The organism is [Limnothrix rosea] IAM M-220 (genome assembly GCF_001904615.1).
Lineage (GTDB): Bacteria > Cyanobacteriota > Cyanobacteriia > Cyanobacteriales > MRBY01 > MRBY01.
The window spans coordinates 57,392-115,062 of the sequence record NZ_MRBY01000010.1 but is presented as its reverse complement, the minus strand read 5'-3'; the positions used below and the strand labels follow the sequence as shown (position 1 = coordinate 115,062).

General features: G+C 45.8%; 56 protein-coding genes, 1 tRNA gene and 2 pseudogenes (2 of these 59 running past the window's edge). 31 read left to right on the top strand and 28 right to left on the bottom strand.

Annotated features, from left to right (window positions below; genetic code table 11):
* The 5 genes from NIES208_RS06505 to NIES208_RS06485 form a co-directional block, all read left to right on the top strand.
* Window positions 1-604, top strand: the final stretch of a protein-coding gene (locus NIES208_RS06505) for a helicase C-terminal domain-containing protein (protein ID WP_075890927.1). It extends 920 nt beyond the left edge of the window; the window shows 604 of its 1,524 coding nt (coding positions 921-1,524); the start codon falls outside the window, past its left edge; the stop codon is at window positions 602-604.
* Between the two features lie 94 nt (window positions 605-698).
* Entirely contained in the window at window positions 699-950 is a 252-nt protein-coding gene (locus tag NIES208_RS06500) for a hypothetical protein (protein ID WP_075890925.1), read from the top strand.
* A gap of 140 nt (window positions 951-1,090) precedes the next feature.
* Window positions 1,091-2,158: a tRNA 2-selenouridine(34) synthase MnmH gene (mnmH, locus tag NIES208_RS06495; RefSeq protein ID WP_075890923.1), complete on the top strand. Its 1,068-nt coding sequence runs from the start codon at window positions 1,091-1,093 to the stop codon at window positions 2,156-2,158.
* A gap of 473 nt (window positions 2,159-2,631) precedes the next feature.
* Entirely contained in the window at window positions 2,632-3,345 is a 714-nt protein-coding gene (locus NIES208_RS06490) for a PTPA-CTERM sorting domain-containing protein (protein ID WP_139325000.1), read from the top strand.
* 271 nt (window positions 3,346-3,616) lie between these two features.
* A complete protein-coding gene (locus NIES208_RS06485) occupies window positions 3,617-5,368 on the top strand; it encodes an ABC transporter ATP-binding protein (protein ID WP_075890919.1) in 1,752 nt (583 codons plus the stop codon).
* 207 nt (window positions 5,369-5,575) lie between these two features.
* Here NIES208_RS06485 and NIES208_RS06480 read toward each other — a convergent pair whose 3' ends face one another.
* From NIES208_RS06480 to NIES208_RS19905, 11 genes and pseudogenes are all read right to left on the bottom strand, one after another.
* Window positions 5,576-6,238: a Na(+)/H(+) antiporter subunit B gene (locus tag NIES208_RS06480; protein WP_075890917.1), complete on the bottom strand. Its 663-nt coding sequence runs from the start codon at window positions 6,236-6,238 to the stop codon at window positions 5,576-5,578.
* Entirely contained in the window at window positions 6,235-6,825 is a 591-nt protein-coding gene (locus NIES208_RS06475) for a DUF4040 domain-containing protein (protein ID WP_075890915.1), read from the bottom strand. The genes NIES208_RS06480 and NIES208_RS06475 overlap by 4 nt, the downstream gene beginning before the upstream one ends.
* Window positions 6,812-7,105: a monovalent cation/H(+) antiporter subunit G gene (locus NIES208_RS06470; RefSeq protein WP_075890913.1), complete on the bottom strand. Its 294-nt coding sequence runs from the start codon at window positions 7,103-7,105 to the stop codon at window positions 6,812-6,814. Before NIES208_RS06470 ends, NIES208_RS06475 begins: the two co-directional genes overlap by 14 nt.
* Window positions 7,102-7,353, bottom strand: a complete 252-nt coding sequence (locus tag NIES208_RS06465; protein ID WP_075890911.1) for a hypothetical protein — start codon at window positions 7,351-7,353, stop codon at window positions 7,102-7,104. The genes NIES208_RS06470 and NIES208_RS06465 overlap by 4 nt, the downstream gene beginning before the upstream one ends.
* The gene (locus NIES208_RS06460; RefSeq protein WP_075890909.1) at window positions 7,350-7,739 is read right to left on the bottom strand and encodes a Na+/H+ antiporter subunit E; all 390 of its coding nucleotides are present in this window, start codon (window positions 7,737-7,739) and stop codon (window positions 7,350-7,352) included. Before NIES208_RS06460 ends, NIES208_RS06465 begins: the two co-directional genes overlap by 4 nt.
* Entirely contained in the window at window positions 7,736-9,172 is a 1,437-nt protein-coding gene (locus NIES208_RS06455) for a cation:proton antiporter (protein ID WP_075890907.1), read from the bottom strand. The genes NIES208_RS06460 and NIES208_RS06455 overlap by 4 nt, the downstream gene beginning before the upstream one ends.
* A gap of 43 nt (window positions 9,173-9,215) precedes the next feature.
* Window positions 9,216-10,661: a cation:proton antiporter gene (locus NIES208_RS06450; RefSeq protein WP_075890905.1), complete on the bottom strand. Its 1,446-nt coding sequence runs from the start codon at window positions 10,659-10,661 to the stop codon at window positions 9,216-9,218.
* Window positions 10,661-11,005, bottom strand: a complete 345-nt coding sequence (locus NIES208_RS06445; protein WP_075890953.1) for an NADH-quinone oxidoreductase subunit K — start codon at window positions 11,003-11,005, stop codon at window positions 10,661-10,663. The genes NIES208_RS06450 and NIES208_RS06445 overlap by 1 nt, the downstream gene beginning before the upstream one ends.
* 123 nt (window positions 11,006-11,128) lie before the next feature.
* Window positions 11,129-12,583 (bottom strand): cation:proton antiporter, encoded by a 1,455-nt coding sequence (locus NIES208_RS06440; protein WP_139324999.1) that lies wholly within the window; start codon window positions 12,581-12,583, stop codon window positions 11,129-11,131.
* 123 nt (window positions 12,584-12,706) lie between these two features.
* Window positions 12,707-14,407, bottom strand: a complete 1,701-nt coding sequence (bicA, locus tag NIES208_RS06435) for a bicarbonate transporter BicA (protein ID WP_075890903.1) — start codon at window positions 14,405-14,407, stop codon at window positions 12,707-12,709.
* A gap of 350 nt (window positions 14,408-14,757) precedes the next feature.
* A pseudogene (locus tag NIES208_RS19905) lies at window positions 14,758-14,862 on the bottom strand (hypothetical protein); the annotation flags it as partial.
* Window positions 14,863-15,340: 478 nt separating this feature from the next.
* Here NIES208_RS19905 and NIES208_RS18530 point away from each other — a divergent pair.
* From NIES208_RS18530 to NIES208_RS06420, 3 genes and pseudogenes are all read left to right on the top strand, one after another.
* Window positions 15,341-15,451, top strand: a pseudogene (locus NIES208_RS18530) (IS200/IS605 family transposase); the annotation flags it as partial.
* A gap of 142 nt (window positions 15,452-15,593) precedes the next feature.
* Complete coding sequence (locus NIES208_RS06425) at window positions 15,594-17,123, top strand: phosphomannomutase/phosphoglucomutase (RefSeq protein ID WP_075890901.1); 1,530 nt, start codon at window positions 15,594-15,596, stop codon at window positions 17,121-17,123.
* Between the two features lie 1,037 nt (window positions 17,124-18,160).
* Window positions 18,161-18,544 (top strand): response regulator, encoded by a 384-nt coding sequence (locus tag NIES208_RS06420; RefSeq protein ID WP_075890899.1) that lies wholly within the window; start codon window positions 18,161-18,163, stop codon window positions 18,542-18,544.
* On the opposite strand, the gene tatC is transcribed toward NIES208_RS06420, so the two are convergent.
* Entirely contained in the window at window positions 18,530-19,288 is a 759-nt protein-coding gene (gene tatC / locus NIES208_RS06415) for a twin-arginine translocase subunit TatC (RefSeq protein WP_075890897.1), read from the bottom strand. The two genes, NIES208_RS06420 and tatC, sit on opposite strands and share 15 nt — an antisense overlap.
* A gap of 7 nt (window positions 19,289-19,295) precedes the next feature.
* Between tatC and NIES208_RS19620 the strand changes: the two genes are divergently transcribed.
* Window positions 19,296-19,418 (top strand): hypothetical protein, encoded by a 123-nt coding sequence (locus NIES208_RS19620; protein WP_282956331.1) that lies wholly within the window; start codon window positions 19,296-19,298, stop codon window positions 19,416-19,418.
* A 2-nt stretch (window positions 19,419-19,420) separates the two neighbouring features.
* On the opposite strand, the gene NIES208_RS06410 is transcribed toward NIES208_RS19620, so the two are convergent.
* The gene (locus tag NIES208_RS06410; protein WP_075890895.1) at window positions 19,421-19,852 is read right to left on the bottom strand and encodes an EVE domain-containing protein; all 432 of its coding nucleotides are present in this window, start codon (window positions 19,850-19,852) and stop codon (window positions 19,421-19,423) included.
* Window positions 19,853-20,124: 272 nt separating this feature from the next.
* On the opposite strand from NIES208_RS06410, the gene NIES208_RS06405 reads away from it, so the two are divergent.
* From NIES208_RS06405 to NIES208_RS06390, 4 genes are all read left to right on the top strand, one after another.
* Complete coding sequence (locus NIES208_RS06405; protein WP_411974250.1) at window positions 20,125-21,438, top strand: ATP-binding protein; 1,314 nt, start codon at window positions 20,125-20,127, stop codon at window positions 21,436-21,438.
* 12 nt (window positions 21,439-21,450) lie between these two features.
* Complete coding sequence (locus NIES208_RS06400; RefSeq protein WP_075890891.1) at window positions 21,451-22,656, top strand: hypothetical protein; 1,206 nt, start codon at window positions 21,451-21,453, stop codon at window positions 22,654-22,656.
* 143 nt (window positions 22,657-22,799) lie between these two features.
* On the top strand, window positions 22,800-22,979 hold the full coding sequence (locus tag NIES208_RS06395; protein WP_075890889.1) for a TLTLP motif-containing protein: 180 nt from the start codon (window positions 22,800-22,802) through the stop codon (window positions 22,977-22,979).
* A gap of 143 nt (window positions 22,980-23,122) precedes the next feature.
* On the top strand, window positions 23,123-23,635 hold the full coding sequence (locus NIES208_RS06390) for an inorganic diphosphatase (protein ID WP_075890887.1): 513 nt from the start codon (window positions 23,123-23,125) through the stop codon (window positions 23,633-23,635).
* Between the two features lie 317 nt (window positions 23,636-23,952).
* On the opposite strand, the gene NIES208_RS06385 is transcribed toward NIES208_RS06390, so the two are convergent.
* Window positions 23,953-24,579 carry a TetR/AcrR family transcriptional regulator gene (locus NIES208_RS06385; RefSeq protein ID WP_075890885.1) on the bottom strand — a complete coding sequence of 209 codons (627 nt, stop codon included), beginning with the start codon at window positions 24,577-24,579 and terminating at the stop codon, window positions 23,953-23,955.
* 154 nt (window positions 24,580-24,733) lie between these two features.
* On the opposite strand from NIES208_RS06385, the gene NIES208_RS06380 reads away from it, so the two are divergent.
* Complete coding sequence (locus tag NIES208_RS06380; protein ID WP_075890883.1) at window positions 24,734-24,922, top strand: CPXCG motif-containing cysteine-rich protein; 189 nt, start codon at window positions 24,734-24,736, stop codon at window positions 24,920-24,922.
* A 338-nt stretch (window positions 24,923-25,260) separates the two neighbouring features.
* Here NIES208_RS06380 and NIES208_RS18900 read toward each other — a convergent pair whose 3' ends face one another.
* Together NIES208_RS18900 and NIES208_RS06370 are read right to left on the bottom strand one after the other, a co-directional pair.
* Complete coding sequence (locus NIES208_RS18900; RefSeq protein WP_171971731.1) at window positions 25,261-25,425, bottom strand: hypothetical protein; 165 nt, start codon at window positions 25,423-25,425, stop codon at window positions 25,261-25,263.
* Window positions 25,426-25,495: 70 nt separating this feature from the next.
* Window positions 25,496-26,089: a cysteine dioxygenase family protein gene (locus NIES208_RS06370; RefSeq protein ID WP_075890879.1), complete on the bottom strand. Its 594-nt coding sequence runs from the start codon at window positions 26,087-26,089 to the stop codon at window positions 25,496-25,498.
* 218 nt (window positions 26,090-26,307) lie between these two features.
* Here NIES208_RS06370 and NIES208_RS06365 point away from each other — a divergent pair, with 218 nt between their 5' ends.
* The 5 genes from NIES208_RS06365 (at window position 26,308) to NIES208_RS06345 (ending at window position 29,744) form a co-directional block, all read left to right on the top strand.
* A complete protein-coding gene (locus tag NIES208_RS06365; protein WP_075890877.1) occupies window positions 26,308-26,598 on the top strand; it encodes a hypothetical protein in 291 nt (96 codons plus the stop codon).
* Window positions 26,599-26,905: 307 nt separating this feature from the next.
* On the top strand, window positions 26,906-27,142 hold the full coding sequence (locus NIES208_RS06360) for a hypothetical protein (RefSeq protein WP_075890949.1): 237 nt from the start codon (window positions 26,906-26,908) through the stop codon (window positions 27,140-27,142).
* 56 nt (window positions 27,143-27,198) lie between these two features.
* Entirely contained in the window at window positions 27,199-28,644 is a 1,446-nt protein-coding gene (locus NIES208_RS06355) for a sensor histidine kinase (RefSeq protein WP_075890875.1), read from the top strand.
* Window positions 28,641-29,321 carry a response regulator transcription factor gene (locus NIES208_RS06350; RefSeq protein WP_075890873.1) on the top strand — a complete coding sequence of 227 codons (681 nt, stop codon included), beginning with the start codon at window positions 28,641-28,643 and terminating at the stop codon, window positions 29,319-29,321. Before NIES208_RS06355 ends, NIES208_RS06350 begins: the two co-directional genes overlap by 4 nt.
* Window positions 29,322-29,426: 105 nt before the next feature.
* Entirely contained in the window at window positions 29,427-29,744 is a 318-nt protein-coding gene (locus NIES208_RS06345) for a hypothetical protein (protein WP_216349366.1), read from the top strand.
* Window positions 29,745-29,873: 129 nt separating this feature from the next.
* On the opposite strand, the gene NIES208_RS06340 is transcribed toward NIES208_RS06345, so the two are convergent.
* Window positions 29,874-30,425: a 2'-5' RNA ligase family protein gene (locus NIES208_RS06340; protein WP_075890947.1), complete on the bottom strand. Its 552-nt coding sequence runs from the start codon at window positions 30,423-30,425 to the stop codon at window positions 29,874-29,876.
* A 35-nt stretch (window positions 30,426-30,460) separates the two neighbouring features.
* Here NIES208_RS06340 and NIES208_RS06335 point away from each other — a divergent pair, with 35 nt between their 5' ends.
* Entirely contained in the window at window positions 30,461-30,916 is a 456-nt protein-coding gene (locus NIES208_RS06335; RefSeq protein WP_075890870.1) for an NUDIX hydrolase, read from the top strand.
* Between the two features lie 30 nt (window positions 30,917-30,946).
* Window positions 30,947-31,744 (top strand): alpha/beta fold hydrolase, encoded by a 798-nt coding sequence (locus tag NIES208_RS06330; RefSeq protein ID WP_075890868.1) that lies wholly within the window; start codon window positions 30,947-30,949, stop codon window positions 31,742-31,744.
* Between the two features lie 7 nt (window positions 31,745-31,751).
* Here NIES208_RS06330 and NIES208_RS06325 read toward each other — a convergent pair whose 3' ends face one another.
* Both NIES208_RS06325 and NIES208_RS06320 read right to left on the bottom strand, forming a co-directional pair.
* Complete coding sequence (locus NIES208_RS06325; RefSeq protein ID WP_084176553.1) at window positions 31,752-33,443, bottom strand: mechanosensitive ion channel family protein; 1,692 nt, start codon at window positions 33,441-33,443, stop codon at window positions 31,752-31,754.
* Window positions 33,444-33,595: 152 nt separating this feature from the next.
* A complete protein-coding gene (locus NIES208_RS06320) occupies window positions 33,596-35,269 on the bottom strand; it encodes a vWA domain-containing protein (protein ID WP_075890866.1) in 1,674 nt (557 codons plus the stop codon).
* A 160-nt stretch (window positions 35,270-35,429) separates the two neighbouring features.
* Between NIES208_RS06320 and NIES208_RS06315 the strand changes: the two genes are divergently transcribed.
* The 4 genes from NIES208_RS06315 to NIES208_RS06300 all read left to right on the top strand — a co-directional run bounded on the left by NIES208_RS06315 (window position 35,430) and on the right by NIES208_RS06300 (window position 39,187).
* Window positions 35,430-35,729 (top strand): type II toxin-antitoxin system TacA family antitoxin, encoded by a 300-nt coding sequence (locus NIES208_RS06315; protein ID WP_075890864.1) that lies wholly within the window; start codon window positions 35,430-35,432, stop codon window positions 35,727-35,729.
* A gap of 7 nt (window positions 35,730-35,736) precedes the next feature.
* Entirely contained in the window at window positions 35,737-36,237 is a 501-nt protein-coding gene (locus NIES208_RS06310; protein WP_075890862.1) for a GNAT family N-acetyltransferase, read from the top strand.
* 94 nt (window positions 36,238-36,331) lie between these two features.
* On the top strand, window positions 36,332-38,473 hold the full coding sequence (gene glyS, locus NIES208_RS06305) for a glycine--tRNA ligase subunit beta (protein WP_075890860.1): 2,142 nt from the start codon (window positions 36,332-36,334) through the stop codon (window positions 38,471-38,473).
* A 117-nt stretch (window positions 38,474-38,590) separates the two neighbouring features.
* Window positions 38,591-39,187, top strand: coding sequence for a Uma2 family endonuclease (locus tag NIES208_RS06300; protein ID WP_075890858.1), 597 nt, complete (start codon window positions 38,591-38,593; stop codon window positions 39,185-39,187).
* A gap of 366 nt (window positions 39,188-39,553) precedes the next feature.
* On the opposite strand, the gene NIES208_RS06295 is transcribed toward NIES208_RS06300, so the two are convergent.
* Window positions 39,554-41,503: a CHASE2 domain-containing protein gene (locus tag NIES208_RS06295; RefSeq protein ID WP_075890856.1), complete on the bottom strand. Its 1,950-nt coding sequence runs from the start codon at window positions 41,501-41,503 to the stop codon at window positions 39,554-39,556.
* Window positions 41,504-41,577: 74 nt separating this feature from the next.
* The gene (locus tag NIES208_RS06290) at window positions 41,578-42,084 is read right to left on the bottom strand and encodes a TolB family protein (RefSeq protein WP_411974251.1); all 507 of its coding nucleotides are present in this window, start codon (window positions 42,082-42,084) and stop codon (window positions 41,578-41,580) included.
* 266 nt (window positions 42,085-42,350) lie between these two features.
* Here NIES208_RS06290 and NIES208_RS06285 point away from each other — a divergent pair, with 266 nt between their 5' ends.
* The 4 genes from NIES208_RS06285 (at window position 42,351) to NIES208_RS06270 (ending at window position 49,204) form a co-directional block, all read left to right on the top strand.
* Window positions 42,351-44,042 (top strand): iron uptake porin, encoded by a 1,692-nt coding sequence (locus NIES208_RS06285; protein ID WP_075890854.1) that lies wholly within the window; start codon window positions 42,351-42,353, stop codon window positions 44,040-44,042.
* Window positions 44,043-44,465: 423 nt separating this feature from the next.
* On the top strand, window positions 44,466-46,394 hold the full coding sequence (locus NIES208_RS06280; RefSeq protein ID WP_075890852.1) for a hypothetical protein: 1,929 nt from the start codon (window positions 44,466-44,468) through the stop codon (window positions 46,392-46,394).
* Between the two features lie 370 nt (window positions 46,395-46,764).
* The gene (locus NIES208_RS06275; RefSeq protein WP_075890850.1) at window positions 46,765-47,751 is read left to right on the top strand and encodes a methyltransferase domain-containing protein; all 987 of its coding nucleotides are present in this window, start codon (window positions 46,765-46,767) and stop codon (window positions 47,749-47,751) included.
* Between the two features lie 259 nt (window positions 47,752-48,010).
* Entirely contained in the window at window positions 48,011-49,204 is a 1,194-nt protein-coding gene (locus NIES208_RS06270; protein WP_075890848.1) for an FAD-dependent monooxygenase, read from the top strand.
* 26 nt (window positions 49,205-49,230) lie between these two features.
* Here the strand turns inward: NIES208_RS06270 and NIES208_RS06265 are convergent, their stop codons facing one another.
* Both NIES208_RS06265 and NIES208_RS18525 read right to left on the bottom strand, forming a co-directional pair.
* The gene (locus NIES208_RS06265) at window positions 49,231-50,049 is read right to left on the bottom strand and encodes a TlyA family RNA methyltransferase (RefSeq protein ID WP_075890846.1); all 819 of its coding nucleotides are present in this window, start codon (window positions 50,047-50,049) and stop codon (window positions 49,231-49,233) included.
* Window positions 50,050-50,077: 28 nt separating this feature from the next.
* A complete protein-coding gene (locus NIES208_RS18525) occupies window positions 50,078-50,293 on the bottom strand; it encodes a hypothetical protein (RefSeq protein ID WP_139324997.1) in 216 nt (71 codons plus the stop codon).
* Between the two features lie 231 nt (window positions 50,294-50,524).
* Here NIES208_RS18525 and NIES208_RS06260 point away from each other — a divergent pair, with 231 nt between their 5' ends.
* Together NIES208_RS06260 and rppA are read left to right on the top strand one after the other, a co-directional pair.
* Window positions 50,525-52,135 carry an Hsp70 family protein gene (locus tag NIES208_RS06260; protein ID WP_075890844.1) on the top strand — a complete coding sequence of 537 codons (1,611 nt, stop codon included), beginning with the start codon at window positions 50,525-50,527 and terminating at the stop codon, window positions 52,133-52,135.
* 91 nt (window positions 52,136-52,226) lie between these two features.
* Window positions 52,227-52,910, top strand: coding sequence for a two-component system response regulator RppA (gene rppA, locus NIES208_RS06255; RefSeq protein ID WP_075890842.1), 684 nt, complete (start codon window positions 52,227-52,229; stop codon window positions 52,908-52,910).
* A 41-nt stretch (window positions 52,911-52,951) separates the two neighbouring features.
* Here the strand turns inward: rppA and NIES208_RS06250 are convergent, their stop codons facing one another.
* From NIES208_RS06250 to NIES208_RS06230, 5 genes are all read right to left on the bottom strand, one after another.
* Window positions 52,952-55,486, bottom strand: a complete 2,535-nt coding sequence (locus NIES208_RS06250) for a transglycosylase domain-containing protein (RefSeq protein ID WP_075890840.1) — start codon at window positions 55,484-55,486, stop codon at window positions 52,952-52,954.
* A 192-nt stretch (window positions 55,487-55,678) separates the two neighbouring features.
* Window positions 55,679-55,750: transfer RNA gene (locus NIES208_RS06245), tRNA-Gly, on the bottom strand.
* Window positions 55,751-55,846: 96 nt separating this feature from the next.
* Complete coding sequence (gene ribH, locus NIES208_RS06240; protein WP_075890838.1) at window positions 55,847-56,326, bottom strand: 6,7-dimethyl-8-ribityllumazine synthase; 480 nt, start codon at window positions 56,324-56,326, stop codon at window positions 55,847-55,849.
* A gap of 134 nt (window positions 56,327-56,460) precedes the next feature.
* Window positions 56,461-56,649 carry a photosystem II reaction center protein PsbZ gene (gene psbZ, locus NIES208_RS06235; RefSeq protein ID WP_075890836.1) on the bottom strand — a complete coding sequence of 63 codons (189 nt, stop codon included), beginning with the start codon at window positions 56,647-56,649 and terminating at the stop codon, window positions 56,461-56,463.
* A 214-nt stretch (window positions 56,650-56,863) separates the two neighbouring features.
* A protein-coding gene (locus NIES208_RS06230) for a GDP-L-fucose synthase family protein (protein ID WP_075890834.1) crosses the window boundary here: on the bottom strand, window positions 56,864-57,671 show its 3' portion. 140 nt of this gene lie beyond the right edge of the window; only the last 808 of its 948 coding nucleotides appear in the window; its start codon lies beyond the right edge, outside the window — the gene reads right to left on this strand; it ends in the stop codon at window positions 56,864-56,866.

The window sequence follows — 57,671 nt, the reverse complement described above, 5'->3', positions numbered from 1 at the left end:
GCAAACCCAAGTCTATCTCCCAGAAAAACGCCTGCCACTACCCAATACCCCAGAATTTCAAGGGGAACTTCTAACACAACTCCAACGTTTGGTGCGCCTCAGCCGTAATGTCAAACGCCCCATTGTCCTTCTCATTAACGATGTTCCCCTACAAGCGCAAATGGGGTCTGCCCTCGCCGCAGAGTTTGGTAGCACCGTCAAAGTCGAACAAACAAACCTCCAAGCCGATAGTATTTTGATCTGCGGTTGGGATTTTTGGCGCTCCCTCACAAATCCGCTGTTTTACGGCCAGAGCCTTGACTTTCCCCTACCCCAACTAATGGCGATCGCCACCCTACCCTTACCCTCCCTCGAAAACCCTTTAGTTGCCGGACGGGTCGCCCATTACAAAGCCCAACGTCAAGACTGGTTCCGACTCTATCTCTTACCCACCGCCCTACGAGAACTCCAACGCGCCATTTATCCCCTACACCAAGACCAAAGCCTGATTGCTATCCTCGACAATCGCATTAACCACCGCGCCTACGGTCAACAAATCCTCGATGCCATCCAGCCTTGCTCCTACTGTAGCTATCTCGATCCAAGCTGGTTTGGTTACTGGTGATTAACATCACAAAAATAACTTTGTCAAGTCACTTTAATATTTTGCAATAATCTGTTATGGTTAGTAATGTAAGCAAAGCAAGGAGATACCGATTATGGTTAGCCAATTTGAGTACACCCCGAACAAAAATCTATTTACCCCTGTAATTTTCCGCGAAGACTTCCAGGAGGCGACCATTAGCGCGACTCAAGCATGGTCTTTGTTTTTCTCTGCGGGTCAGGAGGAAAATCTCTTTGGGGAAAACCGCGAAATTGGTTGGTTTTACAACAATGTCATCTTCGCTAGTGTCATTCTTTTCGGTTTAGCGGCTGCATTATTCAGTGCACCTCTTTCTCTCTTGTTCTAAATCTAGAACTCGCAGAAAATTGAATCGCCCTAGGGCAACTAGACGTGATGGCAACAGAGTCGCGTCATGTGAGGAGGCAGCCGAGAGGCTGTCTTTTTGCTATGGTGACAAAGGCTTCGGGATAATGATTAGGACTTTGCATGGCTCCCCCAATCTACAAATCTGAGACTCCTTGGGAGAATGGTTTTCGTGAATATGATGAAATAATCGATGTGCGATCGCCGGGCGAGTTTGTGGCGGATCATATTCCGGGGGCAATTAATTTTCCGGTTTTAAGTGATGAAGAACGGGCAAAGGTCGGCACAATTTATAAACAAAATTCTCCCTTTGAGGCACGCAAAATTGGTGCAGCCTTAGTTTCGCGCAATATTTCCCATCATTTAGAGCAGTATTTTTTAAATAAGCCGAAAACCTACCATCCCCTAATTTATTGTTGGCGGGGCGGCCAGCGTTCCAATAGTTTTGCCCATATCCTGAACCAAATCGGCTGGCAAACCACATTAATCACCGGCGGCTATAAAACCTATCGTGCCCATGTGCGGCGATCGCTGGCAATCTTACCCAAAAAATATCATTTTAAAATTCTCTGTGGCTACACTGGCAGCGCCAAAACGTTTCTCTTAAACAAGATGAAAGAAGCGGGTTTGCAGGTAATCGACCTAGAGGCGATCGCCAACCATCGAGGCTCTTTATTAGGACAAGTATGGCGCGATAAACCGACATTACAACCATCCCAAAAATGGTTTGAATCCCAGTTATTACAACAACTACAGCCCTTAGACCCAGCCCAACCTGTATGGCTCGAGTCGGAAAGTAATGCCATTGGCAATGTCCATATCCCCGCAGCCTTTTGGCAGTCAATGGGGCGATCGCCCTGCTATGAAGTGGAGGTACCGACAGCAGAGCGGGTGCAATGGCTCCTGACGGAATATCCCCACCTCGTTAACAATCCCGACGAACTTAAACGACTACTACAATATTTAATTCCCACCCACAGCAAAAACAAGGTGATGTCGTGGTTTGAATTGATTGATGCCAATCGGTGGAGCGCCTTTGTCGAAGCCATCCTCACAGAACATTACGACCCCGCCTATCGGCGATCGCTGCCCTGCCACTATTCCGAACCAAAACACATTTTTAAATTACAAAACTTGCAAGCTGATTCCGTCAACCAATTTATCAACGAACTCAATAACCTCTTGGGCTAGCTCGACAGAAAAAAGCCATGATCCGCTCATTTAATCTGTCATAAGCACTCTAATTCACCTCAGAAATACAAAGATTTCTTAAGGCTATCCAGACAGTTGCTGACAATCTCCATAGAAGAACAAAAAACAACATTTATTGGCAAGAAAAACCTTTAGAAGAAGAAAAAGATACCGCCTCATTTTCACCTAAGTAACAAACTCAAAAAACAAGCATATCAGTATTTTCAACAGTTTTTAAGTAATTTTACAGAGCCCCAAAATAGAGCTTCATAAAATAAATTATTCTCTTTATCAACCCTTCTTTAAAGACTGTTGGAATTACGGATACAAGATCAAAGGCCAGCCCGTAATATTTAAAAGACAGAGGAAATGACTCGATTAATGTCTTGGGTACTTGTTGGCTTTTTAACATTAATTAGAGCTCAAGTTTCATTCTTCTAATTTTTGTACTTTATCTAATAAATCCTCGACATATGTTTAATTTAATAACTCCAAAAACTTTATTCGGTATGGGTTTGGTTGCAAGCTCGGCGATCGCCCTCTCTGCCGGTTCAGCTCAAGCGCTATCCATCACAGCTCAAGCTAATACTCCTTTTTCTACTGTGGAAGGAGCCCGAACCATTACCTTTGATAATGCGGTAATTGGTAGCCTTGACGGTGCAGGTTATACCCACGAAAGTGGTGTTTCCTACCGAGGCATTGGCGGCAACATCGTTACAGACAGTGTTGGTGGTAAATATGCAGCGCCACCTAGCCAAGGTGATTATGACAATGCTAATAATCCTTACCTCACTGTTGGTAGTTACAATACCCAGGAACTTGTCATTGATTTTGGTGTAGAGTCTGACTACTTTGGTTTTTACTTCGGTTCTATCGACGACTACAATAACCTCTTTTTTTACAATGGTGACGAGCTAATTGCCTCTTTAACGGGTAAAGATATCCGTGAAAATGCAAACGGTGATCAAAGTGTTAATGGTGCTCGCTTTGTTAATATTTTTGCGGAAGAAGGCGAAAACTTCGATAAAATCATTTTCCAATCTAACAAAAAAGCTTTTGAGACGGACAACCATGCTTATCGTTTAGCCAATCCTGAGGCTGTTCCGACTCCTGCGGCTGTTTTGCCTATTCTCAGTGGTTTGTTTGCAGTAGCGAAGCGCCGTAAGCAAGATGACACTGCTGAATAATTAGCAGAGTAAGATAGTTCATTGTTTTGTCGGTAGTTTGTTTCTAACGGTTCTCATTCTTAATTTTCTAAAAAATGTTCCCTAGGTCTAATGCAGGCCTAGGTTTTTTTTGGGGTTATGACGAGGTTTTGTTTCGGATCGTTAGCCTAAATTCTGAAAATTTTCTGATGGTTATCATTGGGCAGATTTTCGGGCGATCGCCGATACACAGGGATTAACACCGCTACAATCAAGGGAATATTTAGCAACTTCCTAGACCCAAAGCTGACCCATGAGTGATTTGGTTATCGATGTCCGTCAACTGCAAGTGCAATTTCGTGCAGAAAACCAAGTAAATACCGCCGTTGATCGCATTGATTTTCAGCTTGAACGGGGCAACACCTTGGGCATTGTCGGGGAATCGGGCTCTGGAAAATCGGTAACATCCTTAGCATTAATGGGATTAGTGCCGAAGCCGGGTCGGGTGAGGGCGGGCGAAATTCTGTTTAAATCGGAGCCGGGTGGAGAGGCGATCGATCTTGAGAGTTTGCCGGAACGGGAACGACGCACCTATCGTGGCGGCAAAATTGCGATGATTTTTCAGGAGCCGATGAGTTCGCTAAATCCGGTTTACAATGTCGACTTTCAGCTCACCGAAGCGATTCTCCTCCACCAAAATATTTCTAAAGCTGAGGCAAAAAAACAGGCGATCGCCCGATTAGAGGAAGTCCAGCTACTGCCAGAACTCATGGAACGCTATCCCCATGAGCTATCGGGGGGTCAATTACAACGGGTGATGATCGCCATGGCGATCGCCTCAAACCCCACCCTACTCATTGCCGATGAACCGACGACGGCACTAGACGTGACAGTGCAAGCCAAAATTTTGCAACTCCTGCGGGATCTGAGTCAGGCAAGGCAAATGTCTCTGATTTTTATTACCCACGACCTCGGTGTGATTGCAGAGTTGGTCGACGATGTGGCAGTCATGTATCGCGGCAAAATTGTAGAACAAGGCAAGATCAAAAATATCTTTTCAAACCCCCAGCATCCCTACACCAAAGGACTTTTAGCCTGTCGCCCTCGCCTTGAAGAAAAGCTAGTTTTATTGCCGACCGTTGCCGATTTTATGGCCATCACCGAAGACCCTGAAACGAAGGAAATAGTCATTCAGGAGCGACAGCCAGACGACAGCTTACAGGCGCAAATTTCCCTAGATGAAGACAAAGCCCGCCTCGAATCTTTAGTCTCCCAAGAGCCCTTACTATCGGTACAAAACCTCCAAGTGGGCTACCGCAAGCGCGGGGTGCTAGGCATCGGCGGCTTTAATATGGCCGTTAATAATGTGTCCTTTAATTTATACCCCGGTGAAACCCTAGGTCTTGTGGGTGAGTCCGGCTGTGGCAAATCAACCCTTGCCCGCGCCATTTTGCGGTTAGTGCAGCCTTTAGCGGGCGATGTTTTTTTCCGGGGCGAAAATATTGCCAAACTTCCTGTCCGCAGTAAACGCCTACGCCAGCTACGTCGGGAGATGCAAATCGTTTTTCAAAATCCTTATAATTCCCTCAATCCTCGCATGAGCATTGGCAAGGCGATCGCCGAACCGATGGTAATTCACAACCTCAAGCGCGACAAGAAAAAACGGTTAGAACGAGTGCAATATCTATTAGAGCGCGTCGGTCTAGATCCCGATTGGGTGAACCGCTATCCCCACGAACTGTCCGGTGGTCAGCGGCAACGGGTTTGTATTGCTAGAGCCTTAGCCATCGAACCACAATTTATTATTTGCGATGAGTCAGTATCCGCCCTCGACGTTTCTGTGCAGGCTCAGGTACTCAATCTACTGAAGGAACTGCAATCAGAATTTCAATTGACCTATATTTTTATTTCCCACGACCTCAGCGTCGTCAAATTTATGAGCGATCGCATTATTGTCATGAACAAAGGCAAAATCGAGGAAATGGGTGCTGCCGAGCAAATTTACCGCGACCCGCAACAGGACTACACCCGACAACTCATTTCTGCCATTCCTAAAGGCTTTTAGAACCTGAGTTTGGTTTAAACATGATCTGGAATGACGACGCGGCGACAGGGAGAGCGAGGGATGGGGCGATTTTTTATTCAAACAATTCTAATGCGGGTGTCCGTTGATGTCCCGTATCTTCCTCTCTCCGTGTCTCCCCATCCCAATGTCCCCGTGTCTTCAAGGCATTCAGATAACTCCTTAACCCGAGCTGACGTTTTTAGAGGCTTAGAGCAACCCGCGATAGCGGATAAAGATTAAGATAGCCGCCCAAGAACCCAGTGCCACTTTAATCGCCACAAGAATATTGAGAATGGTGATCCAGCCGCCACTAAATAATGTGCCAAATTCACCGTAGGGTAGCTGAATACCGATTAGGGATAGACAGGCCAACATGAAAAAGATGAGGACTGAAACTTTTTCGAGAATTGCTGCATTCCACTTTTTATAAATTGCGTCCATCCATTGCGGTGAAGACACGATCGCCACTAGACCGATCGCCGTACCACCAGCCACACCAGCCGCAAAACCGCCACCGGGACTGAGGTGTCCCCTAATGGCCAACTCAATACCAATTAATGCCGCAATGGTTGCCCCCAAACGCGCCAGAACAATCGAGGGGGAATCGGTAAATTGTTTAACTTCTTTCGAGGGGTGTTCATCGGAAAGTAAAAAGCGCACGCCCATAATGGCGAGGGTAAAGACCATCACCTCAAAGCCCGTATCATAGAGACGATTCCGCAGAATAATGCCGGACACCGCATTGGGTACACCTGTTTCCGCCGCTACCACTTCGGCGATCGTCCCGATCTCGCCTTCCATTGCAAAATTCGGGAAGACCAGCATTTTTACAAATAAGGCAATACCAAATGCAAGGTAGACCCACTTCATGATTGATTCTCCATAAGAGGTTGCGACGATGGCACAACGACGGCAGTAGCAGGCTTTAACTCCAGCAGCTGTAGTTCGATCAACTCCGTTAAAGAGGAGCTTTTAAAAATCTCGTAGAGTCGCGGCACACGAGTTTTAAATACATTAATTTGCTCACTATCGTCAATCTGTAAAATACAGTGAACATCCTTTAGCTCTAGGGCATGTTCTAGGGCTTGGGCATCTTCAAACACCACTTGTTCAAGACGTAGATCGTACTTGCTGAGCACTTGTTTAAGGGCAGGATTGAGTTTTTGGGACAGATTCACGGTGTCCGTACAAACGGCCAAAACCCCAAGACGCATACTCATCGACGAACGCACTGCCACGGCATATAAGGTAATCGACAGCATCGTCCCCACAAGGGCTTCGGTGAGCGCCACATCTGCTGCCCCAAACATCGCATAGAGCAATGCGGCGATCGCCCCCAAAATTCCCCGAATCACGAGGGCATAATAGGGATTCTTTTGGAAGACCAGTAGCCCAGAAGTTAAAGGCAACAACAGGGCGATCGCAAAAATAAACCAGTCAAAATTAAATCCGCTCATTACCACCTCCACGACTCGAACAATATGCTAAAACGTAACCCAAAACCGTATTCCAAATCGCGAGGGCAATAATCGCTAACACCAGTAACGGCCATTCCCTAGGGATTTTTAGCAATAGCCCCGCCATAATCGCCATCGACCCCAAGGTATCCGACACCGACAGCGTGTGTAACTTGTACAGGACAGAGCGATCGCCGAGTAAAGGAATTGTGCCCCAGAACCAAAAAACAACCCCCAGAATAATACAGCCATAACTGAGGATATCGATAAAAGTACTCATGACAAATTCACCCGCCTCAAAACATGGGCTAGCAACATTAACGCCGCATTACCCACACATAAAATCAATACACCAACCACACCAATCGTCCAGTCATCCCGCAGGACAGAAATCACTAAAATCATGACCGACGTTTTACTGGAAATACTGGCGAAGGCAAGGAGCTTTTGCCAGATATCTTCGTCCTGTATCGCCTCATAGATCGGTAGCAATAAAGCCCCAATCATGGCACCAACAATCAAATTCATTCGGGCTTCCTCCGCTGAACAAGGTGTACTTCATACCAACCATCTTCGTGATAGTGCAGCACGATGGTTTTGGGGGTAAAGGTAATCAGAAAAATATCGAGAAAAATTAGTCCCGGTGTCCGGTTCGGCTTGACCTGCTGCATGGCCACGGTTTCGAAGCGGTGGGGGAAAAAGATCATTTCGATCGCCTCAATATAGGCCTGAGGAATGGCGATCACAATTTCCCACAACACATGGAGCCAATCTTTAATCTGTGCTGCATTAAACCGTTTACCGGGCATCAAAATCGCAATGATCACACCGATCAGGATATTGGCTGCACTCAGGTCTGCGGTAAGCAGAAACCAGATCATTAAAATTAGAAAAATATCGAGAATGCCGATCATAGGGTCACCATCCAAAATAATCCGGTTAAGACAATGCTCATGCCACCGATGAGCTGTTCAAATTCTTCAAATATACGGGGTAATTTGAGTTCGAGGCGCTTCATAATTAGCCAATATAACGCCCAACCAATGGCGATTTTAATCAGTGCCTTGGGGATATTGGACAACTCGTAGGCCTCTATGTAAAAACCATTGGCTAAGACAACACCGCTTAGGAGCCAGACGATCGCCCCCCAGAATGTGACGCTTTTTGCTTCAAACTTTGTCGCCGCATCGTGGGGAATAAACAGAAATTTGGCGAAGGCTAATGCTGTACCGACGGCAGCGATATTTAACCCGATTTCTTGCCAAGGTTCAATATTTTTTAGGAGTAGCACTTTCGAGCTAAACCCAACGAGCAAGGGCATGCCCACCATTGAGAGGCAGGCGATCGCCAAGGGTATCCAGAGGGTTGTCGAAATCGTGGTTTCGCGCAGCTCCCTAAATTTGCGCGTGGGCAATTGACCCGCCATCAAAAATAAAGAGGATTTCACTAAACCGTGGGACAGAGCCGCTAATCCCGCCACCGCCGGGGCGGAGAGCAACAATCCCAATTTTGAGATGGTACTAAAGGCTAAAAGACGTTTGGCATCGGTTTCGAGGATGGCGAAGCTAATGCCCAGTAGCGCAGTTGCCACCCCAAAAAATCTGAGCCAAGGGTCAAGGTCTGGCACTAAAATGCCGCAGCGCAATAGGGGAAAAATACCGGCTTTCACCACCACACCGGACAACATTGCCGACACGGGTGTGTCTGATTCTGAGTGGGTCAAGGGCAACCACAGTCCTGAGACAAATACACCGCCTTTGGTGAGTAAACCGAGAAAAATCAAGGCGATCGCCTCATTAGGTGCTTCGGCTAAACCAGCGTAGGAAAAGGATTTTGTCGCCTGATAAACCAGCAGTGCCCCCATTAAATAAAACAGCATGGCCGTATTACTCAGGAACAGATACCTCAGACCAATCCAAATGGAACGGTCTGTCCGCTGGTAGGTCATTAGCAGAAACGCCGCGATACTAATGGCTTCGAGGGCCACATACAGACTAATCAGATCCGCGCAAATAAAGACGGCATTCAGCGCCCCCTGCAAAATGACGAGCTGGGTAAAGAAAAAAGCGCTTTTCGTACTTTTCCAGCAATACACTGTCACGGCGATCGCCACCGCCGCATTGGTCAAAATGAAATAACCACTCTGATCATCCACCAGTAAATCTACGCCATAGCTATCAAGGAGCTTGAGGCTGTAGGGTTCTGGCTGAAAAATTTGTACCAGACCAAAGATCAGCGACGAAATCGATACCAAAATCGCCAGATAGCGGTCAATTTTTGGTAGCAAATAGATGCTAAAGCCCACGACAAAGGGGGAAATCACCCAGCCAATCGTCAATTCATTCATCATGGTTGTTGTCCTCCCTTAATTAGCGATCGCTCTAAATTGTTCATGCCCATACCATCCAAAACAAACCAGTTAAAACAAGACTCATCGCGCCAACGAGGTGTTCAAATTGCTCCACAACACGCGGTAATTTGATTGACAATTTTTGAAAAATTAGCCAGTAAGCGCCCCAACCGATGGCAATCGTGATCAGTGCCTTGGGGAAATTGCTCAGTTTATAAGCGTCTAAATAAAAGCCATTGGTGATGAACAAGCCCCCCAGTAAAAGGGCGATCGCCGCCCAAAAGCCCCAATTATTAGTGGAAAATGCCTTGCCTTTCAGTTCTGGAGAATGGGGTAAAAACAAAAACTTTGAAAAAGAAATAGCGGTTCCTACAGCGGCAAGGTTCATGCCAATTTCCTGCCAAGATTCAATATTTTTCAGGATTAAAACTTTCGCACTATAACCCGCGAGTAAGGGCATTCCTGAGATGGAAAGACTGGCGATCGCCAAGGGAATCCAAAGATTGGTGGCAATACCCGTTTTCTTAAGCTCTTTAAAATTACGACTCGGTAAATTTCCGGCGAGCAAAAACAACACTGATTTCACCAAACCATGGCTGAGGGCATAAAAACCACCCACCGCAGGGGCTGCCAGAACAAATCCCAACTGGGACACCGTATGAAAAGCCAACATCCGCTTGGAATCCTTCTCAAATACGGCATAGCTCACACCCAGTAACGCGGTTCCCATTCCAAACAGCCTCACAATCGGATTGATGCTGTCCACGAGCAATGCAAATTGCATCAAAGGAAAAATACCCGCTTTCACCACAACACCCGACAACATTGCTGAGACGGGCGTTTCTGATTCTGAGTGGGTCAAGGGTAACCACAGGCCTGACACAAAAATGCCGCCTTTGGTGAGTAGGCCGATAAAGAGCAGGGCGATCGCCTCAATGGGCGCATTGGCTAATCCCGCATAAGCAAAGGAATTATTCGCCTGATAAACCTGCACCGCCCCGATGAGGAAAAACAGCATCGCCGTATTGCTAATAAATAAATACCTCAGCCCGACCCAAATAGAGCGGTCAGTACGCTGATAAATCATCAACAAAAACGCCGAAACGCCGATCGCCTCCAGAGCCACATACAAACTCATCAGATCCGCACAGATAAACACAGCATTCACTGCACCATGCAAAATAGTGAGCTGAGTAAAAAAGAAGGCACTCTTTGGGCTATTAAAGCAATACAAAATAATGGCGATCGCCACCAATGCATTAGTCAAAATAAAATAGCCGCTCTGACCACTGACCTGTAGCGTTACCCCAAAACTATCCAGTAAGTGCAGTTGATAAGGTTCCGGCTGAAAAATCTGTACCGTCCCAAAACCCAACGAAGCAGAGAAAACCAATAACGCGAGATAGCGATCTATCTGTGGCAACAGATAAATACTAAAACCGATAACGAACGGCAATAAAATCCAAATGATTGTAATGTCGTGCATCATGGGGTGTGAATTTTCTCGATCTCTCTCGTCTCTAAGGTTGGATTATCCCGCGACAACTTCATGACACCGACCAGCATCAACGCCTGAATCGAAAATCCAATGACAATTGCCGTTAAAATCACAGCCTGGGGCACCGGATCGGCATAAGCCACTGTTTCCTGAGCATCATCCACAATCGGCGCAAAAATCCCACCACGGGCAGCCACAAGAATGTAATAAGCGATCACCCCAGTACTCATCACGTCCATCGCGAGGATTTTCATGATTAGGTTTTTCTTAAAAATGATGCCAAAAAAGCCAATAAAGATGACACCAAATACGCAGGTTTCGAGAAAGGCCATAGACACAAAAAACAAAACTTTGGGTAATTAGGAAGAAGACTCTCCCCAAAAAGGGGAGAGTACAAAGCGAGGAAGGTAAAACTTAAAAATATTAAAAACGCTTCAAGTCAATTTTGCCAAGGATTATTCAGCCAGAACATAGGGCTTTTCTAGCTCCGTATCTGTGCCATCGATATCGCCATCACCAGGATTGTCTAACACCATCTGGAGTAGCGGTGGCGCAATAAATGTGGTGACAATCACCATCACAATAATTGCTGCTTCGAGGGGCTTATCTAAAACACCACTGGCAGAACCAATGCCGGCAAAAACAAGGCCAACTTCACCACGGGGAATCATGCCGAAACCAACGGCTAAGCGGTTAATGCCGGGCTTACCGAAGACCGCCCAACCCGTAATCACTTTACCGATAATAGCTACAACGACGAGGAAGGTTGCAATGATTAGACCGGCACGATTTTCTTCGACGAAGGGGTTAAGCACACCAAGATCTGCTTTTGCACCGACCGTAACGAAGAAGATGGGAACAAGCAAATCAGCAACGGGCATCACCAAACGATCAAGTTCTTTGCGCAAATCGGTTTCGTCGAGGACTAGACCTGCGGCAAAGGCACCAAGGATTGCTTCTAGGTGAATGGAGTTAGCGATAATTGCCATAATTAAGGCAAAGGCACAGGCCGGAATCAATAGTGCACCGCGGGTTTGTAATTTTCCGGCGATCGCCTCAAAGCTTTTATTAAAAAATTTACCCAGCAGAATAGAACCGAGTAGAAAGGTTGACGCACCAACGATGAGGTAAACAACGTTTAATAAATCAACTTCACCCGTTTTAGCAAGACTCGCAACGACGGCGAGAACGATAATACCGAGCACATCGTCAATGACAGCAGCACCGACAATAATGGTGCCTTCGGTGGATTTGAGCTGTCCTAAATCTGATAGTACCTTTGAGGTGATACCAATACTGGTCGCGGTTAAGGCTGCACCAGCAAAAATTGCGGGAATAATCGGCGCTTGGAATAGGGTCACAAGACCAACTGTACCGAGTAGGAAAGGAGCGACAACACCAACGATGGCAACAACGGCGGCTTGGGAACCGACTTTTGTGAGTTCGCGTAAGTCTGACTCTAGACCAATCTCAAACAAAAGAACGATAACGCCGAGTTCTGCCAAGACGGAAATTACTTCGCTTTGGCTTTCGAAAATATGCTCGACGGCGATCGCATCGAGATCTCCAAGCCGCTGGAGAACCGACATCATTAAAGAGTCTGTACCTAGGGCACCGGTTTCGGGAAAAACAATGAGGTGTAGTGCAGAAACACCGACTAAAACGCCACCGAGCAGTTCACCAAGAACAGGGGGTAAACCGACGCGCTTGGACAGTTCGCCACCAATTTTACTCATGGCGTAGATCACCACAATGGTCATCAACACACCTGTTAATACATAGGAACCATATTCTGATTCGGGTGTTGTGGCTAGGGTGAAACCGCTAAAAGACCGGAATTTATCAAAATTGAAACTCATTAATTGGAGCAAGTCGTGCCCAAAGTCGAGTTGTAAAGTCGGAAAAGCCATATGTTTATAAAGTTTTTGATGTCTATGGATTTAGTTAGACTGAGAAAAAAGGGGCGATCGCCTCCGCCTATCTCGTTAAAAATCAAGAGAGGCGATCGCCAAAGTTGCAAGGGAAACCAACAGTTATACCGTCGACGCTGCTTTATCGAAATAGTCACCATCAGAAGACGTACCAGAAGCAACTTGAAACGTTGCCTGCTTCAGCGCCTCTTCACGAGACATCAGACAACGTTCCGGAGAAACCTTACGGAAAAGCTTGAGCTTTTCAAGGCGGCGACGGGTTTGACCCGCAGCACCGACAAGAAAAACTTCACGCCCCTTATCTACCGCTTCTTCAATGGCATTTTCCAGCGCCAAAGAAGCCGTAACCCCCATATGGGGCACATCGGAGATATCAAAGACAATAGCATCACAGTCTTGGATCGCATTATGTTCACGGGCGATCGCCTTCGCAACACCAAAAATCATCGGACCACTAAGTTGGAAGAAAAGTACCCGACCATTCGCCTCATCGAGCCAGCGCTGCTCCTCCGCCGTGAGATCCATAGCATCATCAGCATCAGAAATAGACCGCACACTCTCAGACTGGAGACGGCTCATCTTATCAATAGTGAGAATATTAGCAATAAATAAACCAATACCCACCGCAACAATCAAATCAACCAAGACCGTAAGCAAGATAACGCCATACATAATGAGCGCCCCCTTCCAAGAAATCGTATGGGCACGCTTCAAGAAATCCCAGTCAATAATGTCGATACCAACCTTTAGCGCAATACCCGCCAGCACGGCTAAAGGAATATTTGCCGCAAGACCTGAAGCACCGAGAATCACAACCAAGAGAATCAGAGCACGACTAAGGCCAGACAGAGCAGAACGACCACCACTTTGGATGTTTACCACAGTACCCATGGTTGCACCCGCACCAGCAAGACCGCCAAATAAACCTGACACAATATTGCCAAGACCCTGCCCAAGCAGCTCCTTATTAGAATCATGCTCAGTACGGGTCAAACTATCCGCCACCATCGATGTCAGCAACGCATCAATACAGCCCAACATGCCCAGCACCGCCGCATCAATCACCATAATCTGGAGATGTTCAGCAGCAAAAGTCGGCATGATAAGGCTAGGGAAACCAGCAGGAATTTCACCAATGCGACGAATCTGATCAGCATTAGGGAAAACAAATAAAGAAATAACTGTCCCAGCAACCAAAGCCACAAGCTGAGGGGGAACAAGCTTCTTAATTTTTTCTGGCATAAACCAGATAATTGCCACAGTGCCCGCTGCTAAAAGAGTTTCAGTAGGCTGGACATTGCTCAACAACTCTGGAATCGCCCTAAGCGTGCCAACAACGCCCCCACCAGGACTCCCCTGTCCCAGAAATGGCGCAATTTGCAAAATTACTAAAATGATACCGATACCTGACATGAAGCCAGAAATGACGGTGTAGGGCATCATGGTTACATAACGGCCGAGCTTCAGTAGTCCAAAGATAATCTGAAACACACCCGCCATCATGACGACGGTAAAGGCCATAGCTAAACCTTGCTCGGTACCTTCCTGAGCAATAAAGTTCGCGATGATACCAGTCAGCACAACGGTCATCGGACCTGTGGGCTCAGAAATCAATGTCGCGGTGCCGCCAAAAAGAGCAGCAAAGAAACCGACAAGGACGGCTCCCCACAAACCAGCAACAGGGCCAGCACCAGAGGCAACGCCGAAGGCTAGGGCCATGGGTAGGGCAATGATGGCAGCGGTTACACCACCAAACAAATCTCCCCGGATATTCCGAAAATGTATTTTGTTGGTTATCTGCATATAACAGGCATCTTAATAAGGACGTGGATAGAACAGGGCAGGCTGCAAAACTACCCTTTCTGGCAACGAACCCGAATAGCTTAATTTATCGGGGTTATTATCGTTGAACTCTCGCTTATAGTCTCGAGTCTATGAAAATTCGCTTTTCTATTGGTATACATCTAACCATACTGGGCGAGGTATTGTCTCCATAACAAGACTGATTATTAGTAATAGACACTAAAAGCACAGCTTATCAATATCCGTGGTCAAAGCAAGATTTTTTCACAGGGTATACGTACGTGATTCTTTTTGATGAGGGCGATCGCCGAGATTAATGCGGATCAAAACGATTTGGTATTGACATACTCTCACCGCAGAACAAGGTTCAACGGTAATGACGCAAGTTTATGGTTGCAGCAGCTACAAGTCTTAGAGCTTGGATACCAAAGGTCGATATAATCCACGACCTTACCTTTTTTCTTAGCAACTCATTCTAGAATTATCGTGAACTCACGAAATGCTAAGTCCGATACTTTGCGACCCCAAAGTTTCTTCATAACGCTAATGTTCAGCGTCCCGAAAAACAAGTAATCGTAAGTATCAGTTAGGCGATTGGCCAGCTTCCAAAACCGATTCCGTCATTTGTTAGTAATCGTTCTATGGGCTTTAGCTAACGCTACACGCGCTGCGTTCCAGTTGTTAGAACCTTGCCCCTTTAGGCTTCAAACCCGCTGTAACCGTGCTATCTCGTTAGCGCCTTGCTTGAGAAACAGAGGGGACTGTATTTCTTAACCGTCTGAAGTCGTTAGAAATGTCTTTAGCTCATTCTCGTTTATAACCGCCTGCTGTCTTGGTCGTATAGCTTTTCTCCTTTGATTTATGAAAGCTAGAGGTTTTATTACAGACTACAGATATGGCGGATATTCTTACCCCAGTAGCTTTAAGATGTTCTATTGGGGTAAGCGTGTATTTCAAACAGGTGCTTGTTTCGCTGCATCCTGTGGCGATGTTACCGTTGAAGAGCTGAAAGCTTACGTGCAGTCTCAAGAGCGTCCCGACTAAGATTGTTCGCTATCACTTCACCTGCTATCCATCCCACTGCTGAAAGCGGGGGTCTTTCGCGGCAACTGATTAATGGCGTGGGTGGTGGCACATTAAATTTGTTCATCTCTACCCTTAGAAAGATTTTGTTATTAAACTGCCGATGACTGATTTTAACTGGACACAACTTCAAAATGGCTCTGATATTCGTGGTGTTGCCCTAGAGGGTGTTGCGGGTGAAGCGGTCAATCTGACTGGTGGGCGGGTCACCATTTTGGGCAAAGCTTTTGGGACTTGGTTAGCTCAGTACCTAGAGAAATCAAGTACGACTTTAAGGGTGGCAGTTGGCCGGGACAGTCGGTTATCGGGACCGGCTTTAAGTGAGGCGGTTACAACGGGTTTAACGTCCCTGGGGATAGCGGTCTATGATGTGGCGATCGCCTCCACGCCCGCCATGTTTATGAGCACCATTACTGAAGGATTCGATTGTGATGGTGCAATTATGCTCACAGCTAGTCATCTGCCGTTTAACCGTAATGGCCTGAAATTTTTCACCAAAAAAGGCGGCTTAGATCAGCCAGATATTCAAGCTATTCTTGAGCTGGCGACGGTAAATCAGTTTGAGGCGATCGCCCCTGCTGGCCAAGTCACCCAGCGGGACTTAATGGCCGTTTATGCCGGGCAATTAGTGACCAAAATTCGAGAAGGGGTCAATTCCCAGCATAATTTTGAGCAGCCATTACAAGGATTAAAAATTGTTGTGGATGCAGGTAACGGTTCTGGTGGTTTTTACGTAGACCGAGTTTTACAACCCCTAGGAGCAGATACAAGGGGCAGCCAATTTCTCGACCCGGATGGCCTGTTTCCAAACCATATTCCCAACCCCGAAAATAAAGCAGCAATGGCGGCAATTTCTGAAGCAGTGGTGGCCAATGACGCAGATTTTGGCATTATCTTCGACACCGATGTTGATCGCGGTGCAGCTGTGGATAGCGCCGGCAAAGCCCTTAACCGCAATCGTTTAATTGCCCTAATGTCTGTCATTGTCCAAAAGGCTCATCCCGGCTCGACCATTGTGACGGACTCCATTACCTCCGATGGTTTGACCACATTTATCGAACAAGAACTGGGCGGCCGACATTATCGATATCGACGGGGCTATAAAAATGTGATCAATCAGGCGATCGCCCTCAATCAAGCCGGAGAAGAATCCTGGTTGGCCATCGAAACCTCCGGCCATGGCGCAATGAAAGAAAACCACTTCCTCGATGACGGTGCATATCTCATCACAAAGCTATTAGTAGAAGTCGCAAAACTTCAAGAACAAGGCAAAACAATTACCGATTTAATTACAAATCTTCAAGAACCAGCAGAAAGCAAAGAGTTTCGCTTTAAGATTACCGACCCAGACTTTAAAACCTATGGCTTACAAGTTATTGAGCAATTAAAAATATTCGCAGAACAACAAGAGAATTGGCAAATTGTCCCAAAAAATCACGAAGGTATTCGTGTCTCTTGCCAATCACCAGAACAAAATGGTTGGTTTTTACTCCGCCTATCCCTCCATGATCCAGTCATGCCCTTAAATGTCGAATCAAATGTTAACGGTGGCGTTGAGAAAATTAATATTCAACTCTTAAATTTTTTACAAAATCATAGTGATTTAGACCTAGGAGCATTTAAAAACCCATAAGTCACAGAGCTTAGTGTGTTTTACCCAGTTAATATGACGATTATTGCCGGACATCAATACAGCCAAGCTCTAACACAAATGATTAAACATTAATTAAGTCGAAACCGACAAAAATATTCACCACAGCAATACAAATACCAGCCATCCACACAGGCAGAACAAATGGATAGCCTCCATATTTCTTGGCCGTTAACCAACCGTCAGCGGAAGGCGATCGCCATCAATACTAAAGTCACAAACTCAACCAAAATTACTATAGTGACAGCATTAGGGGATTTTTAGGCTCCATCCCCCAGCCACAGCAAAAGGAGTCAGGATCACTGCTCTGTAGTCGGCAAGATTAGCAGGGATTTAACATCCTCAATCCCGACAGGGTCTAATCAGAGAAAATACTTGCGTGTCTATCTTGATCAACAGTTACTAATGGGTCGAAAAACTAAGACCTTAAGCCCACTGCATCAAGGCTAAATGGGGCGATCGCCTTTAAACATGCTACATTCATTTTTTTGCTTGCACGATAAACTTCCAAGCACAGCCATAAAAAAGAGTCCAGACTCATCAAAACAAAAACACAACTTATTAAAGTAAGACTTCAATCATTAAAGTAAATAATCAACTTACATAATATGAAGAAGCCTATACAGTTATAACCATTCAGCAGCTTTAATCAACATTTTAAAACTTTCAAACATATAGTTTTTGATCATAAACATTAAAAGTTCATTAGGCTATATTTTCTATAGTTAAAACACCTCTACCATGAAGCTACATCTGACAAGATTACTATCTAATTATTTAAACAAATAGATAACAAAAACTTGTCAAACGATGATAGATAGCGTCAATCAACCTAAAACTATAGAGATATCACGATATAACTTAAATCCAATAGAAATTTAAGATTTCATAGAAGCATAGAAGACCTAAAATCGGATGTTTTTTATGAAAAATAGCGATATCCCCAACCAGACAGCAGATGACCTTTTCTACCTCGTCTAAATCAATCACTTTTGTGATTTTATTGGAGTTTATGAACTATGAAGTCAAAAATCTTACTCATTGAAGACGAAGATTCTTTGCGTCAAAGCCTACTGATTATGTTGATGACGGAAGGCTATGAGGTTGTCATGGCAGAGGATGGCAGCATTGGCGTTGATTTAGCGATGACGGAATATCCTGACATTGTTATCTGTGATTTGAGAATGCCTCGTTTAGGGGGCGATCGCGTCCTTGATATCCTGCGCCATGACCCCAATACAGAAAGAACCCCCTTTATTTGCATCAGCTCAGAAGCGCAGACAACAACACCCAGCCCCATTAAAGATCTCAGCCACAACAACTATCTCCAAAAACCCTTTAGTCGCCTCGACCTACTCAGTGCCATTAACCGTCAACTCTGTCCGGTTTTAGCGGCCGGATAATTTCACAACGCCAATCCCACCAAAATATAGACCCAACATTGCCCCAGCTAATAGGGATTGGGTTAGGGGATCGGTGGAAGGTGTAATGATTGCTCCGAGAACAACGGAGGCCAAAATAACCACGCGCCAACCCTTGAGCATCATCTTTGAGGACACAATACCGAGCCACGCCAAAATCATTTGGACAACGGGTACCTGAAAGGCTAAACCTGTAAAAAACATGAGTCCTAAAATCAGCTCAAAATAACGTTCAATTGACCAGGCCGCCTCCACTACATCTGCGCCATAGGTAATGAAGAAATTAAGTGCTGCGGGAATTAGGGCAATGTAGGAGAAGGCTAAACCGGCAAAAAATAAGATGCCAGACCCTAACACGACTGGTGCTAATAGGCGTTGTTCTTTTCGAGTGAGGCCAGGCAGCACAAACATAATGACCTGGAACAAAATGAAGGGACTGGCGAGTAATGCTCCTGTATAGCCTGCAACTTTAAAGGAAAGGAAGAAAAATTCCCCCGGAGCCACTTGAATAAATTTGACACCAACGGCTGGGGCTTCCAGAACTTGCACAATGGGTTTTACAAAGAAAAAGCACGTAATCCAGCCGACAACTACTGAAATGAGTCCATAAAAAATTCGCATGCGCAGTTCTTCGAGGTGGTCGAAAAAGGACATTTCGACTTCATCGGGCAGTTCTTCCTTGGGATCAGGTTGTTCTGGTGGTGATTTGGTTTGGAGGCTGGTCATAGGTGATATGAGATTGTGTTGGTCTCTAGAACCGAATGCGTGTGCTTATTTTAACGAAGGGATGGCACAGGATTGTGGTCAAGGCAAGATTTTCTTGGGAAAAGGTGGCGATCGCCTCAATTTTATTTAAATTTAGCCTTTCAGTTGGTGGACACGCTGCCATTGTTCCGGGGTAATTTTAAAATTTGTGCGACTAGGTGTATGAATCACTTCTAAATTACGCAGGGTTTGATCAAATCGGAGTTCATGCTTGCGGAGGGGCTGACCGAGAAGTTTACGGAAAAACTGAATATTGGTTCGTGCTTTAGTGGTGCGAATGCGGGATGGATCAGTCCAATAGTCGAGATCAGCAATCTCTGCTGGCGCGAGAATTTCTGGCAGGGTTGTAATGGTGGCAATGCCATAGACTCCGGCTTGCTCTCCAGCAACCCACACTAATACGCCATCACCGGGCTGCATTTGCTGACGATAGCGGGTCACTAGCCAGGGCATTGCGTCGAGGTCACGAATCGCCTCAAAAATACGATGATATTTAGGATTTGCTTGGAATAGCCAATACGCCATAGATGCGGCACAACAATATATGCCTGTTCAGCATAAATCATTGTGTAAACTGTTTACTTTGTTCACGCTTCGCTACAGCACCAACCAAGTTTTCACCTATGGTCGGAGTACTGCGAAGTTCTTCTGATAGGGGCGTTGGTTGCAATGGCAGTCTATGATCCGAGGGGACTTTTTTTCAAATATTTTTATGATGCAGGGCCGATGAAGCAATGCTGTGAACAATTGCCAATGAGTCTGTGTGCAGGGATTATCTGTCCTCTACAATGGCAAATATGATGGAAACTGCTAACACCTCCGTAATTTCTAGTCGCACTCTTTATCCACAGATTGCGTCGTTACTGGTTTACCAGGATGTTTTTGACTGTGCTATTGGTCAGGCGTTTCTCGCGCTTTTACAACGGTTATATACGGATCAATCGGTACAAAATAGTAATGCCACAGCCACAACTCAATGTTTGAAGTGCTATGGTCTTTTTTTTCGGGAGTTGGCGATCGCTGATCTGAGTTGGCCAGACTGGCTCGTGAAGCGGATTTTACAGGACGATAATCCCTTTAGTCAGCAGGCGCAACGCAAATCCCTAGAAGATATTGCCATGCCGTTGCAACAGGCCGTCAAACACGATCTCAGGATCTTGCAACAGATCTACCATTGTGAGCCGAATACCTTTAGTCATTGGGTTCAGGTCGCCACCCAGGTGGCAGCTCCCGTTATTCCTTGGGATGGCGATCGCCAGTCAGACGACTTTCTCCACCACAGTACCTCTTGGGCATCATCCCTTGATCAGTTAGCCGGTTATTACCATCGCCATGGTGTCGGCCAGTTTGCCCAGTACGAAGCCTTCCGCTGGCTCGATGGCACATTACACAATATTTTAGAACCCGATTGGCTACCCCTTGACGATATTGTCGGCTACGACACACCGAAAGCCGCCCTAGTGCAAAACACCGAATGTCTCCTCGCGGGCTTACCTGCCCTCAATGTGTTGCTATACGGCAGTCGTGGTTCCGGTAAATCTTCCCTAGTCAAAGCCCTCCTCGGGCAATATAAAGACCAAGGTTTGCGCCTTGTGGAAGTCGATAAACAGGGCTTTCGGGCTTTGCCGGAAATTGTGGAAATACTACGACAGCAACCTCAAAAATTTATTATCTTCGTGGATGATTTGTCCTTCGAAGAAGATGACGACATTTTTAAGTCCCTAAAAGTTGTTTTAGAAGGCAGTATCCGCGCCAAAGCCAGTAATGTCGTTGTATATGCCACATCGAACCGCCGTCACCTTGTGCGAGAATTTTTTGAAGAGCGGCCGCGGCCTAGTGAAGCCCACGAAATTCATAATTGGGACACAGTACAAGAAAAATTATCCTTTAGCGATCGCTTCGGTCTCACCCTCACCTTTGAGCCTGCAAACCAAAATACCTATCTCGATATTGTGCATCACCTTGCCCAACGCGCCAATCTCCAGCTAGATACGGATACCCTTGAGTTTCGCGCCAAACAATGGGCAACTCGCCACAATGGCCGTTCCGGACGCACGGCGCGACAGTTTGTTGATTTTCTCATCGGCGAACAAGCACTTACCACTTCCTAATTGTTTTGACATATGGCTATGCTCGGTAAATTCCCCCGCACAATTCTTTTTGCTAGTCTGTTCGTTTTTAGCGCAACGGCAGTTTGGCAGCGCAATACGAAAACCGGGGCGATCGCCGCCTTACTGACGGGCTGCGGCATGGCAGGAGGCTCCATACTGGTCGAGCGAGAACGGCAGCAAGCACAACAGGACGAAAAAACAGCACTACAACAAACCCTACACATACTGCGGCAAGAACAAACCCACCTCGATCTCTACGTCAACGAAGCCTTTGAACTAGAACAAGAACTTGCCGCCAGTGTGCGCTCCCTAAAATCCGAACGTTTACGGCTACTCAACCGCATTAACGAGCTTAGCCAACAGCGCAACGAGATGAACGTTGAACTAACACAATTGCGGGCAGCAAACGATGCCCAAAGTCAACGATACACAGAGACCCAAACGGCTCTCGTCGAGCTTCAGAGCCAATACCAAGAACTTCAGGAGAAATTAGAAGCCCATGCCGCCCTCGATGCCCTTGCGCCAGAGGTGCGCCTCAGTCGTGTGCAACAGCGTCTAGCCCTTGTCCGTCGTAAACTAGCTGACCAGCAGCACCAACAAAAACTGCTTCAAACAGAATGTGCGATCGCCCAAGAACAAAAAATCGATTTAGAAGGCGCGCTCTATGACCTAAGGGCGGAATTTAACGTCCTAGAACAGCGTTACGCAGAGATGCAAGACAACCTAGACTTTACAACGGCTCAATACCGTGAAATGTCCTTCAACCTTTTAGGGAGCCAGGCGGCTGTTCAGCGGCTAACGCGCGATATTCTCTGTAAGCGCCAAGAAAAATCAGTTCTAGTGACGGAGTTAGAAAGTTTAAAGACGCTATCACCGATCGCCACCAACGAAGAAATCTTTGCACTACTGCCCCCAGCTTGGCAAGCCTGGTTACGGTTTGTCCAGCACCTTGCCCCAGAAGAACAGGCATTCCTCAAAATTATTCTGTATCGCCAAAATTTAGTCGCGCTCCCCGAAGAATTTCCGAGCATGACCCATGCCCCCATTGAAACCCTAGCGGCGGTGTTACAGGAACGGGCAGAAAATTTCCTTGGGGAATCTCCCTTTGAACGCGTGAGAGATCGTCCTCTCCTCAAGCTCAAGGCAGAATACCATTCACTCCTTTCCCAGTCCCTACTTGTACCTATTTCAGAAGATAGATACGAGCCGAAAAGTTAGGATATTCACCTTTTTTTAATCAAAAAATCGTTTCACGCAACACAGTTTTGACACTTTTGTTGGGTAGAATAGCGATATAACATTAAATTTTTTAGTTACTACTTTTTAGTTCTTCGCCCCCAAAGTGAAAAACTACCTAAATTATGGAATCCAGTGGCTCTTCCGGCAAACCTGCCGACCCTTCATCTAGATGGTCTGATCTGCTTGGTACAGCGATCGCCCTCCTCACCTTGACCATTCCTCTACTGATCATTGGCTACTACTCCCACCGCCCTGCGGCTCCTGATCTTGTGCCAGAGCTGAGTTCGCGTCTTATTGAGTAATTTTTCTGGTAAAAATACCACGACTGTGTAGAATGCTTGAGGGCGATCGCCTGAATTTTATGCTTTCATTTTTTAGTGCAAGGCCTGATTTCAGTCGAGTCCTGCAAAGATTTTGTGATGGATTTTATTAGGAGAAATTACCTGTGGACTTATCCCGTATTCCTGCCCAACCCGAACCCGGTTTGGTTAACGTTTTAATTGAGATTGTTGGCGGCAGCAAAAACAAGTATGAATTTGATAAAGACATGAATGCCTTTATCTTGGATCGGGTACTGTTTTCCTCTGTAAAGTATCCCTATGACTATGGTTTCATCCCTAACACCCTTGCTGATGATGGCGACCCCCTCGATGGCATGGTGATCATGGATGAGCCCACTTTCCCCGGTTGTGTAATTGCAGCGCGTCCCATCGGCATGATGGAAATGATCGACGGCGGCGATCGCGACGAAAAAATCCTCTGTGTGCCCGCCGAAGATCCTCGCTACAACGACATCAAGTCCATTAAGCAAATTTCCCAGCACCGTCTCGACGAGATTGCGGAATTCTTTGCATCCTACAAAAATCTAGAAAAAAAAGCAGTCGAAATCCTTGGTTGGAAAGATATTGATGCCGTAGCTCCCCTCGTTGAAGAGTGCATCAAAGCTTACAAAGGCTAAGTAACGTGAGTTTTGCTTAAGCATGCTCGGAAGTACGACGCGGTGAATGGGAGAGCGAGAGATCGGGAGATGTTTCTATGCAAACAATCCTACTAGCTTTCAAAAAATGCAAATTTTCGTTGCTTCCCCGTGTCTCTTTTTCTCTAGAGAATTTTGGCTACATGCTTATCCATAACTGACGTTAAGTACTTTTTTAGTAAATAACAAAAGGTCTACTGAGACTTTTATTGTTCAATAAATATCAGTAAACCACTTAAATTATGATGGGCGCATCTCATGGGAGGTGCGTTTTTTATTTTGTGTTTTGATGTCTGAATCTAGGCTAAAACACCATGTAAAAAGATATCCGCAATGCCTTCTGCCATTTCCCGTAGCGCTTCGGGAGAGGCATTGGGATCGGCAATCGTTGCATCGGAAAATCCGGCGATCGCAAACATCCCTAAAAACACCTGCGCCACAATTTGGGGATTCATTTTACGGTAAATCCCTTTTTCCATTGCAGACTCAAAAAATGCCTCAGCAATATCGGTCATTTTATCGATTACTTCTGCTTGAATGCGCTCCCGTAATTCTGGGTGGGATTGGGCTTCGATAAAGCAAACTTTGAGGAGGTCTTTATTTTTGTGCATGTTTAGCATTCGCCGCCGCATCACCTGGGCGATCGCCTTATAGCTACCCATTTCACTAAGCTCCGTTAGAAAGTCCGTAAGCAAATCCATCCAACCTAAAGTCGCAACCTCAACAAGGATTGTTTTTTTGTTCGTAAAGTGTCGAAATAGCGTTCCTTCTGCGACATTTGCCCTAGCAGCAAGCTCCTTTGTCGTGGTCTTTTCATAGCCTTTTTTCGCGAATAAATGTAGGGCAGCTTTTAAAATACGATCACGGGGTTGATCTTCAGCGCAATGCTCTGCTAAACCCGTTTTCGGCGATCGATCGATAAACATGATCATTCTTCTCATCCCCACTTTGACAATGATGCGATATTGATTTCATTGTGTCCTAGAATACGAAAAAGCACTGACAAGCCTTCATAAAACTTGAGGTGACTAAGCCATCAGTATGGAGACATATTGAGGCAAGAAAAATTGAGGTAATGGAATGGAAAATACAGCGGAATATTTTTGTGCTTATTGTGGTGAAGGAAGTATAACTTTTATCGACTTAAGTGAAGGCTTTTTACAAAATTATATTGAAGATTGCCAAGTCTGTTGTCGTCCCAATCGCCTCTACATAGAGGTTGATGAGGAAACTTTAGATATTACAATCAATACGGATACAACCTATTAAACTGTTTTTTTTCGCGGAGAAAATCCAATAGTTCACCAAACGGAAAGTTAGATTTATCGATTATTTAATATTGATTTTTGTTAACGATACTGCAGTCTTGGGCAAGTTATTTACTTTGGGGCATGGCTCCCAATGGAGTTGTTGGATTTCTTTTGTCGATAAAAAAGTTTGGGTCAATTCATTCATAGCAGAGCTAGTTTTGCTTGCCCATAAACGAAAAAAGTTTAATAGTAAAGTCAATAATAAAATAATAAAAAGATCATCTGCTTGGCTCTTTCTAAAAATCAAATTTAGACAAGATGATTTTATGTTCATCGAAAAAACGGCACAGAATGTCTTTATTCTTCGGCAAAGCACCATAGGACAAATCCGGCGATCGCCCAAAGACAAAACCACCCAAATAACTGACTGACTTTAACCAGCAAAAAATCTGGCCACAGCGTTAAGACCTCAGTAAAAAAATAACTTGATCCCAAGAGGAACAGAACAAGCCAAATTAACATTGCAAGCATTGCACCTTACCCACTAGAAACTGAGACTATCGCCCCGGTCATAAAACTTCCTTACGCCACCTTAAAATAGCTTTTTATCAGCTGTTTTTGGATCAAATTCGTAGCGATTTTTGTAATCCGTTTTGCCATAAATATTAAAACTCACGACTGTATCTTCGCCGATCGCCTCAATATGATGAATCGTTTCCGGCACAAATGTGACAATATCACCAGCTTCAAATACCCGTTCGCCCACTTGCTCCAGCTCCCCGGATACCGTTTCGCGCCACAAAACATTTTTCTCTGACCCCATCACAAACGCCACAATGCCCCAAGCGCCATGGTTATGGATAGGAGAAACAGTGCCCGGCTGCCAAGCCACCATTTGTACCGTTAGGGGAAACTCCGGCTCATCGTAAAGCATATCCACTGACCACCCTTTTTTCGGGTCTGGCTCACTATAGGACGCTTGCAGCCAGTAGGAGCTCGTCAGTAAACGTCGCACCATTGGAGAAACTTGTTTAACGAGCTGGTCATCATCAGGATTGTCCCGCAATAGGTCTTCTAGTTCCGTCAGAAAACGATATAGCCGATACTCTTCAGGCGGCAGTTCAAACTCTTCAGCATCTGCTCCTGCTTCAATTTCACCGTGAGCGTTAATGTGCCAATCTCGCATTATTTATGGCTGCCTTAACTAAATAGACATTACTATTTCTATGGTATGTTTTCGGGCTAAGTACTCCCTGAAAATCACCTTAAAGTCTCAGAATTTGTTTATCTGAGGTAGAAATGCTCGAACTTTCAGGGTTTTCTCAGATAGCTTTCACTGAATACCCAAGTCTAGGTTTTTTAATATTAATTGTATTCGTTATGAAAAATTTGGAGTTTGTATAAATGAAGGTTAAGTATTTCTCGATGATGGCGATCGCCTCCGTTATGGGACTAGGTTTAGTAGGCGCTTGCGCTAATCCCTGTGCCGCGAAAGAAAACCCCTGCGCTAGCAAAACCGAAACCGTAGACCCCTGCGCTGGAAAAACAGACCCCTGCGCCGGCAAAGCAAATCCCTGTGCAGCAAAAGAAGATCCTTGTGCAGGCAAAGCCAACCCTTGTGCAGCAAAAGAAGATCCTTGCGCCGGCAAAGCAAATCCCTGCGCCGCAAAAGAAAACCCCTGTGCTGGGCAATAACCACTTACTTTCGTTAATCTCTAGGTAGATAATGTACAGCGGCAGCGACAAATGCCCTTCTTCCCTGTCCGAAGCCGCTATTACTCCTTTGGATAGCTACTGAACATAAGTTTTAGACTCACAACTAATCTCGCAACTAATACTTTCAGTAAAGAATACGGTAAAGAATAGATTAACAATGTTAATCAACTACTCCTCCATCGTTCAAACCTTTTGCATTAAAAGTCTGACGATGGTAAATTGCCCTGTTCAAATCTTTATAATCAAGCTGTTTCAACACACTCCTAAACAACTTGAGGATAAAGCAATGGTTTCTATGAAACGTTTTGTACTTCTAACACTCGCTTCCGTTCTGTCCCTTGGTTTTCTCGGCGCTTGTGGTGCTCCTGAGGAGCCTGTAGAAGAAACTCCTACTGAAGAGACCGCCCCTGAAGCATCTGAGGAAGAAATGCCCGCTGAAGGCGAAGAGACCGAAGAGATGACCGAAGAAGAAATGCCCGCTGAAGGCGAAGAAAACGCTGAAGGTGAAGAAACGGCAGAATAAGCCCGGTCATCTAAGCTTAAATTCAGCTTAGTCCCCCCTCACCCCCCGTACTCGTCATGTATCGACGTTGGTCAAATTTATTAAAGCCTTTTGTAGAAAAAGTACAATTACGTTCTCTACGGGGCAGATTGACCGCTGGGATCATCGGCTTTACGGCGTTGGGTTTGGGGGGTTCTGTATTTTGGCTCAGTTGGCGTATGGAACAGATCCTAATCATGACCCACAAGCAAAATATTGAATACATTGCGGGTCGCTTTCCAGAGGATGTGGCGCGATTTCGAGAATCTGAGGATTTGCGTAGTGGCTTACAGCCGGCCACTGATTTTCTGTCGATGGGGAATGTGCTGCTGCGGGTGACAGATAATAACGACCAAGTTGTGGCGAGTGTTTCGCCAGAAAATTACCCGGATATTGATGTCAATCAGGTTTTAGGCGAGATTCCGAAGTATGTTCTGTTTCCAAAGGTGCAGATGCTTCAGGGGCGCTATTTTGTGTTTTGTAGTACGCCTCTAGTTGTGCAAGGGGAAAATCTGGGGATGGTGATTATTGCCCAAGATATCACTGAAGATCAAACGATGTTTGTGATGCTGGTGCGTAATCTGCTGATGATTAGTGCTATTGCTCTTGTTGTTGCTATTTTTGGGATTAGTTTCTATATTCGGCGATCGCTGCAACCGTTGCGGGACATGAGCAAATTAGCGGGGGAAATCTCCCCTCAAAATCTTGATCAAGCTCAATTAACCTTACAAACGGCTCCTTTAGAAGTTGAGGAGTTGGCTCAGGCTTGTAATTTAATGTTGGCGCGCCTATCGGAGACTTGGGAGCAACAACGACAATTGGTGGGTAATGTTTCTCACGAGCTGCGTACGCCTTTAACGATTGTGCAGGGTTATATCCAGAGTTTGTTGCGGCGGGGCGATAATCTTACGGAACCTCAACGGGAAGCTTTAACGGTGGCGGCATCGGAAGCGGAACGGACGACCCAACTTTTGCAGGATTTATTAGATTTGGCGCGGGCGGAAAGTGGTTTTCTGCACCTTAATATTTCGCAATTTATTCTTAATGATCTCCTTGAAGAGATTGTCGCGATGTCCATGAATATCTCTAAGCGTGAGATTAAACTGATCGGGATGCAAAAGCTGGTGGAAATTTGCGGCGATCGCAACCGTCTCAAACAGGTTTTTATTAACCTCATTGATAACGCCCTGAAATATTCGCCAGCCCACACCGTTGTTACCGTTGAGCTACGGCAATTATCCCGTTACGTCGAAGTTGATATCCGTGATCAAGGTGATGGTATTCCCTTGGTAGATCAAGCCAGAGTTTTTGATCGATTCTACCGCGCTGACGAAGCCCGTACCCGCTCTGGTGGGTCTGGTTTGGGGTTAGCAATTGTTAAAACTCTCCTCACCCAAATGGGCGGTAACATTACGGTAAGCTCCCAACCGAGCCAAGGCAGTACGTTCACCGTGACGCTTCCCCTCAAGACGAAGAAATTATGACCGATCACAAACTCCTCCTCATTGAAGACGACGATAATTTGGCGCGTTTTCTCGAACTCGAACTTAGTAGTGAAGGCTATGGCGTTACTGTTGCCAAGGATGGTCTGAGTGGGTTAATGGCGGCGCGGGAAAATATACCAGATTTGATTTTGCTCGACTGGATGTTGCCGGGTATGACGGGGGTTGAGGTTTGTCGGCGGTTGCGGGCAACGGGGGCAGAGTTACCCGTAATTATGTTGACGGCGAAGGATGAAATTCAGGATCGGGTGCAGGGTCTGGATGCTGGGGCGGATGATTATGTGGTGAAGCCTTTTAGTATTGAGGAGCTGTTGGCACGGGTGCGCGCCCATTTGCGTCGTAATCAATCGGACGAAAAGGAAGTTTTACGGTTTGATGATCTCAGGCTTAATCGCACGACTCGCGAAATCTACCGGGGCGATCGCCTGATTGAGCTAACCGTAAAAGAATACGATTTGCTGGAATATTTGTTGTCCCATGCCAAGCAGGTTTTAACGCGGAATCAAATTTTAGAGCGGGTTTGGGGTTATGACGAAACGATGGGTGACTCCAATGTCATTGAAGTCTATGTGCGTTATTTACGGCTGAAACTAGAGGCAGAAGACGAGTCTCGTTTGATTCATACTGTGCGCGGTGTTGGTTACGTTTTAAAGGATTAGGATTCAAAGACGAAGAAAAAGGCGATCGCCCATCGATCTTATTAACCAATCAATCCATCCCCAATCCGAGCAATGCTAGTTTTTTTAAAGGCTGTACTTATTATTGTGGCAACGATTGTGATGCTGGCATTCTGCGTCTACCTTGTGGGCATTATCAACCGAGCTTTTTATCTGCCCTTGGTAAAAACTTGGGCACAACGAACATCGCTGCAACTCATCAAAGCCCAATACAAAGTTATCTACAAGAATAAACGCAATCGCTGGAGGGTACAGAGTCGATCTGCGCCGACTTTCCAGATCACTGCGCGTCGGGCTGATGGGCAGATTCTCAAAGGGTTTGTCAAATTTAAATTGAAAAAAATGACGCTTCTGGGTGCAGATGATTTAGCCAATTACCAAGTGATTGTTGATTGGAAGTCCTGACAATACAAAGACGTATAGTCATTTCAGTTGACTATGAAATAATGGATAGCCTCAAGTTTCCCTTGATCAGAGGACTTTAGGGGGATCGAACGTCTCAGGCTTAATTACAAAGACTATAACTCCGATATGTCAGCTATTTTCGAATAAAAAAGTTGTATCGACTTCCCACACTCGACCATTATGTTTGAGTAAAGTGAGTTCGGGGACAACAAATTCGTGGTGCAAAGGCTTATTTTGAAATTCTTGCCAAGCGCGGTAAAAATTAGCTTTACTCAAATCCTTAAATGCAATGGTTGCATGGGGACAAAAAGGGCGATCGCCATACCGTTCATCTCTAATCTCTAATCTCTCAATAAATTCTCTTTTTAATCGCTCTTGAATCATCAATAATTCATTCGTCTTTAACACATCAATATAAATTACCCTCGGTTTAAAACAGTTAAAACCGTCTAACTTGACCGGAATATTTGGAGAATCCGTCGCGAATTTGGTTAGGACACCCATGAGTAGGTCACGGTCGCGATCATGAACCTTGAAGGGTGGTTGCAAAGTGATATGGGGCGGAGAATTAAAGGCTTTTTTCGTGTCAAAATGATCCGCGCAATATTGTTTCCACTGGGTGGCGATCGCCGCGATATCAGGCGGCAGAAGTAGCGCAACGAAGTATAAACTTTTACCCATAACCCCTTTAGCTGTAGCGATTGGCAGAAAAATCAATGAATATTTGGCGCTTTATTGCAGCAGGCCTCAAACTTATTTTACGTCGCCCCCTTGTGGGCACAACGATGATCCCCGTTTTACCAGATGGTCAGATTCTCCTCGCCCGTCGCCGCGATACTGGGCAATGGAGTTTACCGGGTGGCATGCTCGATTGGGGAGAAGATTTAACTCGCTGTTCTCGCCGGGAGCTACTCGAAGAAACGGGATTTGAGCTGACAAACGTTTCGCGTCTCGTGGGAGTGTATTCTAGTTTGGGGCGAGATCCCCGCTTCCATGCTGTGAGTGTGGCGATCGCCGTTGCGGTAGCCCCTACTAGCACAAAAATTCAGGATTTCGACGAAATTTTAGAGGTCAAACCCTTTGAGCCGTCTGCCATCCCCCAAAATAATCTCAGCCACGATCACGCCCAAATCTTGCGCGATTATCTTGACGGAAAAACCGTTGTTGCCTAACTTTTTTCTTTTACTTCCCCTGAAACCTCTATGGTCTGCGTCGTTCGCAATTCTCGCTTAAAACTAAGCCAAGGACAAATTTTTTGGCGAGAAACAGGTCAAGGGGAAGCCGTCATCTTTATCCATGGGGCATGCCGCGAAAGCTCCCAATGGTCAGAGCATTTTGAAGTTTTAGGGCAAAAATTCCACTGTTTTGCGCCAGATTTGCTAGGATTTGGCGATTCGGAACGCCCACCAGCGCCCTATTCCATCCAGTGGGAAAGTGAAGTTCTTGCAGAGTTGTTTGAAAATATTCGCCTCAAACAGTTTTACCTCGTCGGTGATGGTCTTGGTGCATGGGTTGCAGCACGTTACGCCCTCAATCATCCAGAGCAAATTAAAGGACTAATTTTGCGATCGCCCCTCGGTGTAGAAACAGACAAAAATCCGAGCTATTTCTGGGAAAAATGTTTGGTTTCGCCATTACCGCTTGTGCCGTGGTTCCTGAAACTGATATCGCCCATTGCACCGCTTTTAGGCTTAAAGAAGAAAATAAAAAATGCCTTTGAGCATCGCAAAACCCTGCGGCGATCGCCCGGCACTTGCAAGCTTTTATTTCGTAGTGGCGCAAGATTAAAATCTGAATATTTAAACTATCAACTGGCTCAATTAACCGCCCCCACATTAATTCTCTCTACACCGGACGACTCACCCAGTCAGCTCGCCCAATCCCAAGCCTATGCTCGGCTAATTAAACATTCAAACTATCAAGAATTAGAAGACAAAGAAGAGGCGATCGCCGCCATACAAACTTGGCTAAAAACCCAAGAAAAAACGCCATCAAAATAATAAGAACCTACTCATTTTTTTGTGGTGGAAAATTAGTGACTCGAAAATTTGGTGGCTCATAATCTTCCGGTAAATACTGAGCAGGAATTGTACTTTGATTGCCATCACGGGCAGCACGGTAATGGGGAGATAAAATTTCAATATCAGCCCCATTACACTTGTCTTGAATATTTTTATGTAAATTTGAATAGGTTTCGGGCATTAACTTTGGTTTATCAGTGTAGGCATTAATCTCATAGCTCACATAAAAATCATCTAAACTTGTCTGCAAAATAAACGGTTTTGGCGTTAACAAAGTATTTTGCGTTACTGCCACTGCGTCTAAGAGAACCTCATGGACTTTGCGCCAGGGCACATCATAACCAAGGGTGATCGTTGTATGCAGAATTAAGGGAGGTGTTTCCGGGTCATTTATCCCTTCGCTATAGTTCACAATATGACTACTTAAAACTGCTGAGTTTGGGATTGTAATTACCTCATTTTTTAAGGTACGAATTCTAGTAACTAGTAATGTTTTTGCTAAAACATCACCTTTCGTGTCACCAATTTGGATGCGATCGCCGATGCGAAAAGCGCGAGTGTAAGTCATGATGGTTCCGGCGACGACATTCGCCACAGCAGCGGTGGAACCCAAAGATAAAAGTAAACCCAAGAAAATCGAAATCCCTTGAAAAGCAGGCGTTTCAGCGCCGGGGAGATAGGGGAATGCCACAATTGCGGCAAAGGCTAAAACGAGAAATTGCACGAGCTTATAGGTTGGAATTGCCCACTCTGGATAAAAGCCTTGAATCGTGATTTTTCCTTTTTCAATTTCCCTAAAAAAGAACCGACAAATTTTTAGAGTATATGATGTTACAAAAATAATGACAGCAATAAAAAAGAGGTTTGGCAAATAATTAACGCCAGCCCTAAAAAAGGTAAAAACAGCACTGCTAGCATAACCAAATAAACGCCGGGCAAATCCCTGTGTCCAAGGGAAAAAACTCAGTACTAAGTTGCCGTAAATATAAATGAGAGTGAGCCATATTGTTAACCGTGAAATCTTAATTAACTCAAGAATTAAATCAACAACCCGCTTAGAAGATAAAAGCTCAATACCAAAGATTTTAAAGGCGGGAATCCAAGTATGTTGACAATGTCTTAAATACCGATGTACACGGGGTAACGATGAATTTATCGCTAAAAAACAAAGCAGTAGGATAATGCTAGAAATAATCGTATAGGCAATACCTAAAAAAATATTTTGTAGACTAAAAGCGGCTCGATATTTGAGGATTTCATCTCGAATAATATTTTGATATTCTTTCGCCAATTCATATCGTGGTGTGCCAGCAGCAACGGCATCAACATCGGCTAGGGTTGCCAGCAAGGTTGTCCCAACTAAAACGTCAGATGTTTTCGTTTCTTCGTTATCAATAACTTGCAAGTAATCAACATTTAGTTCTTCATTTTTGGCAAACTCTAACAGCCGTTCTGAAATGACTTTTGCGCGAAATTCGGGGTCAAAGGAGGCAATGCGTGCTTCAATCCGAAATAATTCGCTGTCGCCGAGGACAACAGGAGCGCCTTGCAATGTTTCGGCTTTAACTGTTTCTGAGGTGATTAATGGTTCAACAATTGGTTGGGCGATCGCCGCCATTTGCCAACAGAGCACGCAGGCGCAGAATGCCAGAAAAAACCGTCGCCAGAACTTAGCCATAGATATTGGTCACGTCGATTAAGCCATCATCATCACGATAAGGCGATCGCCTCGGATTTTGTCATAGTCAGGATTTTAGGCAATAAAAATATAAATCTATGGGCATTTCCGAGACTGCACTCCCTAGGACTTCACCATGGGCAACCAAAGCTTTAAAATTTCAAGGCTTGAGCTGTTCTGGCGAGTTGGATAAATTCACTGCGATAGCCCTCAAGATCAGAGCCTTTTGCAGACTGAGCCAGCTCGATTACTTGATCAAAATTACTCTCGCCACGATATTCCGACTCCCGCAATAACATGCCAAATTCGGCCACTGCCGCTGCAAATTTGAAATTATCAGATGTTTCTTGCCATGATTGGGTCTGGTTGGCGATCGCCGTCGTAATTAGCTGCGACTCATCGCCCGTGGGTTGTTTGTAGCGCAATTTTAGTTGCATTAATTCACCACTAAAATCAGAAGTTGTTGCAGCAGTTTCTTGATATTTCAGAGCGTCTACTTCCGGTAAGGCGATCGGCGAATCTACACCGACAGGCACAACCTCATAGAGCGCTGTCACCTGATGACCAGCACCGAGTTCGCCAGCATCTTTTGTATCATCATTAAAATCTTGGGCGGCTAATAAGCGATTTTCGTAGCCAATCAATCGATACGCCTGCACCACATTGGGGTTAAATTCCACCTGAATTTTTACGTCTTTCGCGAGGGTCAGCAACGTGCCGCCCATCTCGGTTACAAGGACTTTTTTCGCTTCGAGAATGCTGTCGATATAGGCATAGTTACCGTTGCCATTGTTGGCGAGTTGTTCCATTTTTGCGTCCTTGAGATTACCCGACCCAAAGCCCAAAACCGTGAGAAAAATATCCTGTTCTCGCTTCTCTTCGATTAATCGAACTAACGCTGCATCATTGGACATACCAACATTAAAGTCACCGTCTGTTGCCAAAATGACGCGGTTATTACCGTCTTTGATAAAATTCTCCGCCGCTTGCTCGTAAGCCAACTCAATTCCTTCGCCCCCTGCTGTCGAACCGCCTGCTTCTAATTTTTCGAGGGCTGCTAAAATCGTGTCTTTCTCAGCACCAGAGGTTGGTGGTAAAACCAATCCGGCGGCTCCGGCGTAGACCACGATGGAGATGCGATCTTCTGGGCGCAATTCGTTAATGAGTAAGCGAAAACCCGATTTTAAGAGCGGCAATTTGTCCGGGTCATTCATCGAGCCGGACACGTCGAACAAAAAGACTAAATTATTTGGCGGTAAGGCTTCGCTGTCAATTTTTTCGCCTTGTAATCCAATACGCACCAAACGGTGTGCCGGTTGCCATGGTGCTGTTGCGACTTCGGTATTAATGGCAAAGGGGCGATCGCCAGTCGGTTCGGCGTAGTCATAGCTGAAATAATTAATCAATTCTTCGATGCGCACCGCGTCGGGCGGCGGCAACATACCATCATTCAGGAAACGGCGCACATTACTATAGGCGGCAGTATCGACATCAATGGCAAAGGTGGACAGTGGTTCAGTTTGGGCAAGGAAGAATGGATTGTCTTCGATGAGGTTGTAATCTTCTTGACTCAAATCTCTTTCTTGGGAAGGTTCGAGAGGCGGCGCTAACTCTGCATCGGGTGCAGCAGCGGTTGGCATGGGTGCTTGGGCTGATTCCATTACGGCGACATCGCCTTCTGGGGCAGGAACGCCAGTTTCTACTTGAGGCCCCCTAGAACAACCGGCAAAGATTTGCCCCCCCACCAACATCAACGCCAACATTAATGAAAAGGGGCGATCGCCCACCTTTTTCCCAAAAACGCTTTGCCCGAAAAAATAACCCACAACCTTTGTCCTCTATCAACTTATTCCTAGGCTATCAAGGCAATTTGTGAGTAGAAGCTAGGTTTAGAAAATAGAAACGCCGCCACATTTGTAGTGACATTGTCATGACAGACAGTATAATAAGGGCATCAACAAAGATAAATGCAACACCATCAAAACCATGAGTACACAAGCATCATCTTTGACTGACTCAATATCACCACGCAAAACAAAAATAGATTTACGGGCAGATCAGTCCCAAAAAGATCTCATTGACCGAGCTGCAAGGGCATTAGGTAAAAATCGCTCTGAATTTATGTTGGAATCTGCTTGTCAGAAGGCTCAGGAAGTTTTGTTAGATCAAGTTTTTTTTACGCTTGATGAGGCTCAATATCAAGAGTTCTGCGATCGCCTCGATGCACCGCCAGTCCCCAACCCTAAACTGGAAAAATTATTAAACACGCCAGCGCCTTGGGATTAATGTCTTGATGGGGAATTTATCGCGACCCGAAAAACTGAATATTCACCATGACCTCAGTTCTTTTTGTTCTGGGGTTGATTCATTAGATCAGTGGCTGAAAACACGCGCTAGTAAAAATGAGCAACAGAATGCTTCACGAACCTACGTCGTTTGTGATGAAACTCAAGTAGTTGGCTATTACTGTCTAGCAGCAGGGGCGATCGCCACGAAACTAGCAACGGGAAAAGTGAAGCGCAATATGCCGAATCCGATTCCGGTCATGATTATTGGACGCTTAGCAATTGATCAAAACTGGCAAGGTCAAGGATTAGGAAAAGCACTACTGAGAGATGCAATTCTAAGGGTTTTACAAGCTGCTGATATTGCCGGAGTCAGAGCAGTTTTAGTACACGCAATTTCAGAACAGGCAAAACATTTCTATGAAGCTTGTGGGTTTGCGGCATCTCCTATTGAACCGATGACGCTCATGATCACAGTTGGTGATGCCCGTAAAGCTTTGGAGTCATAGCTCATTTCCGCCCTACTCTCAGATATTGTTGGGGTTTAACAAGAAGTTCACGGTAAACTAGCAAAGTTATTTCATTGTCCTTACTCCCTTTCCCATGGCAACTTACCTCATTGAAGTTGGTACAGAAGAGCTTCCCGCTGATTTTGTCGCGTCGGCGATCGCCCAATTACAGACTCGCGTGACCGAGAGTTTGGGTGAGCAGTTTCTAACCCCAAATGCCATTGAGGTCTATGGTACGCCCCGTCGTCTTGCCGTTTTGCTCAAGGGTTTGCCAGAGAAACAAGCAGACCGCGAAGAAGAAATTAAAGGCCCCCCCGCATCGGCAGCATTCAGAGAGGGTCAGCCCACTAAAGCGGCAGAAGGTTTTGCGCGGAAACAAGGGGTTGCTGTCGAGGATTTGGAAGTACGTCCTACCCCGAAAGGTGATTTTGTCTTTGTCCAGAAAACAACCCTTGGTCGGGAAACAAAAGGTATTTTACAAGAGTTGGTTTTAGGCTGGTTTACAGCTTTAGAAGGTCGTCGCTTTATGCGGTGGGCGGATGGTGATTTGCGTTTTCCCCGCCCTTGGCGGTGGCTCGTTTCCCTGTGGAATGAGGAAATTTTGCCCCTCGAAATCACAATTGGTTCCGATACTTTAACCGCCGGTCGCCAATCCCGTGGTCACCGCGTGCTCTGCAAAAATGATGTGGTGATCGATAGTGCAGAAAATTATCAAACCATCTTGCGGGATGCCTTTGTTGAAGTTGACCCAGCAGAACGCCGTGGTGTCATCGAAAAGGCGATCGCCCAAGCGGCAGCCAGTATTAATGGCAGTGCAGACATTCCCGCAGATTTGTTAGATGAAGTGATTAACCTCGTGGAATATCCCACAGCTGTGGTGGGTAATGTTGAGGAAGAATTTTTAGAGTTGCCCGTTGAAGTGATTACGACGGTGATGGTGACGCACCAGCGCTATTTCGCGGTAAATAATCCTGATAATCCCACCGAATTGTTACCGAAATTTATCACCATTTCCAATGGCGATCCTGCCAAAGCTGACATTATTGCAGCGGGTAATGAGCGGGTGATTCGGGCAAGGTTAGCGGACGGCCAATTTTTCTATAAAGCCGACTGCGACGACCATCTCGATACCTATTTACCCCAGCTGGAAACCATGACTTTCCAAAAGGAATTGGGGACGATGCGCGAAAAGGTAGACCGCATTATGCAAATGTCCCAGCAAATCGCGGAACAACTGGATTGTTCTGAGGCAGAGAAAGAGGCGATCGCCAGCACGGCGATGTTGTGTAAGGCGGATCTGATGACGCAAATGGTCTATGAATTTCCCGAATTGCAGGGAATTATGGGTCAAAAATATGCGGTGGTTAGTGGCGAATCGGAAGAAGTTGCCACAGGTATTTTTGAGCATTATCTTCCCCGTGGCGCAGACGATATCATGCCCAAAACTTTGACAGGTCAGGTCGTGGGAATGGGCGATCGCCTCGATACTTTGGTGAGTATTTTCGGCTTGGGAATGTTACCCACAGGCTCGTCTGATCCCTTTGCCTTGCGTCGGGCGGCCAATGCAGTCATTAATGTCACTTGGGATGCCCAACTCGGTATCAACTTGGCGGATTTATTAGCCCAAGGTGCAAAGGCCTTTGTGACGGCTCACTCCGATAAGGAATCTCCTTTAGAAAATCTCCAAAAATTCTTTATCCAGCGCATTCAAACCCTCCTCCAAGACGAAAAAGGCATCGACTATGACCTTGTAAATGCAGTCTTGGGTGATGATTCTGAATATACTGAACGGGCTTTAACTGATTTACTCGATGTCGGCGATCGCGCAGAATTTTTGCAGAGTATCCGCAACGATGGACAACTCGAAAAGATTTATCCCACCGTCAACCGTTCTGCCAAACTCGCGAAAAAAGGCGACCTTGATACCACTAGCTTGAATCCAGTCAGCCTAGTCAATCCCGATAAATTCGAGCAAAAATCTGAGCAAGAACTCTATGATGGCCTCGTAAAACTTGTGCCCACCACTGAAGCGGCTCAGGCAGAACGCAACTATCAAAAGCTTGTCGATGGTTTAACGGAACTTGCACCAACAGTTGAGCGTTTCTTTGATGGGGAAGACAGCGTTCTCGTTATGGCAGAAGATCCGGAAGTGAAAGCAAATCGTCTAAATCTCCTCGGTCTACTTCGCAACCATGCCCGTGTGCTCGCTGATTTTGGGGCGATTGTAAAACAGTGATTTATTCCTGTAGACTTTCCCCGTTATTTACTTTGGTATCGTCCCTTGGATATTCGAGATGCCTTCAACCTCTATATTCCTCATAGAATAGAAGAGCGATATATCGGGTGAGAAAACATGATTGCTCTAACCGAACATTCTCGGATGACCACAGAAGAATATCTGGAGTTCGAAAAAAACAGCAGGATTAAACATGAATATATCGATGGTGAAGTCTATGCGATGGCTGGCACTAGCAAAGTGCACAATACCATTAGTCTAAATCTTGCAATATTGCTAAGGGGAAAGCTGCGAGGTTCACCTTGCCAAACCTATATGGCGGATGTGAAAGTTTCGGTCACAAACAATCGCCGTTTTTTCTATCCAGATCTTGTTGTTGCCTGCAACGAGAATGACGATGAAGATAATTACTATATTCGTTCTCCAAAAGTGATCATGGAAGTCTTATCAGATTCCACCGCATCCTTTGACCGTGGCGAAAAATTTGGATTCTATCGCAGTATCCCAAGCCTGCAAGAATATATCCTCATCAACTCCGACACCTATTTAGTGGAATGCTTTCGCCGTCAAAAAGAAGACATTTGGCTATTTCAAACTTACAGCGGCTTAGAGGCGATCGCCGAATTTCCAGCCCTTGACATTGATGCATCATTAACTGAGATTTACGAGAGCATCACCTTTGCTACAGAACCAGAAGATTCAACTCAAATTTAATGATGTGAACCCATCACATTACGTTCCAAGACACAACAAACCACGTAAATTTTCGTAACCTGAGTTCGGTTTAAGCATGGTCTGGAATGACGACACGGCGAAAGGGAGAGCGAGGGATGGGGCGATTTTTCATTTAAACAATTCTAGATTCTAGGTGTCAGAAAACACAGACCTTCGTAGGTTCTCCGTGTCTCCCCTTCTCCGTGTCTCCCCTTCTCCGTGTCTCCCCTTCTCCGTATCTTCAAGGCATTCAGATAACCCCTTAACCCGAACTGACGTTTCGTAGGTTATTCCAAAATCATTCCCCTGTTCTAGATGATTTTGGGGCGATCGCCAAGCAATCAAAAAACAGAAAATTCTAAGTTTTTAACCAGTAGTCACTGTTGTCGAAACAGGCTTTTCCGCAGGAGTCAGCACCCGAAAAACTTGCACAACTTCGACTTTCCCTTTTAATGGAATAGGCCCCCAAGGCTCTAGATCAAATTTCTGGTCGAGATATTGCTCCGTTGCTTCGGCGATCAGGATACGACAATCGACGGGCTGCCGTTCTTTCGCGCAGGATTCTAGACGGGAAGCGGTATTCACACTATCGCCAATCACGCCATACTCCATGCGGTCTTTCCCTCCTAAACTGCCGGCAACCACTTCTCCGGTAAAGATGCCCACGCGCAGACGCACTTGGGGTAAATTTTTCTCGCTAAAGGTTTGATTAATGGGTTCTAGTTTTTCGGCGATCGCCAGAGCAGCAGACACACAAGCTTGGGCATCTTGGGCGATCGCTTCCGGCGTTTCCCTTGGGACAGGCACACCGAAAATCGCCACAATCCCATCACCAGTAAATTTATTGATAATGCCATTACGGCTTTGGACTTCGTGGGTCACCATCTCAAGCACATCATTTAGCCAATCCAATAGCGCCGGAGGCGACATCGTTTCAGAAATCGTACTAAAACCCCGCACATCTAAAAACAGCATCGTGGCCGTAAGCGAACGACCCGGCAAATGTCCAGAGTTTAATAGTTCTGAACGCTCCTCCCACAAAGCATCGGCGATCGCCGGCGACGTATTCTGCCCCAACAAAGTCATCACCATTTTCTGCTGGCGGAAATCTTGGTAGGACTGATAGACGATCACAAAACCCATCGCGACAAGAAAACTCACCATGGGCGCTGCTACAGGAATCCAAACAAAATTTTGCAAAAACAGATAACCAATCCCCCCAGTCCCGACAATACCAAACAACAACCCCCCAACAATGGCAATAGGATGCCTTAACCACCAGCCAATCACCGCACCACTAGTCAGCCAAACCACAACCCACACAGTCTCTTGCCATTCCTGCCAAAAACGGAACTGCGATCGCCCCCCCATAGCAGTATCAAGAATATAGCTAAGCACCTGAGCATGAGCCACAACCCCATTCATTTTGCTGCCCTCGCTACTACCAAGGGAAAACGGCGAAATCACCAAATCTTTCAGGCTAGGAGCCGTACTACCAATAAGGACAATTTTGTCCTTCAACAGTTGCGGGTCAAATTCATTCAGCCACACATCGGTAAAGGTAATAGTCGGCAACATCAACGAGCGATCACGGTAATGAAACAACATTTGATAACCACGGGCATCCACCGTCTGATAGCCACCACTGTCAGTCTCCAGAGGAAAAAAGGTCGCTTCGCCCAACTGCAAATATTGGGGGTCAATCTCACTAGCTTGGGGACTAATACCCTCTGCCTCATAGAGGTACAGCATGGCAATACTGAGGGCAAAAGACGGTAAAGTCATGCCATCGGAACCCGTTGCATAGAGCAAAGCACGACGTAACACCCCATCGGGGTCAAGGGTAAAATCATTAAATCCTTGCTGTTCCGGCACAACAGCAGGGGGGGCAGGTGTCCCGGTTAAAACATCAAGATTACGGATGGCAATGAGATTTGGCTTTTTAAATTGCTCGACCAAGCGGCTATAGCCGGGTTCTACGGGAAAATCGCGATAAACATCTAAACCAATAACGGCGGGTTCAGCAGCTTGAATATTTTCGAGCACTTCGGCATAGACTTCATCCGTAAAGGGCCAACGTTCCTGTTGCCGTAAATCTTCTTCATTAATTTCCACCAACACCAATCGATCATCGGAAGCCAGTTCAGGCTGTTGGCGCAGCATACGGTCATACACTTGCAACTCTAGCTGCTCAAAGCCACCGCGACGACGGCTTTCTAGAACAACACCGGTCAGTAAAATGAGGGCGATCGCCAGCAAAATATTATCTTGATAATTTTGCCAAAAGCGTTTGACTTTATGCCGATTGAGAGCCATGGGTTGCCGGATATTTAATACTAATTACCATTGTCCGCACCAAGATAAAAAATACCGTAAAAATTCGAGAACCCTTAATTTCCCGTCACATCAACAATCATTAAATTCCACTGGCCACGGTCATTACTTTGGAAAGTCACCTGCTGGCCGTCGCCACGGATGGTGGGATGTTGCACTGCGCCCCTCAGATTGGCCGTCAATAGTTGGGAGCGTTGTTGTTGGCGATCATAAACAAAGATATCGGGTTTACCGCGCTCGGTGGATACGTAGGCGAGATATCGACCATCGGCACTCAGGGAAGGTTGATCTTGACTGGAGTCACGGCGGTTGAGGTTGGGTAAATTAACTAATTGATTCTCCTGAAAATCATATAAATAAATATTGCGTCGTCCGTCTCGCTCCGAGGCAAAGGCTAGAAAACGACCGTCACCGCTGTAGCTGGGAAATTCTTCCGCAAAGTTACTATTGATGCCCCCCGTCGCAATTTGGGGTTGGTAAAACAAAGCACGACTACAGCCTGCTAAACAGAACGAGGCGATCGCCAGAGCTATTTTTCGAAATCCGCTGCATTTCAACAAGATAATTGACCCCTTTGAGATATGTCTTTACAAATCCTAAAAAAAGGCTACATCTCCCCCTAAATCATAACTTCAGGTTATCGTTACGGAATTTCGGAATCAAATTCAATTATTTTTTTGAACCTTTTGCGGTTCAGCGCCGTCTTGCTGGTCTAAATAGACTAAATCAAGTGATTGCCCCTAGGGCGATCGCCTGTGTCTACCCAATGTTTCTTTCTCTCCAAAACATTTTCTTCTTTCCTAAACATTTGGTGTGGTGAGGTTTTTTAATGAATGATAAATTTTGCTTGAAATCGCCTTTGCTGGCACTGGCTCTCGCGCTCAGCGGTAGTGTTGCAGCACAGGTACAGGCAGAAACTGTTGGCGATCAGCTAGCAAAACTGGAAAATTATGGCTCCTTTGACACAGAAGCAGCAACCCTTGAGGTCAGTACTTCAGGTTTAGCTCAAGTCAATAGCGTTTTCCAGCTACGAGATGTCGCTCCCAGCGACTGGGCCTTCGATGCCCTGCGTAATCTTGTCGAAAAGTATAACTGCCTAGTCGGCTATCCCGATGGTACATTTCGTGGCGATCGCCCCCTGAGTCGTTACGAATTTGCCGCAGGTCTCAATGCCTGTTTACAACAAATCGAACGCCTGATCACCGGCGGCTCCGACGTTGATGCCGCAGATATTAGTCGTCTACGTGCCCTAGTCCAAGAGTTTGAAGCAGAGCTGGCCACCCTCGGCGCAAGGGTCGATGATCTCGATGGTCAAGTGGAAGAACTAGAAAGCCATCAGTTTTCGACAACGACAAAACTATTCGGTCAAACCGTTTTTGGTATCCAAGGTCGTAACGCCAATGAATATAGTTTCTTCCGCGATCGCCTCACCAACGAAGACGATCAGATTAATACCATTACCAATACCCAACTGAGCCTGTTCACCCAGTTCAGTCCAAATAGCATTTTACTCACAGGTTTAAGCGCCGGTTCCGGTAGCACAACCAGCAATAATCGCACCCTAGAACCCTACGTCGGTCTCGGTTACGAAGCAGATAACGGTAACAATATTCGCATTAGTGACCTGACCTATCGCCACTTAATAGGTGACAAACTCGCCCTCATTATCGGTACAGAAGGCATTAGCGCCACCAATGTATTTCGTGGTGCAAACCGGGTTCAGAGTGCTGGTTACGGGCCCTTGTCTCGCTTTGCCCAGCGTAATCCAGTGATCAATATTGGCGGTAGTGGCAGCGGTTTTGGTTTTGACTGGCAAATTGCCAGAAGCCTAAGTCTTCAAGCCCTTTACTCCACAAATTTGGCTGACAATGCCACCTTTGGCGGTTTGTTCGGCGGCGATCTGGGTTCCACAACCTTTGGTACACAGCTCGTTGCCTCGCCTTCTAGAGACCTTGACCTCTCTTTCCAATACATCAACTCCTATTCTCCTTGGGGCACATTATCCGGTAGTCCCCGCCCCTCCGGCATTGGTGATGACCAAGTTGTTATTCAAGATTTTCAATCTGGTCGAGCGCCGATCAGCACAAATGCTTTTGGTCTAGCGATCGATTGGCGCGTGAGTCCGAAATTTAACGTCGGCGGCTGGGCAGGCTACACCACTTCGGAATACCAAACGGCCGGTGGCGATGTCGAAACCTTTAACTGGATGACCTATCTCACCTTCCCCGATCTTGGCAAAGAAGGCAGCTTGGGCGGTATTTTCTTTGGTCAACCCCCTCGAATCACCTCTAGTAATCTGCCCTCTGGTCGTAATATTCCATCCTTGGTTTCCAGCGGTGATCTTAATGCAGATCCGGGTGGTCAACCGGGCACGACCCACCATCTTGAAGCATTTTATCGCTTTAATCTGACAGATAATATTGCCCTTACACCCGGCTTTATTGCTGTTTTTAATCCCCTTCAAAATGATGATAATGAGACCATTACTATCGGTGTTTTAAGAACAACGATTAGTTTCTAAATTCATTAAAAGTGGTTTAAGTTACATCGGCTCCCTAGGCGATCGCCTGCCATAAAAAATATTGCTCTATTGCGAACAAGAAAATAACTTTAGATTTTAGGGAACCTTTTATGAGTCTCCCTGTCTATGAGAAACAAGGCTAACTTTCTTCTTTTTTAGGGCGATCGCCGGCAAAGCTTAAACAATTTTCCAGACTGATCTTTCTCACCCTTAAAGTCTCTTCAATCCTATTTTTTGTTCCAGCCATAGTACCAGCATTCAGGATAAAAGAAGAGATTTAAAATTAGTTTGTTAGGTCAAACTACAATTTGGGAAAAATAAGAAAAAGCCCCCATGCTTGTGTTTTCTTAAACAATTTTAGTCCAGCTACAATTTCTACTCGCTACCCACCTGTATTTCCTTAAAAATTTGGAGTTCTTTCCTATGAACTTATCCACAAAAAAACTTGTTTGTTTCGGATTAGTCGGGGGGACATTAGTTAGTTTTAATGCTCCGGCGATCGCCCAAGTCCAAGTCACCGGCGGCGACTTTTCCGGCGCAGCAGGCTTCTTCCTCCCAGACATGGTCGATGTCGGCGCTGGCAAAAACGTCAAACTCCTTGATGCCACCGTCGAAACCCTAAACCTCGAATCCGAAATTGGCAATACCTCCACCGCCGTTTTCGTACCAACCGCCGCAAGGTTCGACAACAATATAGACCCCACCATGGCGACCGTAGACCAAGGTGATACTGGCGCACTCCAAGGTTTACTCACAGGACTCGCCTACGATAACGACGGTTATCCCGTTATTTTTACTAGCGTTGCCACCCAGCTTGACTTTGCCGTCGATACCTTTAATTTTGATACTGCCAATTCCCTGATGGGAACGCTGATTCAGCCAGAAGTTGTAGGTGCAGCCCCCCTCGTTTTTATTAATCAACCAGTAACCCTCACAACCGACTCTGACGAAGATTTTGAAGCAGTCGCTGGGCAACTTGATGTCGGCATCCTAAATGCAAACCTCGAAGGCGGCGAATTTAATCTTCCTAGTACCTGGAGTTTTGCTGGCGGCAGTTCTGGTGGTGGCTCTAATCCCACACCCAGCCTCGAAAGACGGGTTAAGTTCAAGTTTTACGGCGAAGACGTTGTTGCGAGTAGTGGAACAGATCTAGACACAACTGACGACGAAATTCGTTTTATCGGTGCAGCAAACGAAAAGTTCCAAATTCAAACAGTTGGCACAAGATCTACTGCTGAGTTCAAAATCAAAGCTGATGATGCTGATGATGCATTTGTAGACATCACCCTTGGTGGCCCTTTCTCTAAGCTTGAAGGTGATTCGACAGAAATTGATCTAACCCAAGAGCTTGACTACAAAATTAAGGGTGAAGCAGAAGGCAATTTCACTGCTCTCTTAGGAAATGTCAGTGCTGTTGCTGAGTTTGAAGGTACGGCTCGTAAAGATGTTGATTTTGAATTTGAACAAGGTAGTAATGAGTTCAGCGGCCGCAGTGATGGTTCCGTAAACTTTATTGCTGCAGTAGGTGGTACAGAACTAATCAATAATGGCGATGATGATACCAATGTTGGTTTAGGCGCTTGTAATGTTTGTGCTGACGATGAAACCGGGAATGCACCCACCACTGTCGCCACGAGTGTTCGCTTCTTGTCTATCACGGATCTTCTTGATGATACTTCCGACGATCCCGATAACACTCTCAGTGATTCTGATGATGTTAACGATCTCAGTGAAGACGAGTACGAAGCCCTCGAAAAACAACTTGCTGAAGTGGATATCGATATCGACATTGATATTGACATCACCGTCATCGACAAAGGTCTAGACCGTTACTACGTTGCCCACCGCAATAAGAGCAAAGGTAAGCACAAGGGTCAAGGCAGAGGCAAAAAGAAGAAAGGCTACTACGAAAATGAAGTTTTTTGCTTCCGTCAGGTCGGTCCCGGCTCGTCAATTTTCCCTGGTCTCATTGGTCTAGTACAAATCGACTTTGACGATATTCCCCTTGAAGTTTTTGTCGGCTTACCTGAAATCGCTGACGCGGATATCGATGACGATGTAGACATTGACGTAGATGTGGATGATTCTGATACTGGTAGCGACTCAGATTCTGATGATGATGATGATGACGACAACGATGATGACTTAGATTCTGATGATGACGACAACGATGATGACTCAGATTCTGATGACGATGACTCTTCCGACTCAGGTAACGATGTAATCATTATTGAAGGTCTCCCGGAAATTAATGATGGTACAGATAGTGGTTCTGATTCTGGCAACTCTGGTTCCGATGGCTCTAGCTCAGATGATGTGATCATTATTGAGGGTTTGCCTGAAATCCAATAAGTCAGGGAGCCTTGAGCTCCAAACTGGGTAAATAATCTAAAAGGGAAAAGTCATCGGGCTTTTCCTTTTTTCTTGGGGCTTTAAATCTGAGGCGATCGCCGCCTTTCCTTTAAAGACTCTCTATTGAAAAAATCATTATTCCCAGCCATTGATCCATCGAAACTGTCAGCATCATTTCTCTTTAGTTTAAGAGTCACAAAAAAGGCGATCGCCCAAAGCAAAAAAGCCAAAGTGACCCGACAAAACCATCCCAAAAATTTTTAGAGAAATCCGATTGCAAGTCCCTCACAAACAGCGAAAGAGTCAATAGATCACACAAGTTGATATCATAAGCATAGCAATGTGAATAAATATTACGGATAAGCCTTAAATGTTCTGGTTATACATCATCGGTTTTTTAGTGGCGCTACTCGTTATCGGGGTAGCAATCTATCTACTGACTCCCCGTAGCTACGACTCCTCTAACACCGTTGCCAACTCCTATGATGAGTGGACAGAAGACGGTATTCTCGAATTTTACTGGGGTGAACATATTCACCTCGGTCACTACGGCTCTCCCCCACGCCGCAAAGATTTCCTCAAAGCAAAGGCTGACTTTGTCCATGAGATGGTTCGCTGGGGTGGTCTAGATAAGCTTCCCGCTGGCACAACTGTTCTCGACGTTGGTTGTGGTTTCGGCGGTAGTAGCCGCATCATGGCGCAAAACTACGGCTTCCAAGCAACAGGCATTACCCTCAGCCCCAAGCAAGCCCAGCGCGCTAACGACCTCACTCCTGAAGGTGTCACGGCCAAATTTATGGTGAATGACGCGCTTGATATGTCTTTCCCCGACAATAGTTTTGATGTGGTTTGGTCTGTGGAAGCAGGTCCCCACATGCCCGACAAAATGAAGTACGCAGAAGAAATGATGCGTGTCCTGAAGCCCGGCGGTATCCTCGTTGTTGCGGACTGGAACCAGCGCGACGATCGCCGTGTGCCCCTCAACTGGTGGGAAAAACCCGTTATGCGTCAGCTCCTTGACCAGTGGTCTCACCCTTCTTTTTCCAGTATTGAGCGTTTCTCTGAGCAGATTGCTGAAACTGGCTTAGTTGACGGTGAAGTTGTTACCGCTGACTGGACAAAGGAAACATTGCCTTCTTGGTTAGAATCCATTTGGCAAGGTATTGTTCGCCCGAAGGGTCTGATTAAATTTGGTTTCTCTGGCTTTATTAAGTCTCTACGGGAAGTACCCACCATGCTCTTAATGCGCGTCGCTTTTGGTGCTGGTCTCTGCCGCTTTGGTATGTTTAGAGCAGTAAAAAAATCAACCATTAATTCCGTTGATGAAGCAAGAACTGGTGAAACGGTTAATGCCTAAATTTTCACGAGATTAATCTCTCCAATCTAAAACGAAACTATAGTTCCATGAGTAATCATCGATCTGTAGTTTTTTTTTGGAGATTTACACTTTCCTGTTGCGAGAGTTTTGTGACAGGTTCTTCGTAAGTTTCATAATCTGTTGCAACCCCTTCCGCTCTACGAGCACCTTCCCCAAGGAAGGATACAAATGCTCCTTAGAACTTATTCGGAATGACTATATATAGTTTTCCAGTAGCCGTTTATTAACGCTTTTATTTATGACTAACCCCCTTGGTATCGTCGGTGCAGGTATTGGCGGTTTAACTTTGGCCTGTGCCCTTGAGCAACAAAATATTCCCTTCACTCTCTACGAACAGGCAGAAAGTTTTGAGGCATTGGGCTACGGGATTCAGGTGAGCCCGAATGTTGTGCGTGTTTTAGCGGCTTTGGGGTTAACGGAAAAGCTAGAGGCGATCGCCCACCGTTGTTATGGTTTTGAGTTGCGGTCTTTCACTTCAGACCAAACTCTAATCAAATGGCAATTACCAAAAAATCAGCTGTATTATCAATGCCGTCGCGCCGATTTGCACCAACTTTTATTTGACGGGCTAAGGGATAAAAGTAAGTTGAATTTTGCGACTCGTTTAACGGGTTATTCCCAAACAACGGATAAGGTTGCGCTGAAATTTGAACATGCTCCCAAGGTTGAAGTTGCAGGATTGGTTGGCGCTGATGGTGTCGGATCTCCAACCCGCCGACAGTTAATGCTCGATAGTCAACAAACAAAACCCAGTTATGCCGGCTATGCGGCTTTTCGCGCTATCTTACCTTGGCGATCGCCCTACGAAGAGTTGGCAGGACGCGCAACAGTTTGGCTTGGGAAAAATCATCACGTTGTAGCTTATCCCAACGGCAATTTAAATCATGGTGAGCAGTGGTTAAATTTGGTTTTAGTCGTTAAAGAAAGTCAGTGGCAGGAGGAAGGCTGGACAATTGAGGTGGATAAATCTCAAGTCGCGGCAGAATTTCAAAATCAATCTCGCTTACTCAATCAAATTTTAAAGGACATGATTGCCAGTCCAGAGCCTTGCTATAAATGGGGACTATTTACGCGCCCAGCTTTACCCTTTTGGTCACAAAATAAAGTGACATTACTCGGTGATGCCGCCCATCCAATGGTTCCTTTTCAGGCTCAGGGGGCAGCCATGTCCATCGAAGATGCCTACGTCCTCGCGCAATGTTTGCAACGTCACCAAACAACAGAAGGAGCATTTCAACAATACGAAAATCTGCGTTATCAACGGGCAACGAGAATGCAAATAACATCCCGCAAAAATGCTGATATTTTTCACGCATCAGGTCTCAAGGCGATCGCCCGTGATTTCGTTTTTAAAATCGTTGATGCCATCGCGCCGAATCTCATGAATCTCAAATCTGCCTGGATTTACGATTACGACGTTACGAAGCTATAAAAATTTAAAATTTGTGGGTTTAAATTTTACTTAAACGACACCATTGCAGAGTGGGTGAGAGCAGCGACATCTTCTAGAGCAAGCTGCATTTCTGAAGGTGATTGTTGCAGCCAGAGCAGATATTCAATGTTGCCCGCGGGCCCTTTAATAGGCGACCAAGTTAAACCATGGGGTTGCCAACCCAGTTTTTGCGCCACAGTCAATACATCAAAAATCGCTTGGGCTTGGGCTTGAGAGTCCCGCACCACACCTTTTTTACCGACCTGTTCACGCCCCACTTCAAATTGCGGCTTTACCAGTAATAGAACCTCTCGCGGCTCCACCAACAACGTCCATAAAGTTGGCAATACTTTGCGCAGGGAAATAAAAGATAAATCCATCACACCTAAAGTTGGGCGATCGCCTGCTGCCACATCCTCATATAAATCTTCTGGGGTTAGATGCCGAAAATTAGTTCGTTCTCGCAGTACTAAACGGGGATCTTGGCGAATTTTCCATGCCACCTGTCCATAGCCCACATCAATGCCATACACCTGCTTCGCGCCCACCTGAAACAAACAGTCTGTAAAGCCACCCGTCGAAATGCCGCCGTCTAAACACACACGATCTTTTACTTCGATTTCAAAATGGGCGATCGCCTTAGCCAGTTTTTCGCCACCACGGGAGACAAAGGGCGGTTTTGCCTTAACCTCAATCTCCGCGTCTGTCGGCACTAAAGTCCCCGGCTTATCAATAATTCTTTGGCGTACCTTCACTTCCCCTGCCCGAATCAGTCGCTGTGCCAGTTGTCGCGATTCACAGAGTTCTAGATCGACAAGAAGAGTATCTAATCTTTGCTTAGCCAAAATGACAAAATTTAAGAGGTTGCGTCCTTTAGTTTACCCTTTGTAATTCCCGACTCATGTCGTGATTTGATACAGATGAGATTCTGATTTTGCCAGCATCAATGCGACGAGCAACAAACTCAAGGGTTGCTAATTCAACACTAGAAAGATTTTTAAACCACAGTAGCTGTCTTAATCTATAGGCGAGGTCAGAGGAAATAAAACCCGTAGTTACAGCTTCTTGGCAAATTTCGAGAACGTTCATGAAATCAGTAAAAAGTGACGATACAGGCTAGTTTACGGCGATCGCCCGCTCTTCTATGTGATACCAAAAAGCCTAGGCGGTGAATTTTGTCCATCACCTCGGTGACAAAACCAAAGCTATTTAAGAAGAAACATCAAGGATACTAGTGACTGATATCACTCGCCTTGCTAGAGCTGAACTCGGTACAATACTCTGGTGACTTTTTAGAGTTAAGGAAAAACTAAGGCGACTATGGCGATCGCAATTGATTTTGGGACAAGTAATACCCTGATAACCCGCTGGAATGCCATTAAAAATGAGCCAGAGGTTTTATCCCTTGATCGACTATCTCAGCAGCTGGTTAATAATCCTCCCCTCATTCCCAGCCAAATTTATGTCGAAGATGCATCACAATCAAAAGTCGTGATCGGTCAAGCCCTCGGCGATCGCGGCCTAGACGGACAACAACATCCAGAACAGCGACTCTACCGCAACTTTAAACGGGGAATCGGCACAACGATGCAAGGCTTTTTACCAGAGCTAGACGGCAAACAAATAACCTTTGAACAACTCGGCAGTTGGTTTCTCGGAGACGTATTCCAACAATTACAACGCCAATCAGAAACCCTAGATAGCCTAGTGATGACCGTCCCCGTTGATAGCTTCGAAGCATACCGGAGCTGGCTCACAGAAGTCTGTGCCACCTTGCCTGACATCGACAAAATTCAACTTTTAGATGAACCCACTGCCGCAGCCCTCGGCTATGGTGCGCTGGAGCAAAACTTCAAACAAGTACTCGTTGTTGATTTTGGGGGGGGGACAGTCGATTTTTCTTTAGTAGAACTAAATTTCACCCAAGGTCAAACAAAACCGACGGGCTTCATTATGCGTTGGGCAAAAAAATCCTACGCTGATAGTAGTGCTCAAAAAGCAAGAACCGCAAAGGTGATTGCTAAGGCTGGCAAAAATCTAGGGGGTTCTGATCTCGATAATTGGCTTTTTGACTATTTTCAAAAACAGCAAAATTTACCGAAAGATGCCCTCAGTTTACGGCTCGTCGAACGCCTAAAAATTCAGCTGTCAGAAAAAAATAAGGCGAGTGAGGTTTATTACAACGCTGAAACTTTTGAAAGTATTGAGCTAAATCTGACACGAGCAGAGTTTGAAGGGATTTTACAAGAACAGGGCTTTGTCGGGCAGCTCGATGGATTGATGGAGCAGTTGTTACAACAGGCGCGGCGTAATGGGGTAAGTAAGGAGGATATTGAGGCGGTGTTACTTGTGGGAGGAACTAGCCAAATTCCAGCGGTACAGGCTTGGTTAAAGTCCTATTTCTTGGAAGAAAAAATTAAAAACGATAATCCTTTCGGGGCGATCGCCGCCGGGGCTCTACAGTTAGCCCAAGGTTTTGAACTAAAAGATTTTCTCTACCACAGCTACGGTATTCGCTACTGGAACCGCCGTAATAAATGCCACGATTGGCATCCGATTATTCCCCAAGGGCAACCCTACCCCATGTCTGAACCCATCGAAATCACCCTCGGTGCATCGACGGAGCAACAGCCAAGCATTGAGCTGATCATCGGCGAGCTAGGTAAACAAAGTATGGGCACAGAAATTTATTTTGATGGCGATCGCCTTGTGACCAAAACCCTAGGTCAGGGTCAAACCAATGTCAAACCCCTCAATGATCGCGACGGGGCACGCACAGTGGCAAAGCTCGATCCAGTCGGCTATCCGGGGAATGATCGCATCAAACTGCAATTCCTTGTGGACGGCGATCGCTGTTTACGAGTTACGGTTGAAGATTTACTGCGTAATGTCACCCTCCTCGAAAACCAAAAAGTCGCTGAAATTAGCTAGTATTTTCCCATTGTCAATCACTGTAAACATAGATCTCTCCACAACTTCCTCCATAATAAAAGGCGTGGTTAATCATGGAGTCTGGAGCCTCATGCGCATTCTGTTAGTCGATGACGAAAAAGAACTACGGGAAGCCTTGAGCCAAGTTTTAGAGCGGGAAGGATACGTCGTTGAAACGGCAAAAAATGGCAAAAGTGGTCTACAGCTTGCCCAAGGAAAGGATTATGATTTATTGATCCTCGACTGGATGCTGCCGGAATATTCTGGCCTCACTATTTGCCAAAAGGTGCGCGCCACAGGCAAAGCAACACCTGTTTTAATTTTGACGGCTAAGGATACGGTGGATGACCGCGTACAAGGTTTAGATGCGGGGGCTGATGACTATCTTGTTAAGCCGTTTGAATTGCGAGAACTACTGGCCCGTGTGCGGGCACTATTACGGCGATCGCCGATCCTCGAAGTTCCAGAAGAACGTTTAAAAATTGCGGATCTCGATCTCGATAAAGAAAATCAAGTCGCCTATCGCAATGGGAGAATGATTCGTCTCTCCGACCGCGAACTGCAATTACTCACCTACTTTATGGAAAATGCTGAGCAGCTCCTCACCCACGAGCAAATTTATCAGCACCTCTGGCAAGATGAAGCCCCGCCGAGTAGTAATGTTCTCGCCGCTTTGATTCGTCTACTCCGCCGTAAAGTCGAAACGAAAGGCGATCGCCCACTGATTCACACCGTTTATGGTAAAGGATATTACTTTGGCCTACAGGATACATAACCCTTAAAACTAAACGGCAACTCATTAAACTGCAACGACCATTACTCCTCCGAAGGAGCCTTTTTCTGGGTGACAGGTGGCGCAGGAATATCCACATTGGATGAAGGAGCAGGTGCTGGCGCAGGAGCAGGAGCAGGAGCAGGAGCTGGCGCTGGAGCAGGTGTCGGACTAGGAGGCGCTGGTGTGGGGGAAGCTGTAGGTGGCGCAGGAGTCGGTGCAGGAGCAGGTGCTGGCGCAGGAGTCGGCGCAGCAGACGGAGCTGGAGCTGTTTCTTCTAAAGGAATAAAGGGAGGAACTGTGTCCGATCGCTTCGTATAGTCAAATTTAGGTTCCGGTGTCCGCACACGAGGGGGACGCTGGGAAGGTGAACCACTACCACCACCATCATTACGAGTTTCATTAGTGGGGCTAGAAGTCCCACCGCTAGATTGAGAAGAGCGATTAGCTTTATTTTCATTTTCTTGTTGCTCTTCGCGCTTTTGTTCTTTTTCGCGTTTGGACTCGTTGCGAGAGAGCTGCTTTTTGTCCCTTTGGTTCAGGGGTTGAGCAGTGATGGATCCCACACGGTTTCTGAGATTAGGCAATGGTGGAAAATCTTCAACGGCGATCGCCTCAGTAATTTTAGACATCAAATTGCCCCACATCAGGGCTGCGGTGCTGCTAGATCCCCAAGTTGACTGGTTATCATCATTTCCGATCCAAACCCCGGTTACAACCTGGGGAATATAGCCAATAAACCAAAGATCGCGAGCTTTATCGGTTGTACCTGTTTTACCCGCCACCGGGCGACCAATATTTGCATTACGGCCTGTACCACTAGAAACGACCTTCGTTAACATCGACGTTACGATCGCCGCACTATTCTCATCAAGGGCACGACGGGAACTCCCCTCCGCCTCATAGATGACTTTGCCGTCACGGTCAAGAATGCGACTAATACCATAGTTCGCTTGGTGAACACCTTTGTTAGCGAGGGTTCCATAGGCTGATGTAATCTCCAATAGATTCACTTCCCATGATCCGAGAGCCAGAGAATAGGTCGGCTGCATTTCTGAACGAATGCCCATCTGCTGAGCCAAGTTAATAATGGGATCCCAGCCAACATCCATCATCACACTCAGGGCAATTGTATTAATCGATTGCGTTAGCGCCTCCGTGAGGGTGAGGGACGCATTACTAAAAGTTCCTGAATAATTTTTCGGTCTATAGTCACCCACTTTAAATTCTTTGTCCACATAGGTTGCATTGGGGGACATACCAGAGGCGATCGCCGCCGCATAAACAAATGTCTTAAAGGTTGAACCCGGCTGGCGTTGGGCTTGAGTTACACGATTATACTGATTATTCTCAAAATCTAAACCACCCACCATCGTCTTAATTTGACCATTACGTGGATCAATACTAACAATGGCCGCTTGTTTGAAATTTTGATAACGCCCGTAATTCTCGATCCCTTCTTTAAGAACCTCTTCCGCCCATTCTTGCCAATCAGGATTAATTGTCGTTTCAACGACCACACCACCTTGAGCCAACTGCTCAGGCGTTAAATGCCGATCCAATTCAGCTTGAATATAATCACTAAAATAAGGATATTTGCGTAGCAATCGCTTAGGTACTTGACGATTTGTTTCTAGGGGAATGGCGATCGCCTGCTCCAAAGCCGCCTCAGAAATAAACCCATCCTCTTGCATCCGGTAAAGCACCTGATTACGACGCACCAAAGCCTTTTGACGATTAACAAAGGGCGAATAAAGACTCGGTGCCGGCGCAAGACCCGCAATCATTGCCGTCTCAGGAAGGGTCAACTCATCAAGGCTCTTCCCGAAATAAACCCAAGCCGCATCGGCCACACCATAGGCACCAGAGCCTAGGTAAACCAAATTTAAATAGCTTTCAAGGATTTGTTCCTTCGTAAACTGTTCCTCTAATTTCGTCGCCAACCGCATTTCCTTCAACTTACGGATAGCCGTTGTCTCCTGATTGAGAAAAACAATACGAGCAAGCTGCTGGGTAATACTACTACCCCCCTCAACAATTTCACCCGCTTGGAAATTTGCATAGGCCGCCCGTGCAACCCCCTGCATATCCACACCAAAATGATCGTAATAGCGACGATCCTCACTAGAAATAAAAGCTTGGGAAACAACCTCTGGAACCTGCCAAATTTTGACTCGCTCATGGGTAACAGGCCCCACTTCTTCAATCACCGTACCGTCCGCAGCTTCTACAACCAATGTCCCCGGACGGGTATAAATCAAAACCTGATTAACATTATCTGGCACAAGGGCTTCTAACTCTTCCCAACCCCGATAAAGGGCATAACCACTAGAGCCTGCCCCCGTCATTACTCCAGCTAAGACCCACAGTAGCCAACGGGACTTCTTCTTCCCCTCTCTTTTGTCTGGCTCAGGCGGTTCATTGGCTGTCTTGCCATCTACCAAAGCAGAAAGTTTTGGATCCATCGTTTGATTCGTGGTGTTTGATTCGCTCCAAGGCTGAATACCCGCAGCTTCACTAGTCGTATTTTGGCCTACAGCTTGCGGTTTAGCCTTTGATTTTTTGGAAAAATTAAACACACTCAATTCCTCTAATTTTGACCCAACAGATGGGCTAAGGTGCAATTATTTGCTCCCTAAATCCGCAAGAGCAAAACAATAAGTTGCAAAGTTTCCTGAAAATTGTAGCCTATACCTATACCTTTCCTAGGAAAAATAGATTCTTTTAAACCTATGGAAACCTAAGAAGTTTGATCCATATCTGAAATGATAAGCGGGTAACGCGATTCGAACGCGCGACATTCACCTTGGCAAGGTGACGCTCTACCACTGAGCTATACCCGCATGTGTGTTGAGCACGTATACTAATATGCCAAAGAAAAAAACACATGTCAAGGGCGATCGCCGACTTTTTTTATTCTATTCCAAGGCAAATCACTTTTAAGGGAGCTTTTTTAAAAGACTCGCCATTTCAAGGGCACTAAGGGCATAACCCCAGCCGAGATTACTTTTAATGCCCGCACGCTCTAGGGCTTGCTGCATGGTATCTGTTGTTAAAATACCGAAAATTACAGGCACTCCCGTTTGGAATCCTGCTGCTGCAACACCTTTTGAAACTTCCGCTGCAACGTAATCAAAGTGAGGTGTATCACCACGAATGACTGCACCCAAACAGATCACAGCATCATATTCCCCGGAAGCAGCAAGGCGTTTGGCCACCAAAGAAATTTCAAAACTACCAGGAACCCAAACATAGTCAACTTGTTTGCCGTCGGTACTTACATCCACACCATGGCGCTTGAGGCAATCTTGGCAACCGGCTAATAATTTACTGGTCACAAGATCGTTAAATCGCCCAATCACAATTGCTAACTTAAGGGCTTGGGTGTTGTCGTTATAGGTACCTTCAAAGGTAGTCATGGTAATGAATTAACCTGAAATTTAAAGAACAAGCAAAAACAAAGAGGCTCAATCTAGCTGGGACATTCCACAGGGACAATTGTGCCTCTTCTATATCAGTAATCAAAAGTCGTTCGGAACTGACAACACTGAATCTAGATCACAAAGAAATTCAGTACGCCTACGGCAATAACGAGGGCAAGCCAAGCGAAGGAGCCAACGTAGATCAAAGATTTGGACTGTTCCCAGTTACTGGGGGAAGCGTAGGCAACGGGAACGCCGATTACCATCAAAAAGGATAAGCCAACTAAGGCAGCAAGAGCGAGTTGAAATAGAATAGTCATTTTTGAATAAATTCCTCCCAAGACAGCAAGCGAGTGGGGTTCAGGATGTAAAAGTGTTGATAATCTTACGATTTTATCCTGTTTATAGTATCAATACTTTGGCCAGTTTAAAACGTATTGGATCAGAAATGAGCTATTTATGCAAGGGTTCGAGATGAAAAAAACTGTGGGTGACTCCTCGGATTTTCATCTCTAAAACCGCCTCGTTGACTCTTTAGGCGATCGCCGCTGCATTATCGCGATACCAGTCAATTGTATTTTTTAAACCTTCACGCAAACTCATTTGGGCTTCAAAGCCAAACTTTTCCTTTGCCCGTTGGGTATCAAGACAGCGACGGGGTTGACCATTGGGTTTATCCGTTTCCCAGATTAGCTCACCTGTAAATTCCATCAACTCACAAATAAGTTCAACCAGATCTTTGATGGAAATCTCAAAATTAGTCCCTAGGTTAACCGGTTCAGAACTATCGTAGCTTTGAGCTGCCATAACAATGCCCCGGGCTGCATCAGTGGAATAAAGAAATTCCCTTGTGGGACTACCATCTCCCCAAACTTTAAGTTCTGTAGCGCCTGCTTGTTGGGCTTCATAAACCTTGCGGATTAGGGCAGGGATAACGTGGGAACTAGCGGGATTAAAGTTGTCCTCGGGGCCATACAAATTAACGGGTAGTAGATAAATGCCGTTAAAGCCATATTGCAATCGATAGGATTCGAGCTGCACTAATAGGGCTTTTTTCGCAATGCCGTAGGGGGCATTGGTTTCTTCGGGATAGCCAATCCACAGATCTTCTTCTTTAAAGGGGACAGGGGTAAATTTTGGGTAGGCACAGATTGTCCCGACACAAATAAATTTTTCCACACCTTCTTGGTAGGCACTATGGATGAGCTGTGTGCCCATCATCAGGTTGTCGTAAAACAGCTCTGCTGGTTTTTCGCGGTTAAGACCAATGCCACCGACATGGGCGGCGAGGTGGACAATCATGTCTTGACCTTTGACTACTGCTTGACAGGCTTCTAGTTGA

Coding starts and splice junctions, on each gene's coding strand:
- NIES208_RS06365 (WP_075890877.1), top strand. CDS start 26,308: ATGAAGGTTAAGTATTTCTCGATGATGGCGATCGCCTCCGTTATGGGA.
- NIES208_RS06500 (WP_075890925.1), top strand. CDS start 699: ATGGTTAGCCAATTTGAGTACACCCCGAACAAAAATCTATTTACCCCT.
- NIES208_RS06380 (WP_075890883.1), top strand. CDS start 24,734: ATGGAAAATACAGCGGAATATTTTTGTGCTTATTGTGGTGAAGGAAGT.
- NIES208_RS06330 (WP_075890868.1), top strand. CDS start 30,947: ATGGTCTGCGTCGTTCGCAATTCTCGCTTAAAACTAAGCCAAGGACAA.
- NIES208_RS06405 (WP_411974250.1), top strand. CDS start 20,125: ATGATGGAAACTGCTAACACCTCCGTAATTTCTAGTCGCACTCTTTAT.
- NIES208_RS06285 (WP_075890854.1), top strand. CDS start 42,351: ATGAATGATAAATTTTGCTTGAAATCGCCTTTGCTGGCACTGGCTCTC.
- NIES208_RS06280 (WP_075890852.1), top strand. CDS start 44,466: ATGAACTTATCCACAAAAAAACTTGTTTGTTTCGGATTAGTCGGGGGG.
- mnmH (WP_075890923.1), top strand. CDS start 1,091: ATGGCTCCCCCAATCTACAAATCTGAGACTCCTTGGGAGAATGGTTTT.
- NIES208_RS06480 (WP_075890917.1), bottom strand. CDS start 6,238: ATGAAGTGGGTCTACCTTGCATTTGGTATTGCCTTATTTGTAAAAATG.
- NIES208_RS06385 (WP_075890885.1), bottom strand. CDS start 24,579: ATGTTTATCGATCGATCGCCGAAAACGGGTTTAGCAGAGCATTGCGCT.
- NIES208_RS06490 (WP_139325000.1), top strand. CDS start 2,632: ATGTTTAATTTAATAACTCCAAAAACTTTATTCGGTATGGGTTTGGTT.
- NIES208_RS06270 (WP_075890848.1), top strand. CDS start 48,011: ATGACTAACCCCCTTGGTATCGTCGGTGCAGGTATTGGCGGTTTAACT.
- NIES208_RS06395 (WP_075890889.1), top strand. CDS start 22,800: ATGGAATCCAGTGGCTCTTCCGGCAAACCTGCCGACCCTTCATCTAGA.
- NIES208_RS06410 (WP_075890895.1), bottom strand. CDS start 19,852: ATGGCGTATTGGCTATTCCAAGCAAATCCTAAATATCATCGTATTTTT.
- glyS (WP_075890860.1), top strand. CDS start 36,332: ATGGCAACTTACCTCATTGAAGTTGGTACAGAAGAGCTTCCCGCTGAT.
- NIES208_RS06460 (WP_075890909.1), bottom strand. CDS start 7,739: ATGATCGGCATTCTCGATATTTTTCTAATTTTAATGATCTGGTTTCTG.
- NIES208_RS06420 (WP_075890899.1), top strand. CDS start 18,161: ATGAAGTCAAAAATCTTACTCATTGAAGACGAAGATTCTTTGCGTCAA.
- NIES208_RS06450 (WP_075890905.1), bottom strand. CDS start 10,661: ATGCACGACATTACAATCATTTGGATTTTATTGCCGTTCGTTATCGGT.
- NIES208_RS06360 (WP_075890949.1), top strand. CDS start 26,906: ATGGTTTCTATGAAACGTTTTGTACTTCTAACACTCGCTTCCGTTCTG.
- psbZ (WP_075890836.1), bottom strand. CDS start 56,649: ATGACTATTCTATTTCAACTCGCTCTTGCTGCCTTAGTTGGCTTATCC.
- NIES208_RS06400 (WP_075890891.1), top strand. CDS start 21,451: ATGGCTATGCTCGGTAAATTCCCCCGCACAATTCTTTTTGCTAGTCTG.
- tatC (WP_075890897.1), bottom strand. CDS start 19,288: ATGACCAGCCTCCAAACCAAATCACCACCAGAACAACCTGATCCCAAG.
- NIES208_RS06275 (WP_075890850.1), top strand. CDS start 46,765: ATGTTCTGGTTATACATCATCGGTTTTTTAGTGGCGCTACTCGTTATC.
- bicA (WP_075890903.1), bottom strand. CDS start 14,407: ATGCAGATAACCAACAAAATACATTTTCGGAATATCCGGGGAGATTTG.
- NIES208_RS06300 (WP_075890858.1), top strand. CDS start 38,591: ATGATTGCTCTAACCGAACATTCTCGGATGACCACAGAAGAATATCTG.
- NIES208_RS06335 (WP_075890870.1), top strand. CDS start 30,461: ATGAATATTTGGCGCTTTATTGCAGCAGGCCTCAAACTTATTTTACGT.
- NIES208_RS06325 (WP_084176553.1), bottom strand. CDS start 33,443: ATGGCTAAGTTCTGGCGACGGTTTTTTCTGGCATTCTGCGCCTGCGTG.
- NIES208_RS18900 (WP_171971731.1), bottom strand. CDS start 25,425: ATGTTAATTTGGCTTGTTCTGTTCCTCTTGGGATCAAGTTATTTTTTT.
- ribH (WP_075890838.1), bottom strand. CDS start 56,326: ATGACTACCTTTGAAGGTACCTATAACGACAACACCCAAGCCCTTAAG.
- NIES208_RS06455 (WP_075890907.1), bottom strand. CDS start 9,172: ATGAATGAATTGACGATTGGCTGGGTGATTTCCCCCTTTGTCGTGGGC.
- NIES208_RS06440 (WP_139324999.1), bottom strand. CDS start 12,583: ATGGCTTTTCCGACTTTACAACTCGACTTTGGGCACGACTTGCTCCAA.
- NIES208_RS18525 (WP_139324997.1), bottom strand. CDS start 50,293: ATGAACGTTCTCGAAATTTGCCAAGAAGCTGTAACTACGGGTTTTATT.
- NIES208_RS06465 (WP_075890911.1), bottom strand. CDS start 7,353: ATGAATTTGATTGTTGGTGCCATGATTGGGGCTTTATTGCTACCGATC.
- NIES208_RS06340 (WP_075890947.1), bottom strand. CDS start 30,425: ATGGGTAAAAGTTTATACTTCGTTGCGCTACTTCTGCCGCCTGATATC.
- NIES208_RS06445 (WP_075890953.1), bottom strand. CDS start 11,005: ATGGCCTTTCTCGAAACCTGCGTATTTGGTGTCATCTTTATTGGCTTT.
- NIES208_RS06425 (WP_075890901.1), top strand. CDS start 15,594: ATGACTGATTTTAACTGGACACAACTTCAAAATGGCTCTGATATTCGT.
- NIES208_RS06315 (WP_075890864.1), top strand. CDS start 35,430: ATGAGTACACAAGCATCATCTTTGACTGACTCAATATCACCACGCAAA.
- NIES208_RS06310 (WP_075890862.1), top strand. CDS start 35,737: ATGGGGAATTTATCGCGACCCGAAAAACTGAATATTCACCATGACCTC.
- NIES208_RS06485 (WP_075890919.1), top strand. CDS start 3,617: ATGAGTGATTTGGTTATCGATGTCCGTCAACTGCAAGTGCAATTTCGT.
- NIES208_RS06295 (WP_075890856.1), bottom strand. CDS start 41,503: ATGGCTCTCAATCGGCATAAAGTCAAACGCTTTTGGCAAAATTATCAA.
- NIES208_RS06350 (WP_075890873.1), top strand. CDS start 28,641: ATGACCGATCACAAACTCCTCCTCATTGAAGACGACGATAATTTGGCG.
- NIES208_RS06370 (WP_075890879.1), bottom strand. CDS start 26,089: ATGCGAGATTGGCACATTAACGCTCACGGTGAAATTGAAGCAGGAGCA.
- NIES208_RS06355 (WP_075890875.1), top strand. CDS start 27,199: ATGTATCGACGTTGGTCAAATTTATTAAAGCCTTTTGTAGAAAAAGTA.
- NIES208_RS06260 (WP_075890844.1), top strand. CDS start 50,525: ATGGCGATCGCAATTGATTTTGGGACAAGTAATACCCTGATAACCCGC.
- NIES208_RS06475 (WP_075890915.1), bottom strand. CDS start 6,825: ATGAGCGGATTTAATTTTGACTGGTTTATTTTTGCGATCGCCCTGTTG.
- NIES208_RS19620 (WP_282956331.1), top strand. CDS start 19,296: ATGAGATTGTGTTGGTCTCTAGAACCGAATGCGTGTGCTTATTTTAAC.
- rppA (WP_075890842.1), top strand. CDS start 52,227: ATGCGCATTCTGTTAGTCGATGACGAAAAAGAACTACGGGAAGCCTTG.
- NIES208_RS06470 (WP_075890913.1), bottom strand. CDS start 7,105: ATGAGTACTTTTATCGATATCCTCAGTTATGGCTGTATTATTCTGGGG.